The following is a 57671-nucleotide window of genomic DNA, read 5'->3' on the forward strand; positions in this document are numbered from 1 at the left end:
AACGCTGTTTAAATTCCAGTATAACCAACCGGTTTTGAAGTCCCAGCGCATAATGCTGCCTTGTCATAAATGCCAGATAAAAAAGCAAAAAAATCACGACAGAAAACAGTATCCAGATCAGCTGATTTCCGGGGTCATCCCAGATTTTGTAAATTCCTAAAATCTCCAATATCATAAGCAATGGAAGATAAATGAAATGATGTGGCGGATAAAATTTCCTGTGGTTATTGTAGTTTTGCTGTTTCATGCAATAAAATGTAGCAATAATCTTTCCAAAAATTTATTATTTTGATAATATGGTAGTTTTTTTTACTTGAAAATGGTTTATTTTGTTAAATGTGTTCAGTTGTTCGATTTTTTTCAGAACACTTTAAGAATAAAGAATTATTAAGCAAAATAGCCGGTAGATTTACCTTCAGACATCAAATTTTTTGTAACTTTCGGTGGTTAAAAATAAAAAGAATGACTTCAAAGGAAAAAGTTGCTGCGCTTCGTGAAGAAATGCAGAAAAATAATGTTGATGCATTTATAGTATATTCTGCAGACCCGCATATGAGCGAGTACCTTCCCGAAGAATGGCAGGAGAGAGCATGGCTTTCCGGCTTCTTAGGTTCTGCTGGTTTTGTGGTAATTACCAAAGATAAAGGCGGACTTTGGACAGACGGAAGATACTTTACACAAGCTGCTTTAGAGCTGGAAGGTTCCGGAATTGATCTTTTCAAAGATGGAATGGAAGGAACTCCCAATTATATCGACTGGATTATTTCAGAAATTCCTGCAGGCGGTAAAGTGGCGGTAAATGCTGTTGCAGCCTCTCATGCCAACTGGGAACTGCTTTCTCAAAAACTCAACTCCAAAAATATTACGCTGTCAGATATTCCGCTTTTAAAAGAAGTATGGAAAGACAGAGGAACTCCATCTGCTAATCCTATCTTTGTTCATCCGGTTGAAAGAGCCGGTAAATCAGTATCCGATAAAATTGCTGCGATCCGTCAGAAAATGGAAGAGCAGGAAGCTACCGTACACATTATCTCAAGTCTTGATGATGTGGCATGGACACTGAACCTGAGAGGAAGTGATGTAGAAAGCAATCCTGTATTCTTAGGATACATTGTGATTACTAAAAATGATGCTGTTCTGTTCACAGGATTAGAGAAAATGGAAGTGGCTGCAAGAAAACAAATGGATGATTCCTTTGTAAAAATGATGCCTTACGAAGAATTCTACAATTATCTGAAAACTTTCAAAAACGAAAAAGTTTTGGTTTCTCCGAACAGCAACCAACAGATTTTTGAAACATTAAAATCAGACAATCAGTTTATCAAAGCTCCGGTTCCCGGCAACCTGATGAAAGCTCAGAAAAACGAAGCTGAGCTGAATGGTTTCAGAACAGTAATGGTAAGAGACGGAGTAGCAATGGTGAAATTCCTTTACTGGCTAACGCACAATGCAGGAAAAGAAGCCATGAATGAATATTCTATCGGGCAGAAACTGAAAGGATTCCGTGCAGAAGGTGAAAACTTTGTCGGAGAAAGCTTTGGTTCTATCGTTGGATATAAAGATAACGGTGCTATCATGCACTATTCTGCTAAAAAAGAAGGTAGTAAAGAAGTGACCAATGAGGAAACAATTCTGGTAGATTCAGGAGGCCAGTACCTTGAAGGAACTACAGATATTACGAGAACTTTTGCCTTAGGAACCCCTTCGGAAGAGTTTAAAAGAAATTCAACATTGGTGTTACAGGGACTGATCCGTTTATCAATGGTGAAATTCCCGAAAGGAACAAAAGGAGTACACCTGGATGCTATTGCCAGACTACCGCTATGGATGGAAGGAAAAGACTTCAACCACGGTACAGGACATGGGGTAGGAAGTTTCATGAACGTTCACGAAGGACCGCAGAATATCAGAAAAGATCTGAACCCTCAGGAGCTTCTTCCGGGAATGGTATGTTCAAATGAACCTGGTTACTATCTTGAAGGACACTATGGAATTCGTCATGAAAACCTGATTGCAGTAAAAGAAGCAGAGAAAACAATTCACGGAACATTCTATGAATTTGAAACATTAACATTCTGTCCGTTCTTCAAAGATACAGTAGTGAAAGAGATGCTTTCAGAAAGCGAAATCGCATGGCTGAATGGTTACCATAAAACTTGTGAAGAAAAGCTTGCTCCACACCTGGATGGAGAAGTAAAAGAATGGTTCCTTCAACTGGTAAGCCCTCTTTAATAAAGATTCAAAGGTGAAAGCAGATGTCAATCATCACTTTAAACCTTAACCCCTGAACTTTAAACTGAATATTGTTAGATAAACCAAAAGTCCTGTAAGGTATTTCCTTCAGGGCTTTTCTTTTTATACAACCGTATTTTTACGGATATAATTACAGGGATTCTACTGACGGATAAAAACAAGGCCTGCCCTATATTTGTATCAACAAAACATCATTCATATCTTCATAAATAACTCAAGTAAATTCAAAACGGTAGATCATCTCGTCCTGAGATGATTTTTTTTGTTTTCAATTGAAATTTGTATGACTATATATTCGCTTAAAAAGAGGCTATCCCAAGTCTAAAAGTGTCATTCTGAACACAGACTGAAAGTCTGCGAACGCAGTTCAGGAATGTAGTGAAGAATCTCACGATTCTGATTATTAATGAGATTTTTCCTTCGTCAGAAATCGAAGATTCGACATAGTCAATGACAAAAGCCAAATTATTTCACTTTTGAGATAGTCTCCGTCTTTGCTTTCTTAAAATAGAATTTTATAAAAATGAAAATGCTGCGTTTACAAAGAAGTATTTTATTTATTTTCGCTGAAACTTATTTGATATCATGGAACGTGACTATTTTCGAAGCTTTAATCTGTTTTCAGAAGATGAAATTGAAGAATTTCTGAAGTTTTCTGAGTTCAGACTTATCAATAAAAATGATTATTTCATACAGGAAGGAGAGCTTTGCAGGGAAGTAGGATTGGTGAAGTCCGGTATCTTCCGTTCCTTTTACACCTCTGATGAAGGAAAAGATATGACGTATTGTTTCCGGTTTCCCAATCATATGATCGCTGCCTATTCGTCATTTGTTTCCGGATGCCCAAGCAAAGAAAGTATGCAGGCTATTACCAATGCTGAGGTGATTATCTTTAAAAAAGAAGCGGTAGATGAACTGGTGGAAAATAGCATAAACTGGACGAAATTTTTACAGATTATTGCAGAACAGGAATATCTTGAACTGGAATCACGGTTTTTCCAGCTCCAGAGAGACAGTGCCGGCCAGCGGTATGAAACATTACTAAAGAATCATCCTGATTATATTCAAAACATTCCATTGCAGTATCTGGCTTCCTACCTTGGCATTACCCAACGTCACCTGAGCCGTATCAGAAAGGAAATTTCTTTTTAGACATTTGTCCTGCTTATTGAAACAGCAGCGCTCTACTTTTGTCAAAAAAAGTTATGGAGCAAAATATTCTTATAATTGGAGGAAATGGATTGGTAGGTAAAACAATTTCCCGTATTCTGAAATCAAGAAATCCTCATCTTACTGTTTTCATCGGAGGAAGAAAAGGGGGGAAAACAGACAAAGACCTGAAAATCGATGTCACAGATCCTTCCTCTTTTAAAGTGATCATTGAGAAAAAAATACATCTCATTATCCTTTCCGTGAATGATAAAGAAGATCATGTACTTCGTTTTGCGATTGATCACCACATAGACTATCTGGATATTACAAAACCTACTCCGGCTTTGGTGAAGGCTTATGACATTGCCGGTAAATCAGACATCAACAGCAGAATTGTCTTCAGCTCAGGCTGGATGGGTGGTATTGTCCCTGGATTAGTCAATACCTTGTCAGATTCCGGTGATATTAATGAGGTGAAACTGTTTGTCTACTATTCTGTAAAAGATCTGGCAGGAGAGAGTTCTGCTCACTTTATGGCAGAAAATGTAGCCGTTCCTTTTGTACATTATAAGAATGACAAACCGGTTTCTATCAGACATTTTTTAGATACAGAAGTTTTTAATTTTTCCTTTGGAATAGGGAAGAGAAGCGCCTATAATTTTGATGTGCCCGACTTGTATATTCTCAACAAAGTGGAAAGAATTTCCGATGTGAGTGTGAAAATGACCTACAACTCAAAATTCATAACCTGGCTGCTGGGAGCATTTCAATATCTAAGAATCTACAATATTCTGTCTTTAAAAGAAAGAAAAATGATTTTTGGATCCAGCGGTAACGGAGATCAGGCGGTCTTTGAAATTGTAGTCGATGATCCGTCAGGACAAAAGAGACTGAGTTTGCAGAGTGAAAAAGGACAGGCAGAATTAACCGCTTTATCTGCTGTTCTGCACACCGAAGAACTGTTGAGAAATCCTCATGAAAACAAGGTGTATTTCAGCCATCAGCTGCATGAGCCTTTATCATTAATGGCACAGCTTAATGCCTACGATTCTATCAATATTAATGTGAAATCATGAAAAAAATAGCCATTATCAACGGGCATCCCAATAAAGATTCTTTCAATTTTGGGGTAACAGAAGCTTACAGGTTGGGAGCCTCAGAAGCAGGAGCAGAAGTGCGGGAAATTGTAATACGGGATCTCAACTTTAATCTCAATTTACAGTTTGGATATCAGAAAAGAATGGAGCTTGAGCCGGATCTGATCAAAGCCTGGGAAATTATTCAGTGGGCAGATCATCTCGTTTGGGTACATCCGGTTTGGTGGGGAGGATTTCCTGCCTTGATGAAAGGATTTATAGACCGTCTTTTTTTACCGGGAATGGCCTATAAATATCGTGAAAATTCTGTGTGGTGGGACAAGCTTTTAAAAGGTAAAACAGCCCACATTATTACCACATTAGACCAACCTGGATGGTATTACCGTCTGTTTTTTGGCAGACCCAGTGTCAATCAGCTTAAAAAATCCATACTTGAATACTGTGGGGTAAAACCGGTGAAAGTGACTTATGTAGGTATTATCAGGAATTCTAAAGAGGAGCAGCGGTCTCAATGGCTTAGTAAGGTGAGGGAATTAGGAAAGAAGTATAAATAATTTGCACCTTATTTTTTTGGTAACGGAAAATGATAACTTTATCTGGTAATAATGGTGTTTTATTAGCAGATAAAGTTTCATTATTAAAGTAGAAACACTTTTGTTGATCCATTTTTACAGTCCTTTTTTCCCTTCAATCCAGTAGGCTTGTGATTTGATGCACTTCGGGGAAACACCTCTGGCTTTAAGGAATTTCCTGATCAGAGACATTCGTCCTCCGTTTCCTGTGATATAAAAAATAACCTCATCATCAGAGATGGATTCTTTTTCTTCTTGCAGAAAATCATTCAAAGCTTCAATCATTCTCATGGTATTGTTTTTAGGACAGTGATAGCCATATAAATTAAGCTTTTCAAGAGCAGAACAATCATCAAGCTCATGAAGACAAATGAACAAAGAACCCGATTCCTCCACCGCTTCCTTGATCGAAAGAGAACTTCCCAATGATGTTTCATCTCCCAGAGAAAAATGAATCCGGGCACCGGGAGTAAAGAATTGTTTTCCTCTGGGCATTAAAAGTTTTATGGAATCTCCTTCTCTCAGTTGGGTTACAAAATGACTTCCTGCAGCAGACATGTCATGCAAATGAAACAAAACATCGAAAGTTCCTGCTTCTTTGTTAAAATTAAAAGGAGAATAATTCCTGAAATCCCTGTCGTTGATTCTTATTCCAATGGCATAGGCAGGTTCATAAGGAACATTCTCTAATTCTGTTTCAAAGCGTATCAGTCGAAGATCATTGGTGATCTGTTCTATATGGTTAACGGTGCATTCTTTGAATTTTGAGGACCAGACATTTTCTACGGTGTCATTGATCCATTTTGGTAGGCTCGGCATAAATCATTTTTATTGCAAAGGACGTTGCAAAATCAGAAAATACCGATAGCGGTTTCGGGGAATTAATTGGATTATTCGTGGTTGATGATCTTATTGATGCCGTCCTCTGAATTCTGATGGAGATTGATCTTCCAGTTTGGAAAATAAACGGCTGAAATAGGTATGATCACTGTATCCCAGTTCATAAGCTACTTCTTTTACACTCAGATTGGTAAAGACCAGCAATCTTTTGGCTTCGATTAAAATTTCCTGATGAATCCAGTATTGTGCAGGCTTTCCCGTGACCTCACGAACTGTTTCCGTTAAATATCCTCTTGTAATGTTCAAAATTTCTGCATATTCAGATGGACTTTTCATGGTTTTGAAATTTTTCCGGACCAGAATCCTGAATGCACGGGTTAATTGTAAAGCACGGTTTTCCTCTGAAGCCGGAGAAGTATTTTTCTGAGAATACAACAGGGCAAACATTCCAAGAAAGGCATTAAGCAGTGATTGAACAATGAGAAATCCTTCTTTAGTGGAAAGCATTTCGTTCGTATAGGAGGCATGAAGTAGGCCGGCTGTCGTATTGAGGTTTTTGACAAGGTTCTTATCCACAGACAGCGGCAGTATTTCACCCAGAGATTCATCAAAAAAAGAACGTACAGAATCCGGAACAAGTTCTGCTTTTACCGCTACAAACCATCCGCAGACCTCTTTCATAAGAAGTCCCTGATGTACCTGTCCCGGTAATACACAGAAAATAGTGGATTCTTTGGCTTCAATAGTTTTAAAGTCAACCATCATTCTCACATGACCGCTCTCCATACAGGTGAAAATATAATGACTGTCCCGGTGTATACCTTTGCCCAGAAGAATATCCCCAGAATCATAAGGCTGTTTATCCATCCTTTTGATATGGAACTGATGGTGGGTGATACCATTTAAATCATAGGTGGGAATGGTCTGTTTCATCTTTAAATCTGTTGTGATGAGGATAATACGGAACAGCAAAATTACGTATTTTCACGGTTTTACATCCCGGATTTTAATCTCAAATTCGCGATGCATAATCATGATGCTTTCTTTAAGTCAGATTTTATATGAATATACACCGGAATTCGGAACAGAAAGAAACCTGTTCCGGATTTTATTTTGCTTTTGAAAATGCCATTTTTATGGCTAAGTAAGTTAATACACTGGCCATAAACCATTCCTGGACCTTTATCCAGACCGGATTATTGGAAAAGAATACAGCAACTCTTGCAGCTGTTAATACAATGATAAAGTTGATGCTGAAGCTGATCAGAACCTGGATGATCCCTAGTTCCAGACTTTGGGTCAATATTGAGCCATACTCTGGTTTGATGAACTGAGGAAAGAAAGACAGGTAAAAAACAGCCACTTTCGGATTCAGTACATTCGTTAAAAAACCAATAGTGAAAAGCTTCTTAGGACTATCATGAGCACCATTTTTATCAACATCAAAAATATTTCTGCTTTTGGGTTTGATAGCCTGATAAGCAAGATGTAAAAGATAGACCGTTCCCAGGGTTTTAAGAACGGTATAAGCAAGTGGAACAGCCAGTAAAACAGCGGTAAGACCAAATGAAACCATGATGATATGGAATAAAAATCCACATACTACTCCGGCTAATGAGATAAATCCGGACTTTTTCCCCTGTGTTATCGACTTTGAAATCAGATAAATCATATTAGGACCGGGGCTGATGACTAAAATGAGTGCAGCCAGTATGAAAAATAGGAGCTCGTGGAATGGAATCATGACAGTTCTTATTTAAATGAGAAGGTTTCCGGTGCAAAGATAAGAGGTGTTTCCTGTTTAATTTTATCAGAGACAGAAGAAAAATTCATTTTTATTCAATTAAATTTTATTTTCCACCTGAATGTGATTTAAAAAGAAATACCAGTCTCTTTTTTTTGTAAATTTCAACGCATAAAATAATTATCATTCACAAATAAATATTATCATGACTACTGAAAACATCTTTGAAGCTATCAGAAAATGGAAAAATCTTATTGATTCTTACAAAAATGGAATTGATACCAATGGAGCAGAAATTTTGAATTATTTGAATCAGGGAACCCACTTCAGCGTTTCAGGCGAAGACATTGAACTATGGAAAAAAAATCTGGGAACCACGGAACCCCAAATGATTCATGCCTATGTGGGTATTCATGAAGGTAAGCTGAAATTTTTCCTGATCGATTCTAAAAGTGATAAAGATGCTCATTTCAATACCATTCTCGTTAAAGATTTCTTAGTAGAATTCAGTGAATCAAAAATAGAAAGCAACAATGATATTGTGCTAGATGTTCCTCCCATTACTGCTGAATCAGCCATTAACCGTAACTTCAGATGGAATATGTTCGGGACTTCCTGGCTGCAGGCTCAGAAAACAGAAGATATTTTTCAATTGATTTCCATTCCGTTTTCAGATTATATGAATATTGAAATTACCGCAGGACAGACCTGTACCAGTTTCTTTGGACTTACAGATGATCTGGAAAGAAAAGATCCCGACTTCCCTTATCATATTGAAATCATTACCGTGAAAAGTCTTGCCATCAATCATATGAGCGAGACTGCTGAAAATTATTCCACCCCAAGACCTCCCTTTACGATTATTGATACTCTTAATGATTATCAACTTCTGAAGCAAAGTACCAGTGTTGTCGTATAACAGTTTATCTCTTTATTTACAAATTATAATTAATCTCGTCTTATGTGCCGGATTGATTGTATTGATAAGAGAAGGGATCAAAACAAAACTTCCTGTGATTATATTGCTCTCAGGAGAATTGATGCTGGAGCTGACGGATTTAACAGACCGGCTGATGAAATTAAATACACTCAATACTTATAATTATATATTGAGCCAGTTTTTTGGTTTGATGATCCTTACTGTGATTTACAGCAATTATTATATCCGGCTTTCCCGTCAATTAAGGTGGATGATTTACTGTTATGCTGTACTGGTACTGATTACCAATGTGCTGTATGTTCAGAATGATACAAAGGTTACTTTTTATTTCAACATTATCACCAGTATTATTATTTGCAGTTATGCGGCCTCTTATTTTATGAAAATTATCAGGGAAGGTAGGGTAAACAGAGATCTGTTTATTGTGAATATCATCGTTTTTCTGTTTTTCTCTATAGAATGTATCATCTCCACTACCTTTAATTTCTTAATCAGCAATCATCTGAACTGGGTAGCTCCTGTCTGGCTTTTTAGAGGCATTCTGCTATTGTCTTTTTATCTTGCTTTTATTAATCTGGGATGGGGCGTTGGGAAAATCAGGATCAGATAGTTCTATGGATTTGGATTGGTATTGGACTGTTTTTTTTAACAACATTATTCATTACATTATTGGTAATTAATTACTTGAAAAGTATAAAGAAAAATAAACAGAAAGTCTCAAAGCTGGTCCGGAACACCCAAAAAGAATATCGGGAAAATATGCTGCTGTTACAGGAACAGGACAGAGAAAGGCTGGCGGAAGAACTTCATGATAATATTATTTCACAGTTGAATCTTATCCGTTTGAATCTCAATGATAAAAAACCGGAAGATCTTAATCGTGATTTAAAAAAATCAATGCAGCTGATACGGGAGTTATCTCATAATCTTACGCCGCCTGATCTCGATGAGATAGAACTGGAAGATTTAATTGCAGATTATCTTGATCAGATCAATAAAAATATAGAGGTTATTTTCCGTCATATGACAATAAGGACACCGATCAGTAATCCCGTAAAACTTAATCTTTTCAGAATTATTCAGGAACTGATCACCAATATTTTAAAACATGCTGAAGCTACCAGAGTAGATGTCTCACTGAGAATCTCTCTGAACTATTTAATATTAACCATAGAGGATAACGGCCGTGGGTTCGCTATTGAAAACCAGTCAGGAGGGATCGGGCTGAAGAATATTCAGTCCAGAGCTCAAAAAATTAAAGCCATCTATAAACTTAAAACCCAGCCTGAAAAAGGAACAAAATTCATTGCTTGTATGGCATTACAATAAAAAATAAACATGGAACACTCAAAAATTAAAATCGGAATTGTAGATGATGATCTGCTGTTTGTACAGCTTTTGAAAAATTATATTGAAAACAATGGTGACTATCAGGTCGTACTTACCTCAACAGGAGGATATCAGTTTCTTCAAGAAAAGGATTCTGTTTCTTTAGATATCCTGATTCTGGATCTGAGAATGAGCAACGGTGACGGTCTTGAAGTAATGGCCGAACTGGCTCAAAAAGAAAGTGAAACAAAAATCATTGTTCTTACCAGCTTCTACCGCCGCTCATTCATGGGGCAGATGCTGAAGCTGGGCGCGCATGCTTTTTTGCCTAAAGAAATTGAACTGGAGGAATTATTATCAGTTATAAAGGCGGTTTATCATACAGGACATTATTTTTCCAATGATCAGATCGATGTGATGAGAACCCAGCTTTCCAATAAACTTCCGGAGTTTCACGCGTTTTCCAGAAATGAACTCACAGAGAGGGAAGTTGATGTGTTAAGACTGGTCTGCCAACAGCTGAGCACCAAAGAAATTGCAGATTCTCTGTTTATTTCACCCAAAACAGTAGAAACCCACAAGACCAATCTCATGATCAAAACAGGCGTGAAAAATATGGCCGGACTTGTTATTTATGCCGTACAGAATAAGGTAATAGATCCGGATGAAATTATATTGTTCGATAAATAGTCTTATACAAAAAGAATCAGGGAGCACTTCAAAGTACTCCCTGATCACAAGAAATCTAAAAAAACACTATAATTTAGGATGTAATATTTTAGCAATAGAAACGGCATCTGCCACTGTATCCAGGCTGTAGATCTGGATAACACCCTGTGTAGTGGCTGCCTGACCTAAGATGTTCTGCTGGTTTTGTGCATTCACTGCATTTTCAAACATAATTCCTGTAGAATGGGCTGCAGATTGATACACGTTGGCTAGTGCCATTGCAGGAGATTCTCCTACTACTTTTACGTTGGATTGCGTTACCGCGTCTGTGATTTGTTCGTTTACTGGCATAATGATTATTGTTTATTTGGGTTAAAAACAACCGGAATTCCCGGTTGTTCGGATAATGGTATTTAAGCTATTCGCAAAAACAAATTAAGGATTAAGGATTTTAGCGATTGAAACTGCATCTGCCACAGTATCCAGGCTGTAGATCTGTGCAATACCCTGTGTAGTCGCCGCCTGAGTAACAATGTTTTGCTGGTTCTGGGTATTCACTGCATTTTCAAAAAGAATTCCCGTAGAATGTGCTGCTGATTGATATACGTTGGCCATCGCCATTGCAGGAGATTCTGCTACTACTTTTACGTTGGATTGCGTTACCGCGTCTGTGATTTGTTCGTTTACTGGCATAATGATTATTGTTTATTGAGGTTAAAAAATAACCGGAGTTTCCGGCTGTTCGGATAATTGATTATAATAGTTTCGTAAAAAGTGATTACGGAGTAAGGATTTTAGCAATAGAAACCGCATCGGCTATCGTATCCAGACTGTAAATTTGAGTTACTCCCTGTGTAGTGGCTGCCTGGGTAACAATATTCTGCTGGTTTTGAGTGTTGATTGCATTTTCAAACATGATTCCTGTAGAATGTGCAGCTGACTGATACACGTTGCTTAGAGCCATTGCAGGAGATTCTGCTACTACTTTTACGTTGGATTGCGTTACTGCGTCTGTGATTTTTTCGTTTACTGGCATGATGATTATTGTTTATTTGGGTTAAAATTACCGGGTTTTCCGGCGGGTTAATTTATTTTGCGGTAGGCAAAATCTGATTAAGGTTTAAGAATTTTAGCAATAGAAAGAGCATCAGCGATGGTATCTTTACTGTAGATTTGAGTTACCCCCTGCGTAGTGGCTGCCTGGGTAACAATATTATGCTGATTTTGAGCGTTCGTTGCGTTTTCAAACATAATTCCTGTAGAATGTGCAGCAGATTGATACACATTACTTAACGCCATGGCAGGAGACTCTGCCACTACTTTTACGTTGGATTGCGTTACCGCGTCTGTGATTTGTTCATTAACTGGCATAATGATGATGATTTATTGGGTTAAAAACAACCGGGCTTTCCGGCTGAGGTGATTACTTTTATCAAAAAGTTTAAAAATTAAGGCTTAAGAATCTTAGCCATAGAAACTGCGTCTGCTACAGTGTCCAGGCTATAGATCTGCAGGATTCCCTGAGTGGTTGCCGCCTGGCCTAAAATATTCTGCTGATTTTGCGTGTTTACCGCATTTTCAAACATGATTCCTGTAGAATGGGCTGCAGATTGATACACGTTGGCTAGCGCCATTGCAGGAGATTCTCCTACTACTTTTACGTTCGATTGTGTTACTGCGTCTGTGATTTGTTCATTAACTGGCATAATTGTAATTGTTTTTTTGAGATCGGATCTCGGTTAATAAATTATTGAAGTAAACTAGTTTATATCTGGGTTTTAAACTCACCACAGATCCTGCAGATCAATGCGTTTCAAAAACATTGGTATAGACAGGTTATGAATAAATTGGCTCTGAAGGGTGGCTCTGAATACAATGGCTGAAACCCCTGTCTGTAAAATCTGCGCGAGTTTAAAGCATATTTTTTCTAAAAAGGATGCGGTCTTATTTTTAATATCTGTCTTAAAAATAAATTCCTGCTGCAGGTATGCCGTCAATGTCGGATTCCTTTGGGCTAACGATGGATTCTGAATGATTGTTTTTGTACATTGACAGCATCTGAAAGGCGGTGCAAAAATAAATGTTGACCTGATTGTATATATGCTGAGGGCACCGGATTTCATCTTTGCAGAGAAATAAACCGCATCCGTAGTTGTGTGGAATAGGAATTAGAAACGCTGTTTTCTAAATGACTCCAATTCCTTTATTTTTATATTTTTGAAACTCATTTTTTTTAATCCCATCACATAATGGCTGATCCCGGTCATAGCATTCCGTTGCTGATTCAATGCAGAATTGATTTGCATCTGTCCGGTGGAATGTGCGCTTACCTGTGCGGAAATAGCCTGAGGTACTGCGGTAGACATTCCGGTAATGATTGTATCAATTTCGTTCATATTAATTCGTTTTGGTGGTTCTAAGGTTTGATATTACCCAATCTTGTATTCAGCTTATTCATCCGCTCCATTATTTTAAGTTCTTTCTCTTTTACCTTTGCTGTAGAGGCTTCCTGCAGCTTTTTCAGCTGTTCTTCATAATTCATGACAGGGGTTTCAGGTGGTGGAGCAGCAACAGGAGCAGGAGCTGCTTCATGCTGTTTTACAGCTTCTTCCAGTTTTTCCAGGAGAGGAGCAAGAGACTTCATGGTCTCTTTGACAGCTTTGTCCCTGATATAGCTGATAATTTCATCTTCATGTCTTAAAACAAAAGGCATGATTTCTTTTTCTACCATTTCAGGTTCCGTTACAGGTACCGGAGGTTGGGGAGCAGGAGCTTTCTTGCGGATTCTTTTACGCATACTTATTGTTTTATACTATTGTAAAAATGAAAATGTCTTGTTACAGCAGATAGTTAATAAATGCAGACGCAGATTTCCAATCCCGGTTGAGGTCTTTTACAACGTTGTAACCTGTAATTTCTAAAGCAATACATGCAGAGATAGCGCTGGCAGTCAGCATTTCTTTTAACTGATGCGGAGGAAGGGTCAGGATATAATCATCCGGAATAATCAGAGATTTACTACCGGATGGAACTTCATTTACTATGATACTCAGGATTTCCTGAAAATAATGGGCGATGAGCTTGGAGGCCTGAAATTCCAGTTCTCTTTTTAAGGCAACCATCTCATCCTGGGTAACCAGATCGGAAATGGCACTTACATCCACGTCATGTACGGAATACTGAGCTTCACCCGTATTAGATGGAGTAATCGTAATATCTGATTTCAGTATCCATTTTGATCTTTCAAGATTGATCGTGAGAAGTTTTGAATCATAATCAGGAACTGCAATTTCGTTCAGGGTGGTAAGAGGCAGGATTCTTATATTGCAGTAAAATACCTTTGGATCATCCAGCTTGACCATGATCACGGCAATTCCTGTCGATTTATCTTTAGGTTCCACTACAAAAGACTGAAAATGGTTGTACCTTTTGCCTCCTCTGCCGATGCAGTTAACCAGTCGTAAAGACGGCTGAATATTAATGTCTGATGTCTGAAGATTAAATACAAATCGTTCCGAATTGTGCTCCGTCTTTTTAGGTTCTGAACTTTTGGTGTCCAGATAACTGATTTCATTGCTTTTGAGCAGATAAAGTCTTTCATTTAAATCATCTAAGCTTTCCAGATTTAAAATTTTGGCGGGTTTGGTTACTGAGGAATAATTCATCTTTTATTTATTTTAATTTTTTCAATGAGCTGGGCTATTATTGTTTTTTTCTTGGGATCACCTTCAGTTTCGACCGAAGGAATTACCGCTTCTTTGATCTCCGGTTTTACAAGTGGCTGTGTCAGTTTAACCGACTTTAATACTAATTTTCCCCCATGATCAGCCGTGATAAAGCTTCTTCTCATACTTTCTTTTTCTGAAGAGGTCTCTTCCGGAACCGGATCTACCCGTTTTTTTTTTCGGGATCTTCATCTTCAGAGGAAACTTCCGTATAGGATGGGGGAGAAGGAAGTGCTTCTGAGACTGGAAGCGCGTTGACATTATAAATTGTATTGGAAATTTTAGCCTTTACTTCAGCATAATCACTTACCATTTTGAATAAGTCTTTCATCATTTCATTTCCTTTTCCTGCATCCTGGCCCTGAATATTTTCAGCCATTTGAACAGAGGTTTCTTTACTCCCCGGCGCCGGCCCGAAAGTGGTTCCATAGGTCAGTAGATTATTGGCCAGTCTGCTCAATGCAATAAGACCTACCTGCTCAAATCCTTTTAAAAAAGACTGTAAATCCTGAACCATCATTCCTGTAGACTGTTCTATCATTACTTTGGTTACTCCGGTCATTGGAGAAGCTTTAGGCGGAGCCAGTACCTCACTGTTCACAAATACTACAGCTTTCTCCGCCGGAGTGGTAGCATTGGCCGCCTGGGATTGTTGGGTTTCACTGTTGTTTTCACTCATGATGGTAAGGTTTTAAATTATCCTTTTAAAATTTTAATGGCATCTGCAACAATCGCAGGGTTGAGCTGGTTCAAGTTCTGCTGGTTTGTCACAGAATTCTGAATGGAAATTCCACTGGCATGGGTGGCCATCTGGTAAAGCATACTCATAGCCTGTGCGGGAGACTCACCAAGTACCGTAACGTTAGTCTGCGTTACTGCATCTGTAGTCTGGGTGTTTACTGTTTCTGCCATATTCTGGGTTTAATGGGTTACTATTGTTTTTAATTTCAAATATCTTTTTCAAAGACTTTCATTTCACTCAATCTTTATATTCTTTTTTGATTAAGTCTTCACTATGAGATTGTTGATCTCTTTGTCTGATACAAATTTCAGCAATCAGAATAAATCTTCATTAAGGGAAAAAACGGAATTTTAAAAAATAAGGGAATTCTCTTATGGGTGAATTTTTAATCAAGAGTCTTTATTATAGTTAAGCGTTTACATAGTTAAATAAACAAATACATCGTCTGGGAATACGGGTAAACCCTGAATTTCTGAAAATGGGTTTTTCCCCTTTAACGAGTCAGAATGTTTCCGCGGAAATTTGTGTTATTAATATTGGTGTAAACTCCAGAAATCAAATAAATAACCTTAAATAAAAACTATTATGAGCATTATAGGAAAATACAACAATTTGTTTTTCAGTGCAAAAGGAACAAATAACAAAGCTAAGATAGGAGTCAGGCTGAAAAACGGACAGATAAAAATAATGACTGTGAGAGAAGTTTTCAATACCTATTTCATCGGAAACAGGGAAAGCGAAAGAAAGATGCTGGAAACCCTGGAACTGATGGGAGGAGATATAAAAGATATCATTCTGGTACTTGATATTTATAATGCAGATTATCTATCTGAAGGAGACTATAAATTCAACCATGATCAATGGGAAAGTGACAAATATGAAAAAGAAAGAAAGGAAAAGTACGGGGATGTCAGTGAAAAGGAGAGATATGAAGTTAATATCATTATGAATGCCAAGGTCGTTACAGCTTCCGTATATCGGGATCTGCAGCAATTGTTTTTTATCAAAAAATTTCATGAAAGGAGATGGGATAAGGGAAGTAAAAGTAAAGAATTTATGAGGCAAAGACTTGATTTATTGAGAAATGAAACACAAGGCACTCCTGATCTCCAGACGATGAAATTCTACAGAACAATGGGAGAAACAGAGTTTAAAGGAATAAGTGAATGGGCAGAAAAATATAGGGCAGAGGGCGGAAATATAAAAACTGATCTTACTTTCAATCATGAAATAATGAATACAAAGGTATTTGACAACGATAATATACCGAATGAGATACCCGTTCGTCATCATTTGGGCGGATACAGCCAGGCCAGATGGTATGCGAGACCTGACAGGCATCAGTTTAAATTTCTCGTACAGTTTGTATTGAATAAGAACGCTAAAGGATTCTTAGGAAATCCGGAGCAGTTAGTTTTACAAAGAACATCAAAGAATACTAATTCAGCGGTAGCAAAAATTAAATCATGGTTTGAAGACAACGGAATATTGGTTGAAGAAATAAGTAATAGTGAAGGACAAAAAGCAGGCAGAATAGGTCTTAAAAATGAAGATAAGGAAGGGGAAGGATTAAGTATTTCGTTAGGTGAGAGCAGAGATACTCAGGAAATATTTCAAAGTTTGCTCAGCAGAATACGCCTTATTGAAGTAATTAATCCGGAATAGATTTTTCAGAATTAATATATTAAAAGACAGCCCTTTCAATAAAAGGCTGTCTTTTTAATAAACAGATTATGCTGAAAGTGGACGATCCACCAGTTCTTTTCTCTTCCTCCAGAAGAAATAAGCCACAACAGCTGTTGCAATGGGCAGCGCAATACCAAACTCATCAATATAATAGTTGGTGTTTCCCGTATCTACAGTTAGAGGAGTAAAAATAGACTGTATAAAAAGGTTATGACTGGCATGCAAAATAACCCCTGTCCATAAACTTCCGGATTTTAATCTTAACCATGTAGAGATGAAACAAGCGGCAAGTATCATCACCGTAAAACACGAAAGAGCCAGCCATTTGGGGCCGCCTGTATTATAATTGGAGAAAAGCAGAAGAGGATAATGGTAGATCGACCAAATCACACCCATCCAAAGAGAAGTAGCGGTATAGGAATTGATCTTGGCCAATTGAGGCGTCAGAAGACCACGCCAGCCTATCTCTTCTCCCAGTGCAGAGCCTACTGAACGTACCATGCCAAAACTGCTCATCAGAATAACATACAGAATGATCGTGAGACCATCTGGAAGGTTCCAGCCCATTCCTTTGCCAATTTCCGCTACAAATTCATGATTATAAAAGCCGCCGGCACCACTGATCCAGATGATGAGGTAAGGTACCAAACTATAAAGAACGGGAATACAATAGGCCATTATCTGGTATTTTGTTGGTTCCCACTTCCATCCCAGGGAAGAAATGGGGATATTTCGGATACGGCAGGTAAGAAATGCAGCAATAGCGGGACACCACATGACAATGGTTGCATAAGAGATTATTCCGCCGCCAAGTTTTCCGGTGCTGATACACATATAATAAACAGGAAGACAGAAAAGCAGGGTAAGAATGAGATAAGTGGCAATATTCTTCCTGACTTCGGATTTGGATATTGTATTTTCCATAAACTGATCTGGTGCTAAAGTTTATAAATGACTGAAAAATAGAAAGTTATTTTTAAATAAAAATACACTTATTTTTTATATTAATAATAATTTAAACATCAGCGGATGTAAGAAAAGATTTTAATAATGAAAACAGTAAATTAGCTAAAATATTTTCCGAATACCTAAACGATGTCCAAGCTAAAAGCCATAAGAGAACAAAAGAACCTGACCCAGGAAGAGCTGTCAGAACAATCAAAAATTTCTGTAAGAACCATTCAACGTATAGAATCGGGAACAGAACCTAAAGGACATACGTTAAAATCACTGGCTCAGGCTTTAGGAATAGAAGAGGTTGAATTGCAACAGGATCAACCACAAATAATTTCAGAAACAGATAAGGTTGAAATAGAAGTAAAAGAAGGGGAAGCTCCAATCAATTATTCATACATTAAAATCATTAATCTTTCCTCGTTAATATTTACTCTTTTACCGCCACTCAATATTTTTGTACCGCTTATTCTCATGCATAGTATGAAGCAGAGAAACAGTCTGGCCAGACAGATTATTTCCGTTCAGATGATCTGGACAGTGATGGCACCTATTACCTTTATGCTCGGCATCTTTTTAAAGTTCGGAAAGCAGTTTACCCTGATCCTGATGATCCTCATTGTTCTCTCCAATGTATTTATTATCCTTCGGAATGCAGCTGAGATAGATAAGAATAAAAAACTCTATTTCAGACTGAAATTCAGTATGATATAAAACCTGTCAGGACTTTGTCGGGTTTTTGTCGGGTTCATTTTTAGCAGAAAAACAAAAGGAAATCGAATCTTTGTCAAAAAAATAACAATGACAAAGTCTTCAAGGTTCACCCTTCCTTTTTTTATGCTGTTCATGAGTGTCACGCAGGCACAAACAGAGAAAACAGATTCTCTGTATAAAACCATTATGTCGAAAGACAGCCTGTTTTTTTCTGTAGGCTACAATACCTGCAACATCAAGCAGATGGAAAATCTGTTGAGCGAAAAGTTTGAATTTTATCATGACAAAGGAGGTTTTGAGGACAGGGAAAAATTTATCATTGATTTTAAAAACGGATTATGTAAATCCCCGGAGACCTACCAGATAAGAAGAGTGCTTATTAATAAAAGCACAGAAATTTATCCCATGTATAAAGACGGAAAGATCTACGCTGCCATTCAGAATGGAGACCACCTTTTTTATGAGAAGATAGTAAATCATGCTGAAAAACTGGTTGGGGAAGCAAAATTTACCCATTTATGGATACTGGAAAATGGTGAGTGGAAGCTTAAAAATTCATTGAGTTTTAATCATCATCCGAAGCAGACTACCGATAGTGAAACGATGTTTGATAACGATCATTCCATGCAAAGCTGGCTGAAAGAAAATAATATTCCTGCCCTGGGATTAGGAATTATAGAAGGAGGAAAGTTGCAGCAGGTGAAAGTTTTCGGTGAGATCAGGAAAGGGATTGCAGCACCTGATAATGCCTTGTTTAATGTCGCATCACTTACAAAACCTGTTACGGCAATGGTTGCATTACGATTGGTAAGTCTTGGGAAATGGAAGCTTGATGAACCTCTTGATGCCTATTGGACAGATCCAGATATTGCCAACGATTCAAGGTATCAAAAATTAACCACAAGAATGATCCTGAGCCATCAGACAGGTTTTCCGAACTGGAGATGGATGAATGCAGATAAGAAACTGAACTTTCAGTTTGATCCCGGTACAAAATACCAATACTCAGGAGAAGGTTTTGAATACCTTCGGAAAGCACTGGAAAAAAAGCTTGGAAAATCACTGGATCAGCTGGCAAAAGAACTTGTTTTTCAGCCATTCGGGATGAATGATACCCATTATATCTGGGATCAGAATACCGACGAATCAAGATTGGCTATAGGATATGATAAAGATGGTAAACCTTATCCAACCGAAAAAAACAAAACGGCCAATGCGGCTGATGATCTTTATACTACGGTTGAAGATTACGGCAACTTTATGGTCAGTGTCATGAATAAGAAAAATCTGAAACCGGATGTTTTTCAGGAAATGATCAAAAAACAGGTCAAAGTAAAAGATCAAAAATATTTTGGACTGGGGTTTGAGATATACGACCTTGGAAACGGTGATTATGCCTTATCCCACGGCGGAGCTGATCAGGGAACACAATGTATTGCCATCATCATACCCGGCTCAGGGAAGGGAATTATAATTTTTACCAATATTGATGACGGTTATAAAGTATATGAGAAGTTGGTTCTTCATTATCTGGGTAATGAAGGAAAGCAAATTGTAGATATAGAAACCAGATAACAGATTGTTTTTTAAGGGTTAAATAATGATGTGATAAATCTTTGTATCTTCGGGGTATCAATCTGAAAACAAGAAAGATAATCAAAATATATGTTTTCAGGATGAAATAGTATGGACAGAAAAAAAACGAAAGCTATGTGGCAATATTATATCATCCTTGCAGCAGGAATCATTCTGTTTGCAGCAGCATTAATGAGCTTTAAAAATACTCTTTCATTCTTAAAAAAAGCAGAAAAGGCAACGGCAACCGTTACCTCATTAAGGGAATATGAATCAGAGGGAACCGTATTCAGTCCGGTCTTTACCTTCCGGTCCCAAAATAATATGGAACATACTTTTGAACTGGCGGAAGGAACCAATCCCTCGGCCTGGGCCATTGGAGAAACAGAGACTGTGATCTACGATCCTGAGGATCCTTCCTCAGTAAGTTTATATACCTATTTCAGAATTTTTGCCTGGCCTTTAATCCTGATTTCAATAGCACTGCCACTACTGGTGGTGGGAAGCGGGTATTTTATTGCAGAACGGTTTTTAAAATAATCTTCATTATCAATTTCTTGAGCTGTTTTCAAGGAAACTCTTTATAAGTTTTGTTGTACTGAAGCAAAGGCCCTTACCGGAAAAGTTCCGGCTCCTTTGAATTTTGGAGGGGCAGCCGTAAAGGTAAAACCTTCATCAGGAAGCTGTTCCAAACGACAAAGATGCTCCGCAATTACTATTTCATCGCCCAGAAGAATGGTGTGTACGGGACGGTTTTTGCCTTTTGTGTTATCAATATTATGAGAGTCAATCCCTACAAGTTTTACCTGGCAGTCTTTAAGATATTCTGCCGCGCTTTGCGTAAGGTAAGGATGATTTTCATAATACGTCTCCGTATTCCAGTGGCTATCCCATCCCGTATGGATAAGTACCGCTTTATTTCTGATTTCCCGGTTTCTGAGATATTGATCTGTAATCTCCAATGTTTCCGTATAAGGAATCCGGATTACTACCGCCTCTAATTCAGCCAGTTTTTCCAGTTCCATTTCAGCGGTGTCTTTTCCGTTTTCAAACCTGTGGAAAGGACAGTCGATATAAGTTCCTGTATTCGTAACCATTTCAATCTTACCAATTTGAAACGAAGTTCCTTCCTCATACAATTTCTGAGATTCCGTTCTGCTGAGATAATCACAGATGTGAGGAGCGGGAAGCCCTTTATAAGTAATAAGTCCTTCTTCAATCGTGTGGCTCAGATCGATCAGCCGTTCCACAGGAGGTTTTTGTTGTACAGTCTTTCTTTTATGGGGTTCGTTAATGACCTGCTTATTCAGGATATTGACTTTACCAGCCATAAGAAGCCGGAGATCATCAATAATATAATCAATCAGTTCCTGGTCTGTAATATGATCTCCTGCAATGTCAAGTCTGAATTCTTCCCCTTTAAGGCTTCCCCCATTGGTAAAATACACTTCAAAATCAAATTGTACCCTTTTGTCCATTATTAAAATATTTAGACAAAAGTGAAGAAAATCAGATTCTGTTTACTTGACTTAAATCAATTTGCTTTATTTTTTTACTTCGGATCCTGCTTAAGGTTTCAGGACTCATCCCCAGATAAGAAGCAATATGGAAAAGAGGAATTCTGGTTTCAGAATGCGGAAACTGTTCAAGAAAATAAAGATACCGTTCATAAGAATCCTGAAGCAGGAAAGAGCTTTCACGGCGGCATTTTTTAATAAACTCTTTCGTAAGGATTTGATTCATGAACTGATGCCATTTCGGATCTTTTAAAAGCTTGTCTGTCAGTTTTTTGGGAAGAATAATAATTTCTGAAGCTTCCAGACATTGAAAATTAAGAGATGTTTTTTCGCCGGTCAGATAGCTTGTCAGTGCTGTAAAAAAATCGTGTTCAAAGAAAAATTCAGTGTTGATCTCTCTATGGTCTTTTATATAAAAACTTCTGATAACTCCTTTTTGAAGAAAAAAAAGGCTGTCTGCCGTTGAGTTTTCCCGTATGACATAACTGTTGCTTTCCAGATGCCATACTTTTGCTTCGGCAAGGATCATTTCTTTCTCCTCATCGGTAAGATCAAACAAAGGATATAGTGCTGTTTCGAAGAAAGGAGTAAGATTATGCATCGTTTTGAAGGTTTAAACAGTGAACAGAAACTGCAGCTGCAAAAATGCAGCCCTTAGTTCTATTTTACTTTTTCAAGAAGATATAACTTACCACCGGAAAATCCCTGTTTAGGCATAAGATTGCCTTCCAGAACCATTGTTTTATTGGTTACATCGATAACGGAAATATAGCTATTGGAATTGTATTCGATATAATTCTCCTTTTCCTTCGTTGAAGGATTTTTTCCGAATTCCATTGAATATTTTACCCAATCTTCATCCTGTGTGCTGCAATGTACGGGCTTGAATTTAGATTTCTTAGCCTTGAAAACAATCTGATCAAAACCTTCCGTACATTCTGAAGTAAATGATCCGTCAGGATTCTGATCTTTTGAAAAATCTTCAAAAGAACCACGGTAAACGCCCACTACTTTCCAGGTACCATCCAGACGGTCTTCATCAATTTTTCCCTTTGCTTTGCTCACTGCCCAGCTGATTCCGTTAACGGTTCCCTTTACCGCTTTGTAACTTAAATTTACCGCTCCGGAAACCACTTTAGTAGCTGTTCTTACCACACATGAATGGAGAACGAATACAGCCGAAGCCAGCAATAGGAATTTCTTCATTTTGTCAATTTTTTCAGATACGAAGATAGTGCTTTTAGAAAAAAATTATAGTGATGAATAATGTTTTTGTCTATTAACATCATAATATATAGCGCTATTGTTTTTTCTCCTGTCCGGTTTACCGCCCGAAATTCAGGATTCACCGTTTAATATGGCCTGCTTAACGTATTTGCACTTACTTCCGGCATTGCTTTGCCATAATTTTACCATTACAAAACATCACGATTATGAATACTACATTAAACTTCAGTAAAAAAATACAATCCGTTTTGTCCCTGATTATTTTTATGGGAATAGGATTATTGCCTCTGAAAGCACAGACTTATACCACGGGTGAAAAGGATGCGGAAAGCATCAGATCCGCTTTTCAGAATACAAAGCAAATAAGAGCCGGGCTTTTGAACGTTGGGTATGCAGAAATGGGCCCGGCCAATGGAAAACCGGTTATCCTTCTTCATGGATGGCCTTATGATATCCATAGTTTTGAACAATCTTCCGCGATCCTTGCTGAAAAAGGCTACCGTGTTCTGGTCCCTTATTTAAGAGGTTACGGTACAACGACCTTTGTTTCTCCCAATACAAAACGCAACGGTCAGCAGAGTGCTGTTGCATTGGATATCATTGCTTTTATGGATGCCCTGAAAATAGATAAGGCCATCATTGGCGGTTTCGACTGGGGTGCAAGAACCGCAGATATCATGGCTGCACTGTGGCCTGAACGATGCACCGGATTGGTAGCGGTAAGCGGCTATTTGATTGGAAGTCCAAAGGCCAATGAAAAACCTTTGCCTCCGAATGCTGAGCTGTTATGGTGGTATCAGTATTATTTTTCAACGCAAAGAGGGTATAAGGGGTATAAAGCCAATACTTTAGCCTTTAATAAACTGATCTGGAAAACGGCTTCACCCAAATGGGCTTTTGATGACCAGACCTACGAGCGTTCTGCCAAAGCATTCGATAATCCTGATCATGTAGATATCGTGATCCACAATTACCGCTGGCGTCTGGGATTAGCAAAAGGAGAAAAACAATACGATGCGCTTGAAGCCAGGCTGGCAAAATCTCCGTCCATTTCGGTTCCAACGGTTACTATGGAAGGTGATGCCAACGGAGCAGCATTTCCCGCACCGGAAAGTTATGCTTCAAAATATACAGGTAAATATGCACATCATACTTTAACGGGCGGAATTGGTCACAATTTGCCACAGGAAGCTCCAAAAGCATTTGCAGATGCGATCATAGAAGTAGATTACATGTCGAAATCCAAATAAAAATCTGAAAGACTAAAAATAAAACCACTGCTCAATAACAGTGGTTTTTATTTATTTTATCCTCAACTAGTTTTTAGATTCTTCTTCAACCTTCAGTTTATTCACCAAAGGATTGGCATACATTGCTAAGAAATACTCTCTGGAAACAGGATCTGAAGGATCTATGCGCATTTCAAGTCTGCGGACAAACAACTGTTTTTCCTGTTCCGTATATTCGGAAGCATATGTATTCGTGTTATGAAGCAGATCGTAAGCGATGTACTTGGTTGGCCAAAGCTTATAATTACTGATGATAGAACGGTCAATTACCTGTGCAATGGCCTGCAGCTGTTTATTTTTGTTGTCAATGGCCGCTGCAATTTCATCCAGTTCTTTATTCAGAACATCACCGGCATGAAGGTGAATACGTTTTTTTTGACCCAGAATTCCGCTGATAATGTTGGTGAAATCTTCATTTTTCCCTTTAATGTATTCCTCATCCCTGTGCTGTGCAAGCAGCTGAGGCATTTTTAAGGAATCTGTAGGATCATACTCATAGGAGATAGAGATAGGAACAATCTTTAATGTTTTAAAATAATCTGTAATACATTGATCTCCGGCTGCCATGGCAAGCATTTTCAAAACCCCTTGCTGGGTAGAATCGTTACCATTTTTGGTACGGCCTTCACGCTGGGCAATCCATACAGAGCGGTTTTCCTGAAGGAGCAGCTCTTTAATATACTCAGACATCGTCTGTGAACTTGTCAACTGTTCACGAAGCGGCAGTCCTCTTTGTACCAGAAAGTTACGGTTCAACTTGGCCAGTACATTTAAGAAATTCTTACGTACAAGATTATCACCAATGGCAGAAGCTGTCATTACATAACCCCCTTCCAGCAATACCAGATTAAGCAGCGAAGTATCCAGAACGATATCCCTGTGGTTCGAGATGAAAAGGTAAGAGGTGTTTTTATCCAGCTTATCAAATCCAGAAGTCGTTAAACCGTCAGAACTTTTTGCAAGGATCTGGCGAACGGCAAAGGCCACAAACTGATGCTGAAAATCACTGATGGAATGAACATTCTTAAACTGTTCCAGCCAAACCTGCTCATCTGTATCAGGAAAAGTAAAATTCATAAAGGCTTTCATCATGGGATCACGGGCGATGCTCTGTAATCTCTCATTCACTTCCTGATCATAGAAATACCGGATTTCATCAAACTTAGACATGCGGTTAGGTAAAAATTAAAACTTTTTGCAAAAGAACGAAAATTTATCGGGGGAGAGGGTATAAAGGGTGTTAAAGTATTATGAAGGGCGTAGGAGTTTGGGCTCGGCAGCACTCTTCTATCTTAGTTTGTAGCAGAAATTCAATAGAAATGGGCTTTAGCCCATTTTGATAAGAAAACATCCCTTTGGCTTTCGCCTAAACTTAGAGGTGTTATATTGAGATTCCTGCGGAATGACAAATGTTGTGGATAGTCTGAGCGAATAGTTTGTATTATGTATTATGTATTATGTATTATGTATTATGTATGGAGGAAATAAGTGGCTATGCACCCATACATAATCGCCGACCTTGTCATTCCGTAGGAATCTCGGCTCTTTTCTTATCCTCATTTATCATCAGAAAGCTTTCTGTGCCTGGATTCCTACGGAATGACCAACGGTGTGGATAGGCTAAGCGAGCAGTTTGTATTATATCTGAAGCAAGTAACTATGCACATGTACACACACCAATAAGTACCCACTTTGTCATTCCGTAGGAATCTAAGCTCTTATTTTACCCTCCGAATTAAAATATTCTCTACGAACTGTTTACTTTATTAATCTGACGATATCCAATTGGTAATTCATATGAACAGTTCGTATCAAAGCCAATTCTCAAACAAATAATTCAAAAATTCTAAATTAGGATTTGTGCTCCTTATCAATTCAAGTTTCTTAATTCTTGACCAGTCTTTAATTTCCTTTTCTCTTTGAATGGCATGATGAATCCAATTATATTTTTCATAATAAATGAGAAATTCAAGATTATATCTTGCAGTGAAACTACGTGGATTGAGCTTCGTTTTGTGTTGATACAATCTCCTGTGCAGGTTGCCTGTAACGCCTGTATAAAGTACTCTTCGGTTTTTATTGGTAAGAATATAGATATAGTAGGTATATCTTCCTTTTGAAAATGCAGTCATTTGTGTATTTGTTTTACAAAAGTTACAAAAAATATAATACCACTGTTTTTTCAATTGGATTTAATTGTTTTTATTCCACCTTTTGTCATAGAAATCGGAATGCCCAACGGTGTGGATAGTCTAAGTGAATGGTTTATATGTATAGAGTAAACAAGAGACTATGCACGCACACAGAAGCACACACCTTGTCATTCCGTAGGAATCTCGACTCTTATTTTATCCTTCTTCATTATCACAAGCTTTTTGTGCCTGGATTCCTCCGGAATGACAAACGCTGTGAATAGGCTAAGCGAATAGGTTGTAGTATGTCTGAAGCAAATAACTATGCATACGTACAAACACCAATAAGCGCTCAGCTAGTCATACCGCAGGAATCTCGACCTTATATTGTCATCACCTATTGTCAGAGACTATACACGCGCAAATAAGCACCGACCGTGTCATTCCAGGAATCTAAATATTATAGACACATTATTTTAAACCTTCATTGCCACTAAGTATCCTTATTAGCTTACAGGCAAATTTATTCCCAGTTTAAAAATTTTATGATAAGCAGTGATTTGATTATCAGTATTATCAAACTGTCTTTTTATGTTTTCAATTGAAAAATTATGCAGTAATGAGGGAGGATTATTAGAATTCTCACTATCAGGCTGTTGAAGATGAGGGTAAATAATCAGGCAATCCAATATCTGATCTTCTTTCCAATCCTTATTTTTACTTTTCATTTCGTTGATAACCTTCTTTAAACGGGAGTACCCTGAAACCTGGCGGATGTCTTTGTGGATATGACTTTTAGTATATTTTAATTTATACTTAGTATCAATGACCATTTCATAGCCCGGTTTACTGATCAGAAAATCCAGATGATTTCCGTAGGTTTTGAATTGATAATGAATATGATGAGCATCTTCAGGATTAGCTTTGATCAATTGATAATAAAAATAAAGTTCAAACAGTCTGGGCATATCAATCCAGAAGGGAGGTGTCTTTATTTTTTTCTGCGTCGTTTTCGTAATCGTATACGAGAACCGTTTCAGAATAAATTTCCCTATTCGTAAAGCCTCTCCATATTCATTGAAGAACGGATTTTTTTTGCCGTGTTTTAATTGATGTTCATCAACATCGGTACTGATATGTTCAAATGCCGGCCTGCAATAATTTAAAATATGTTGAACAGATTCTATATTGGAAGAAAATAGTGAAGGATTGTTCTCGATATAGCTGGTTGCAAACACCAATACTTTTTTTAGAAACCTGTTTTCAAAATAATCTTCACCAAAAACCTGAAATTCACAAAAAGCAGACGTGGGTTTATTTTTAAAAACATTCTTCTTTATATGTGGACCTATTAATACTTTGCCCTTTACTCTACTATTAAGATTTTCCTGGACTTTATAATATGCCTTTTTCAATCCTTTTCTTACAATTATTTTCAAATGCTGCAAAAACTGTATAATAAGAAAAGGGGTCAATCGATCATCTTTTTGATCTATTTCAATATATTTTGCATCCCAATCTATTTGGATAACATCTTTTGAATAGTGTGCAGTTTGTGGTAAAGCCATGATATCCAAAAGAATTTTAAGATAATTGACTTCTTTAGTCTCTATCTTTTCCTTGCTATCATATGTTTCAGGGAGAGGAAGAGAATTTTCTTCTTCATTGAGGCAGTTCCGGAAGTACTGCGACAACCCCACATTAATCTTGGGTTCTACATAAATGGTTCTGCCGGTATTTCCCAGCCAGTCAATACCTACAAAATAATCTGCCTTAATCTCACAATGATTTTCTCTTTTTACCACCGAAAAAGAATAAGACTGATGGTTGAACTTTTTACTTTCCAAAGCCGCAAACAGCTGAAAAGAGTCGTCATCAAGATGCAGCAGTTCATCTGCTATATTGGTAAAAGACTCTTCAGCAGTAACCCGTTTGATCAGAAAACTTTTATGTTCCGAAAGTAAAATTCCCATTAATTATTTATTTTCAAGGTATTGATATAGTCTTTGATGTTATATTCTTTATTGTTGTCATTCTTATCCTCGAAGGTTCCGATAAGAACACCATCTTTCACATACTCCAGAAGAATAGGAACCACTTCATAATTCATTTTCATTCTGAAAATTTCCTCTTTTGTCTGCCCATCCTGTATATCTTCATTTTTGGCAATAAAATAACTGTGTCCTAACTGAACATCCTTAGCCTCAAATTCACCACTTACATTTCCATTTTTGAATAGCTCCGAAACTTTTTTGAACCCTTCATTATTAAAATGAATGTGCTCGTCATCCTCCAGAGGTTCAGGTAACACATCAATAAAAGCAAAACGTCTTCGGATTGCATAGTCGATATGTCCTACACTGCGATCTGCGGTGTTCATGGTGCCGATGATATATAAATTAGAAGGCAGTATCAAATCATTTCCATCTACATCATACATGGATTCTACAGCTTTCCCTCGATATTCTAAGGCATAAATAAGTTCTCCTAGTACTGAAGAAAGATTAGCTCGGTTAATTTCGTCAATTACTAGAACATATGGTTTTAGTTCTTGCTTTTGATCATTTGTATTTTTTATGAAGGAGATATTGTTCTCATTAAGATAATTTTTGAAATTTTCTATCAAATTTTGATATAAATAATACATTCCACTTCTTGCAGATTTCGATAAAATAGAGTTTTCTCTAATTTTGATAACAGGGGAAGATAAATAAAGCCCTTTATAGCCTTCTATAATGTCGCTGTCTTTAATTAAAATAGAATCATTTTCATTGCTATAACGATTTACTCTAATTGCATTTTCTTCTATGGAAATAATTTTTGGTTTTGTATCATCCTTTATAATTATTTCTCCCCTCTCTTCTAATTCCTTTTCCAGAGTCTCTTTAAAATTTTCATAGTTTTTTTGTATCCAATTTTCTTTAGAAATTTCTTCTGGAGCTTTTTTAGAATCATTATAGTTCTCCGTTGCCTCTCTTGCAAATTCCCCTAGTGTTTTGTTTTCGGCTATATAAAGAATTCCTTGACCAGCTGGATTAGGTTTGGCGACAATACCTCTTACAAAATCTTCATAGGTATAACTTGGGTGAAACTGGATAATTTTAAATTGTGGATTGTCTTTTAATTCTTCTGTTGAAGATAATCCCAGTAGTTGAATGGCTAGTTCCTTTGCCTGTCTGGTTTTTCCGGTTCCCGGAGGACCTTGTAGAATGATTTGTTTTTTATAGGTAAGTAGATCTATGTAATTGTTCATTTTTTTTTCTTTTATTGTTAAGCTATGCCATTCTTTGATAAAACTATTTGTAGCATTTTCATTCTGGCAATAGGTTAAAGTTCCAGATGCCTGAATATATTTTGTTCCATATTTTTGCAAGCAGTCATTTAAAATTTTCTTACTTTTCTCCGAAAAGAATTCTATTATTTTAACTTTCCTAAAATAGTGGTGATGGTACTTTTGCTCCAGTTCCGGATCTGTAAAACAATTGCTCTCAATTAAGCATAATGCGATGGGTAGTGATCCCTCTCTCACCAATATAATATCGTTTTTTTGTATTCCGTCATTGTTTTCATTAGTGAAATAGCGGCATTGAATGTGGTTCCAATCTCCTGTACCAATTACTGGGTATTTTTCTTGTAAAAGTAATTTTGAATCAATGCTGCCTCCATCTCTTCCCCAAGGTTGATTCATTTGTATGTGCCAATAACTCATAGTTTATTTTCCATTTATTCACAAAGATTAGTTATAGCCCATCTTTGTAATGGTTTTAGTTTGTATTTTCATTACAAGTATAACGAAAATCTGCAACTTCTACTTACGGGAAAACGTAATTGTATACAATAATCACTTATACAAGTGTCCACAGTTACTTTTTAAATATCTACCACCGGATAGATAAGCCCTTGCAACAGGTTGTCCATATATCAACAGCCGGTCCTGAAATAACGGCAACAAGTTGGTTAAGTGTCTCCAGGCATTTCAGAATAAGCTGAAGACACTTCATTAATAACCTGCAGGCAGTTTTTAAATGATAATACCCCCTTGGGTAAGGGGGTACATACACTTGTAGAAATGGGCGTTTGAACTTTAGAACCGCCTGTTGATATTTGTATAACCAATTGCTGTTAGTTCTTTACGTCATCAGAGGGAGTTACCGGAGGGGTAGAAGGGGTTGTGGTTATGAAAAACTGCTTCATATCTTCATAAATGGTATTCGTTCCCGGAACATTTTCTCCTGAAAGGAATTTCATGTTTCTATAGAAGGTGATGGCATTGTGGTAATTATCGTGATCCAGCAAAACTTTAGTATCAGACAGCTGTTCTGTTAATGAGCTCATGATTTGCAGGCGTTGTTCTACCTGTTCTCTTCCCAGATAATCCTTATCGAATTCCACTTTATCTAAAAAGTTGGGAACATATTGGGGATATTGCTCCATGTAGATTTTGGCTTTATTGACGAAGAGTTTGTTCTGTTCCGCAATACTTCCGTATTGTTGTCTTTCCTCGGGAGTAAGATTGATGGTTTTTCCTGATAAGACCGTATCGATAGTTTGCAATGCCTGATCAAGTTTGGTTAGTTCTTCAGTGGTAAAACTTAAACTGATTAAATTGTCTAGTGCCATAATATTGTGTTTTTTGGTTTGTAGGATCAAATATAGCGAGTGCCAGGCATAGAAAAACAGGGGATTGTAAGATTTTTAACGCATGTTCGTCAGAAAGTGAAAACCAGATAACAGCGTTTGTTTTTTCTAACTTTTTGATGAAAAAAAGCGGGCATAAAAACGGAAATAGCGAAATAGGAGAGAAAGACCGTTTCACAGTATCAGGATGAAGAACAGAGATTGTAATTAAGCTGTTTTTTAAGGCGAGTTTTTATAAATATTTTTCTATATTTAAACCTCATAAATGTTGATTTATCATGGAACATACAATACATCAGGGACGCAATGTAAAACGATTCAGAGAAATGCTGGGCATCAAGCAGGAAGCATTGGCTTTTGACCTTGGAGACGACTGGAACCAGAAGAAAGTTTCTCTGCTGGAACAGAAAGAAATTATTGAAGACCCTTTACTGAAAAGAATTTCTGAAGTATTGAAAATTCCGGTGGAAGCGTTTCAGAATTTTGATGAGGAGCAGGCGGTGAATATTATTTCTAATACGTTTGGGGATAACGCTTGTGTTGGAAACCCAAATTCAATCTTCAATTTTAGTCCAATTGATGAGATAAAGAAATTACATGCAGAAAAGATGGAACTTTATGAAAGAATGCTGAAAGAGAAGGATGAGATGATGGTGAGATTGGAGAGGCTGATTGAGAAGGGATGATTTGTTTAAATATTATAAAAAAAGGTTCAGAATCTGCTGAACCTTTTCTTTGTTTAAGTAAACCTCAGATTTTTTACTATTTAATGGAATTATTATATTAAACTTTAAAAATAAAACAGTAAAATTCTAATTTACAGTTACGGGAAAGCGTAAAACATATCTTGTAAATACAGTTATTTTTGTATGCTAACTTTAATTAGCACAAATAGTTTTACGATCGAAGTTAATTCATTAAATTTGATACTTTACTAAAAAAATAAAATTGATAAATACATCATACATATACTTAGATAATGCTTCCACCACAAGAGTTGATGATAAAGTTATAAAGGAGATGATTCCTTTCATGTCTGAATTTTATGGTAATTCTTCAAGTTCTCATGCGCTAGGAATTGAAACTAACAAAAATATTATAATTGCGAGGCAAAATGTCGCTAAATTATTTAATGCTGAACCAAAAGAAATTATTTTTACTTCTGGAGCAACAGAAGCAATTAATACTATTTTTAAAGGCTTAGTTGCTTCTAATAGAACTAAACGATCACAAATAATCACAGTTACAACAGAACATTCTGCAGTACTTGATACTTGCAAATATTTGGAGGAAATAGGTGTTGATGTAATTTATATGCCTGTTTTGGAATCGGGATTAATAGACTTATGTGAATTAAGAAAAGTAATTTCAGAGAAAACACTTTTGGTTTCCGTAATGCTAGTTAATAATGAGACAGGAGTAATACAACCTGTGAAAGAGGTAACAGAAATCGCTCGTGAGTTTGGAGCTTTAATGATGACGGATGCTACGCAAGCTGTTGGGAAAATCTCAATTGATGTACAAGATATTGATGTGGATTATCTTGTTTTTTCAGGCCATAAGTTTCATGGACCAAAAGGGATTGGAGGATATTATCATAATTCTAAAGCTTTTAACTTTCAACCTCTAATCCATGGAGGTGGACAAGAAAAAGGAAGAAGAAGCGGTACATTAAATGTCCCAGGTATCATAGGGTTGGGTAAAAGCTGCGAGATCTGTTTAAATGAAATAGAAAAGAATAAATCTTCAATAAAAAAGTTACGAGATTTATTAGAAAATGAATTATTGGTTATTGAAGGGGCATTTATTAATGGTGATAAAGAGAATAGAGTCTATAATATTTTGAATATTTCCTTTCCGGATATTGAAGCTGACATTCTCATCAAAATGTTAAACAATATTTGTGTTTCAAACGGCTCAGCTTGCCATTCAGAGTTAATAGAACCTTCACACGTCCTTAGAGCAATGGGATTAAGTAATAAAGACGCTTTTTCAAGTATAAGATTCAGCCTAAGTAAATATAATACTGAAGATGAAATTCTTTACACTATTAAAAAAGTTAAGGAAATTATCTACCAACTAAAAACTTCAAACTATGCCTGATATTTCTACAGAAGACCTTTTTAAACTTTTATATTTTAGTCCTAATGAGGGGGATGTTGAAAATGTAATTAAACAGTATCCTGATATTTTCAAGACAAAAACTGGTTTGTATTGTTATGATAAAACATCTATTCAAACGTTCTTGTACAGTGACAATAGTGAAAGAGAAGCTATTGGAAATTCTTGTAGAAAAACAAAAAATCCTTACTTTTAGAAGTAAGGATAATATTGGATAACTGACAATTATTTTTCGAAACAAACTGTCAAATCAGGTTGTGACTATTACAACTTAATATTAAAATTAGTTGCTATTTCTATATCTTTTTTTGTTTTTTTAACATCAATACCTAAATATTCTAGAAGTAATATGGTAGCAAATCGTTGCCGAGATTTTTCTGTAAGAATTGTTTCTGTTTCTTCATCCCAAAAAATCTGTTTCCAAATCTTATTATTCAAATTAAAATCATTTTTTGAAAAGTAGTCAAAAAATTCTTTCTTCTTTGATTTATCTATTGCGATTTTTAAAGTATCAAAAAAGATACTTTGTCCAATAGGTCTAAATAACAAACTAGTCTTTTTTAATTTTCTATTGATTGGATTACCGTCAAAAAAATGTTTTAAATCAGCTATATTTTCTATTACTTCAGATATTATTTTCTTTACTTTTAGAGTATCTTTTTTGATTTCTTCTTCTGAAAATCTATTTGTAGTAAATAAATTTTTATTATGTCCATTTCCTTTGATTCCGACAATCGCTTTGTCTGTGGTTAAACATTCTACAATATCATAAAGAACCAAAATGTTAGTAAAATGTGTCGAATTATCAGGGTTGATTGAACGGTTTTTAATGGTTAATATTTTATCTTTTAATATCTGGAAATTATCAACTAACTCTCTAGTAATGATAGCACAATTGTTATCTTCACTTAATGCTATTATTTCACTTTGACTTACTGGCTTTGCATACTTATTTAGGGTCGAAAATAACCTTCTTGTACGTACTTTGCCTTCATTAGTTGTCTTATGTGCAACAAAAATAACAGCTATTTCTTCTTCTCCTAATTTTTTCTCCTGTTTTACAGCTTCTCTAATTGATATTGCCCTGTGCTGACCATCAATAGCAAATATATCTTCGGTACCTTCTAAATTTAATATACCGAAAGTTCTAGATAAATATTCTAAATCAGTTTCATTAAGGTTTTCATATTCTTGACTAGGTTTTATACTAATGTCCTGCCAAGAAGGATTTCCTTCATATATTCCCAATATCAAACTATTGAAAAAATGTTGTGGTTGCTTTCTAAGGTAATCAACAATTTTCTGGGTTCTACTTTTTTCTAAATCTCTTTGTATCCAATCACCTAATTTTAGATCTTCTTTATTTGCATAATAAGTATCAATTTCTTTAGGCAACATAACTCTATTAGCAATCTCTTTAAATTTTAAGAGAGTTACATAATAATACCAATCTCCCATTTGACCTTTTAAGCAAGGAAGAGAAATAGATTTATTAGTTTTCTTTTTTAAACTCATGAATAAATATGTTTATATTCTTCGGAAATTTTAAGTTCAGGAATAGATGTGTTAACATATGGCATATAAATGTTAAGAAGTTTTTCCTCAACATCTTTGACATGGGTTGCATTTAACTCTGCATAAAAAAAATGTATATGACCATAATAATCATTTAACATCTCTTGAACCTTTATTCTTGGCTTTTGATCTCCAATTCCCTTATTGTTCTTTTCATCTATATAATTCTTATACCTTGCTCTTAATGTTGCTGATGAAGCTTTACCAATGTAGAAAAGGTACCTTGTCTCAAACAAAAAATTTACTATTGGAGGTTCTACAACAAAACAATATACTCCCTTCTTATTTGGAACTAATGATGAGTTTCCATCTTCAAATAGAATCCTTTCCCATTTTATTTCAATTCCAATTTGCTTACTAGGATCATTCCAAAACTCAGGGTATAAAAGAAACTTTCGGATATGTTCTTTTATTTCTTGTCTTCTATTGCGTTTTGCCTTCCAAGAAATATCATGCATAATTTGTCGAATTTATATAAAACAACTTGCACAACCTTCTCCTTCAGAATCATCCAAAAGATCTAAGAGGTAAGCTGATTTTTTATTTTGGTTATTTTTTTGTAGTTTTTTTATTTGTAGCTCTTTAATTTGAGTCATACGTTCTGGCTTTACGATATCTTCCAAACTCTCGTCCTGCATCCATGTATAACCATCCTTTTCGTATTCTAGTGCTTTATCAAAAAGTTCACGATGCTGTTCATATAACCATATCCATTCTATCTTTTGTTGATAAAAACAAAAGAAACAGCCAGAGCGACTCCGAGCATATTCTCCTTTTAGACCATTTACTTCAAATTCAACTTTTTCATAATATTTCGGAACTCCAACACCACTATCTTTTAAGATGTTGAAAATGTCTTCCCTTACTAGATTATCTTCATTATCTAACAAGGCAAAATCACCTTCATAGGCAAGTGGATATTCTGTCGTTTTTAGAAACTCAAAAACAACCTTATTAAATGCTTGGATATCTATATCTAATAAATCATTTAATTTATCTTTAATCGTATATCTGGAAGAAATAAGCTCATTAACAACTTCTTGAGTTCGTGATAATTTTTGAACTGATATATGATCATTATACCAAGTGATAAGGTTTTCAATATTTGAATTTTTTAAAACTTTACTGATAACATCTTCACTCCATATATTTTTGCGAAAAGGAAAAATTGACTGGATGTTACCTTTTCTTGATATATATCCTTCTCTGTCTTCATCCCCTCTAATTCCAACATAAGAAACAACCAAATCGTCACCTACCCAATCTTCAAATGGTTCTAATTTCAATTTTTTAGTACACCAGCGAGCATTCGAAGATGGTAAATAGCCTCCATACAATTTTAAAAAATGGTCAAAAGGGTCTTCGTGACTTTTTTCTGCAGCTTCAATACGTATTACTTTTTTACCAGTATGTGTTTCGATATTGCGGATAAGATCATATGTCTCTTGTAACTCTTTTCCTGTATCTGTAAAGTAATATTCAATATCTAAATGAGGGTATTTTTCAAATAAATAGATAGCTAAGGCACCACTATCTTTGCCTCCTGAAATACCCATTACGTGCCTTACTTTTCTCATTTTTTTAGTTCTTCTTGCAATAAGTTTGCAAGTACGGTTATATTAATTCGAGAATCTCCTACTAATAGTCTTTTTAATTCTATTTCTTTTTCAGAAATCTCTTTTGTTTTTTCTTTAGGTAAACGTACTAAATTTTTCTTTAATCCATCTACAAATGAAGTAATTTCTATTTTAAAGATTTCTTCTGTTGTTTCATCAAAATCTTTTTGACTAATTTCGTTAAGATTATCCAATTCTGCAATAGTATCTGTAAAAACAGTATATAATTTTGCCTCTTCTTCATCAGTAATCTTATCTAATGTTTTTCCTAAACAAACTTGTACGAGTGAGTTTAACCAAGCATTTTTATCGTCCAGTGGAGAATTCAATCTTTGAATAAATACTTTATGGTTGGACTTTAATAAATGTTTTTTTATTTTTTTAAATCGACTCTGAATCTTTAACTTATATTCTTCAAAATCTAAGTTTTCACCTATGATTTCACTCAAAATATAATTTTCAAATCTTTCAATTAGCCCCGAATAAGAGGTTCTTATTTCTCTTATTGATGATTGTATATCATTAATATAATGTTCTAGTTTTTGCGTGTTATTTTGCAATTCTATAATGCTTACATTCATTGCAGAAGGAAAGTCTTCAAAAAAAGTTTTTTCAGGATCTTTTGAATTGGCAATAGCATCTCTCAGTTTTAATGCCCTTTTTCCTAGCCGCAAGGTTTTCTTTGAATAATCAGGAAGATCTTTATAAAATTTTAAGAAAGGTTTTACTGTTTCAATAAAACTCTGATTGGTAATAATATTCTTTTCCGTTTGTTCCAGCAATTGTCTATACTGGTTAAACATTTTCAGCTTAACACCTTCCACATCAAAAGCTTTTACTTCATAATCCCTAGCTTTTTTGGAAACCAATTCTAAATTCTCAAAAGTTAGCTCAGGAATATAGGCGTCTTCACAAAAAAGAGCAAAATCATTTCGTTTAATAAAAAGAAATGTGGATAACCAAAAATCAATAAATCCTTGTTTTAATTTGAATGGCTTCACAGATAGTTGATCTACGAAATCTTGTAAGTTTCTTTTACTATATTTAGAAGAATTAAGAAATCTTTCTCCTGCCATCCAAAGCGCCTCGTAACTAGTGTCCATCGGATTTGAAACAATTAATGCCCCGTTCTCCATTCTATGAATTCCCGTTTCCTTTAATAAACTTAAATAAATTGTTTTTTCTGGAGGAAAATGGTTGTTATCAAATCCTAAGTTTTCAACCTGCCAATTGCTTACCAAAGCTCTGAGTAAAGCTTTCCTTGCTGTAGAAATAGGAGATGAAATTTTGGTTTTATTAACCATTTCATTTCTGAAAATAGGTGTTCCTGTATAGATATCTTCATTACAAATTCTTGAAAGCTCTTGATTAAGAGCTTTAGCAGAAGAGAAATTTAATAATTCTCCTCTGTAGAACCATTCAATATTATGATTATCAGAATATAAATCTTCATTGATGAAATTATTTAAATCTTTTTTATAAAATTGCTCTAACTCGCCGAGTTCGTTTAAAGCAATTTTATCATTTAGATAATCCGATTTTATTTTTTGAATTTTTAAGATTTCATAAATAATCTCTTGTATTTGCTCATAGTTTTTATAATATGCTATTAGTACGGCTTCTTCACATTGTTGGGAAAATTCAATAACATCTTGTCTTGTGATACTATTCGAAAAAACTAAATTAATGAAGCCATCAACTTCTCCAAGAGGAACATCATTAATTAATTTATCAACTAATTTAAATTCAAAAAAACGAGGTGTTCCCTTGATGTAGTAGACTGATTTTGCAGTAATATAATTACCAGTAAAATATTCTCTAATGTAATCTATAATATTATTAGGCTTTTCTACTGATGAGGAAGCTTCCTCTAAAGCTTTTTCAATATCCAAATCAGTTCCTTGGGCTAATACAAAACGATTAGAATAACTAACGTATCTTAAAATTCGTAAACTTACTAATTCCTCAATAACATTTTTTACATCATTAATGCCTAAGGAATATTTTGCATATTGCTCAATAAAAATCTCATCTAAATTTCCTGCCGAATTTCCAAAAATATTGAGTAATCCTATCGTCTTTACAATCTTAATAGCATTATTGGGATTTCCTATAAACCAGCCCTCAGTCATTTCTATGGCTGCTCTAATATTAGTCCATTGTGAATAATGTGGATTGTATTTGGTTGTTAAAAATGAATGGTAGTTGTGAATCAAATAATCATAAACACAAGCTATATTGAAATAAGGATTTCCAATACTATTATAATCAAATAAATTATAGGGATCGTTCGAATCTAAAAAAGAAAATAAAGACCTTTCATTTTGTCCATATTTTTGCAATGATAATGTGAGAACAGACGCTGATAAAACATCTAAAGGAAATAGTTTTTTTCCTATCTCTTCATCGAAATAATCTCTTAACGGAAATAATTTTGAATCTTGGATAAGTTTAAACAAATCTCCAAAATTGTCCATATCATTTTTAAACCCTAATTGATCAACTCTTTTTGCCGCCAAAAATAAGAGTTGTTCTACAGGTTCATTGAAAGTTATTTCTTTTAATCTTCCTTTTACCTTATCCCATTCATTTTTTTGAGATTTAGATAAATCAAATGCATATTGATTAAAATCTTGATGTAGTGTTGAAATAAAAAGAATATTTTTGTCCTTATCATTAACATACTCTGCTAACTCTTGTACAAAGTATAATTCCTTTTCTGGACCGTTTTTAGCAGCATATTCTAAAAATTTACCAAATTCGTCAACAAGAATTATTAATCCCGAATTTAATTTTGAATAGTAGTCATCTATAGCTTTTATAATATTCTTAGAACTTGCTTCTTCTACATTTAAAAAGTCGGCAAATTCTTTTAGGAATGATGAATATTCCCCAACAAGTTTTATAAATTTGAAGTCACTAAAAGCTTTATTTTTAAAATTATCTGAAAGATGTGTAGAGTCATTCTCAAGAGCTTTTAGAAAAGCTGATTTTCCTGTTCCGTAAGCCCCAATCAGATTATATGCTCTAATTCCAATTTGAAATCCAGTTGCTAATTGAGAGTGAACCAACTCCGCATTAGGAGTCAGGATGTAATCTATATTTGTACCATTATCTCTTACTATGTTCACTGATGGAGAAAAATGATCATTATTTCTATCTATAGTATTCATTAAGAATTTCCCATTTATTAACTTGTTCTTTGAATTGCAAGGTTCTATTACCCGCCGTTTCACTATAAATTATGTTAGTATACCTGTTACTAATATTTATAAGGTGCCTGTATAAATCATCCGCATTAAGTGCAAAAATATTTCCAGGAGAATTTATTCCTGTTAATAATTGTTGAAAACTAATTGTTTTGTCTTTGTAATTATCAATTATTGAATATAAAACAATTTCGGAGGGTAAATTATCTCGTTTTTCACTTCCTATTCTATACCAGTCTTCTGTTTTATCATCAATTCCAATTTTTTTGTACTGATGAATTAATTCTAAATCCAAAAATATATTAGAAAATACATCTTCAATATCTATTTTCGCTTTTCTTTCAGGAGAAGCATAATTTCTGAAAAAAACATTTATATCTGTAGTGATTGTTTTTTCAACATAATTAATAGAAGAGTCTTCATTGCATTTTCGCTTTAAAAAAGAATGTAAATGCTCTTTTGTAAAATCTATTCTTTCCTTGCGAAATTCATTAAATAATAATGAATATAAACTGGCTTTATTTTTCTTTATAAGATTATAATGTAATAGCCAAAGAGTCCCAATGTCTTCTAAATACGGATCATAGCCAGTATCAGAAAAGATATGATTGCCTAATTCTGTAGGAGTATCATCTTTTTCATTAATGATATTAAATGATTTGCACCAGTATCGTATAGAATTAACCATGTTTTTTCCTACTCCCAAATCTATTACAGCTTCTTCATTATTAAAAGATTTATTATTGCTAACAAAATCATAACCCTTTTTCAGCCAGAATTGCTTACAAGAAAATGATTCATGTCCTGAAAACTGTAGTTTAAGATTTATATTAATTATGTCCATTTATATTTAAAAAAAATCAGTCTACAAAGGTAGTTTTTTCTATCTACTTTTATCTTATATAAATTTAAAATATCTTATAAGTAAGAATTAGCTTTTTGAGCTTCAATTTATATTTTAAAATAAAATGATTTGTTAATTATTCTAGAAATGTTTCTAAACAAATTATTTGGTAGTGTTTCTGTAATCACAGTAGCCGCCTTAGTGTTAAGTTTATAGCCTTTTTGAAAATGGTATTAATCTGTAAAAAGGGATTTTGTATATATTAGTTTTAACTCCCAAACTTCTTCACCCTAATCACCTTCTCCCTTACCTTAATCACAAAAGGCTCCAATTGTACTATTTTCCCGGCTTCCACTTTAAAAGTATCAGTAGAGCGTTCGCAATAGGTATTGGAAGGCAGAGAGTTTTTGTTCAGCTCAATCCTGTAATTTCCGGAGGGTAGGAAGGAGGCAAATTCACCGTTGTCATCGGTGATGATATGATGTACTAACTGTTCGTTTCGGTAAATATTGAAAAGAATACCTCCGACTTTGGGTGTGAAATCTACTGCTGTTTTGGTGTCAAAATCGTAGGTTATTTTTCCCTGGGTAGTTCCGTTTTGATGAAGAGGGATCTCAAAAGAGTAGTGATGTTTGTCTACGGTAAATTCGGTTTCATCATAATACCAGCCTTGTTGGATCACCTGTTTCAGGGTATACTTTCCGTAAGGGATAGAACGGTAGCTGATAGAACCTGACGGATCGGTTTTAAATGAAATATTGTTGAGCATAATGAGATAGCCTGCCGCTTCTTTGTCGCCTTCATCATAGATATTGTTTTCGTTCAGGTCATAATAGACAAATGCTTTAATATCACCTTTTTTACCCGGATCAAGGGTGCTGTTTCTAAGGTTGACAGTAACGCCAGCTTCCACGGTCAATAGATTATTGGTGAAGCTTCCTGCAGTATAACTGAAGTAGGAAGAGTTCAGGTACAGGGCGTACTTTTCCCTTGAATACTTCAGGTTCATAAAACCCGAAGGCGATTTTCCATACAGAACATCATCCGTATAAGAAACCCCTGAGGTAACATTCAGCTGACGGTTGAAGAAATTTTTATTCACAAAAGCAGAAAGGGAAAGCTTTTCGTAGGGAGTGCTCTGGTTCATCATTTTTGAAAAAGCATATTCGGAAAGGAAATAACTTCCGTGCTGATAGATCCCGTTCACGGTAAGCCATTTGTAGCTGTAAGTTCCGCTTACTTTCATCTGGAACTGCTGTTTGTCGTTGTCCGGATATTGTGCCAATCCTGTTTCCATGCTTAAGATGGAGGTGTGTTGCTTATCAGGGCTCAGCCAGGTAAGGTATTCCGTAAAGCGTTGTGCTTTCAGCTGTTTGGTATTCTCATAAGGCTGGGCATTGAAGAAAGTATTATAAGAATTGGAGTTTTCTTCCTGATACTGGTAGCCAAGTCCCATCCCGAAATTTCCTTTTTTAGGGAAGTTGATTCCCGTATCCAGTCTTAGATTGCTCGAATTCAGGGTGTTGTCGTAATAGTAGAACTTAGGTGAAAAATGGGAAGCTGTAATGTTGGCATACACATAATGATCTTTGAAAATCATGGTAGAGAAATTCTGCTGGATCTGCAAAATTCCTCTTCGGTTTCCGGGATAATAATCTGTGCTGTAGAAATAATTTCCGTTCAGATTGATCTTTTTGATCATTCCGGAATATTGGGATTCCAAAGCTAAAGAAGGCTTGGTGGGCTGGTTATTTTCGTAGAAACTCAGTCCGCCATACACCTTGGTGTTGGTTCTCCAGTCTTTACCGAAAGCATACTGAAGGTCTGTTCCGGCTACATGATGTCTGGCTTTTTCGTAAGGATCATCCCTGAAAATATAGGTTCCTGAGATATTACGGGAAGCGTTTTGAGCACCAAGAGTTCCCCGGGTATAAAATCCATAACCATATTTCAGAAAAGAATTTCTTTCGATCAGGCTGTAGGTCTGGTCTACGAAACCTGCTTCAATTTTCTTGTCTTTGTCCGGAGACGTGTAGGTATATTCCAACCCTCTTCCGAATAGAGAAAGTTCCAGTAATTTATTGATGTTTCCGATCGTGAATTCACTATTTTCCCTGTGATAGGTCAGATAGGTATTGTTGACAATAGGATCGCTCTGGTTCTTCATGGTATAGATATTTCCCCGGATGAAAATATATCCTGACGGAAGGTTGAAACCTCCGGAACCTACCAATTGATACATGTCCAGGTTTTCTCCGGTATGCCTGTAACTTGCCGTGATGGTATTCCTCGTAAAATTGGAAAAAGCAGTGGATTCCATATCCTCGTAACGCTGTACCGAAGAAACATTTTGCACAGATACCGTAGTGTTGCCGAATATCTCTCTGTCCGGCTCTCTGAAACCTGCAATATTAACGGAAATCTGAGTGCTGCGGGATCTGATTCTGGAAGGTAGAAAACGGAACACAAAGACTGAATCTTTCTGCACGCCAATACTTCCTGTTTTCTCTATAAAAGCATTTCCCTGCTCAGCTTCAGGAATTTTAAAGACAACTGTTACATGCTGTTTTCTGTTCCCAAGATTGGAAACCCTTGCCCTTACTTCTACCGAATCGGTAGCTTTATTCACATAAATCAGAGGAGTTTCTGCCGTGATGCGCATGGCATTGTTTTCAGTAACGGTGTAAGGTATTTCTTTTTCCGCCATTGTTTTATTCTGCTGGTCAGAAAGACGGAAAGCCATACGGGATTCACCCGAAACGGCATTATTACTGACTACAATTTTTACCGGAATGAAAAGATGTTCACCGGATTTCATTTCGACCTGAAGACTGTTGCCCGAAATATTTCTGAAACCTTGAGGAATCGTAATATTTATTTTTCCTTTGAAATCATTTGTGCTTTGATTGTCAAGGACGAGGATCAGATCCAGTATCCCTGTTTTATCTGTTCTGGATTCATTGCGGATATCAAGACTTATCCCGGAACTGCTTTGTGCCGGAATCCATATCTGAAACGAAATCAAAAAAATGAAAAAGATTTTTTTGAACAGGTCTTGAAGCATGGTTATTGGGGGATAATCTCGTATTGAAGGGTGGTGGAATATTCTTCAGATTTGGCATTAATCAGTCTTTCATCATTGGCTTTGGTGGAATATCGGATATCGTAATACAGGCTGGAGTTTCCCGTGGAGCCTCCTGTTGCAATAAGCTGCGGAGAAGCACTCAGCAGGATAGGATATACATTCCCATTGTTTCCGGAAACGGGGATGAGATTCATTTTTACGGTTCCTAAAGCAATGTAGTTTCCGGCTGGAGAGCTGAACTGCGCCTGAAGAGAGCGTAATTTGATCTGGTAATTGGTATTGCTTTTTACAATCAGTCCATTGGAATAAGTGACACTTACTCCGTTGACATAATCCGGCATACTTTTGAATTCCAGTGATCCGTTGACTGCTTTTGCGGAAAATTGAAGCGACATTTCGGGTACATCGGTCGGAGTTCCGCTGAGTGTTCCGATGTGAATCTGGAAATTATGATCAGCTCTGCCAATAATATTGTTGTACTGGTCATACGCTGTAAACTGAACCGGAACATTAAATCGGGTCCAGGAAGGATAGCTTCCCAGATAAGACCCTCCCATAACGGTCAGGCTGTATTTTACCTGAAGGTTATAATAGCCGTTGGGCTGTGGCGGCTGATTGTACAGTGCTGCATTGGACTGTGGAATTAAAAAGACTTCCTGGTTGGCCTGAAGAAAAGTATTCAGCGGCATTCCGATCTGCGGAATCGTGGGTACGGGTCCCGGATAAGCCTGTCCTGAAGTGGAAACAGGCTGAAATGATATTTTGTTGGCAGGCATCGTATAATTTCCATCTGTAGAAGTGATAGGCTGCTTCAGCCTCATGGATATTTTCCAGTAAGGAATATTAAATGTTCCATTACCGGCCAGGGTAAAGGTGTATGCATCCGGATTGGTATTTCCGCTGTAGGAATTAATCTGTAAGTAGCTGTTTATCCAGGAATTATAATTGACCTGTGAGAAGCCGTTCAGAGAGATCAGCAGAAAGAAACAGAAGAATTTTTTACTATTCATAGCTGAAACTTAATTCTCCTAATTCCAGATTGTTGTTGTCTCCATAATCAATCATTACCGAAGCGGTATACTTTCCTTTTTCAAGGCTTGCCGGAAGAGGGATATCCATTTCTCTTTTGTTTCCGGGCATGGAGTAAAAGATAACGGGATCCAGTGATACTTTTTTTCCGGTTTGGGTATTCACAAAGTCAGTGTATATTTTTCCGTCACCCCATACATCGCCCTGATTTTCAAAAAAGAGGTTGATGGTATTGGTTGTTTTTCCGTATACCAGATTCTGGATTTCAAGTTTTTTCGTTTTGGCGGCAGGCAGCTTGTGGAATAATTTGATTCCTGAGCGGATGCTTACCTTGATGTTGGCGCCTTTATGATCCACATCATCTACCGGATTCATCTGGCTTACATATAAAACGGCCGTATGGGCAGCCAGTTGGTCTGAAAGTGCATTAGGAACCGTAATGGTAACCTCAATATCTTTTTTTTCTCCCGGAGCCAGCGTAAAGTAATTATCTTCTTTTTTGACCGAAACCCAACTTGCGCAGGAAGCGGGAAGGGTATTGGCAGGATACGTTACATTCTCACCTTTGCCGTCATATTCCCAATCTCCTAAACTTACAGCCAGGTCCAGAGAATTTTTGGCACTTACATTCGTTACCGTTATTGTCTGGGTATTGCTGTTTCCGTTTCCCGACTCAAAGTACAGTCTTGGTGGTGAAACCGAAACTCCTGTTTGTGCAAATCCGTGAAAAGATGATAGGAAAAGAAGACTGAAAAGGAGAAGAGAAAGTCTGCTCATGGCGGAGATTAGTTTTTAAGTGTTGATAAAGTGCTGTGGTAGGTACAACACTTTATCATTACAGAATGATATCTATTATTGAGAAATAATGGTATACGTAAGTTCAGTAGTGTATACGGTAGGATCTTGTCCGGCAATATAATTGTTCAGGTACTTATTATCTCCGGCGCCTTTGTATTCAATGTTAATTTTTTTGTCTACACCTCCGGTAGAAGAAGTTACCAAAGTAGCTTCGTTAGTTGATAATTGTACATTCTGAGCATATTGAGCACCGTTTACCGCGTCAGAACCTGCGCTTGCTTTAATCTGGATGGTGTTAGCCTGGATGTTTTTACCTCCATATTCTAATACATCGTTACCACCTTTTACTTTTACCTGGAATCCTCCTGTGCTGTAAATGCTTAAATGATCTGCGTTTACAGAAGATACACCGTCGGCATAGTCATCTTTGGTTACATAGTCCAGGTTAACGATTTTTTGAGCGTTGTTAACAACAAGAGTCTGAATAGGTTTAAGTCTCACGTTAAGGGTTACATTCTGTTGTGCTTTTAATGTTGAGAATCCCAGGATAGCAAAAGAAGCTAAGATCAAATTTTTCATAAGGTTAAGGATGTTTTTTGTATTAATTGTTTTTAAAATTGCGGTTGCAAAGGTAAATACAAAGAACATCAGGATCTTTGTGAAAAAATACTTATTATTTGTGAATTTTTACGGAGAAATAAGCGCGCAGAAATAAATGCCTTTTGTGAATAATTACACAAAAAGTATAGTTTAAATGCTGATAAAATCACCATAAAGTAAAAAAAATGCTTTATTAATCTTAAACATTAATTTTACTTAATATATAGGGAATGAATAAATTGTAGAATTATTATTCAATGCATAGTATTTTTTTTAAGCGTTGCTTAATTTTTACTGAGAAATTAGAGTTAATATTAAAAAATTTTGCTCATCACTGCTGTTGGAGCTTAAATCTTCCATTGCATTTTCTAACTCATGATCGATGATATATCTCTTTTGAACCACCCCTTTGTGATGGCTGATAAGAGGGTAATCACCAGATCTTTCCCTGTTGCTTTCGGAAGTACCGGACGTATCACGATCTTCATCATATTCTGCTTTCAGCTGAAATCCGGACGGACTTGAGATGGTTACAGACTGAACTTCCCGGAAGGAAGACTCGCTCCCTTCGTCCGAAAATCCTGTGCCTACAGCAAGCATCTGTACAGGATAAAGCCTAACGTTAAGCCTCAAACCGTCTGCTGCCTGTGCAAATGATTTCGTAAAAGCAAAATAAAGCAAAATGAATAAAATATACTTTGCAAGCATATAACCTATATTTTTCCCCAAAAGGTTACTTATGTAAATATACAAATTATTTCATTTCGGAGGGATTTTTTCCCGTATGTTTTTTAATAAAATTAGTAAAGTTTCCTTCATTGCTGAAACCCAGATCATAAGATATCTCAGAAATCGTGGAGTTGGAGAAGCTCAGGGCTTTTTTGCATTCGGTAATGAGTTTTTCAATGATGATATGTTTGGCTGTTTTTCCCAATACATATTCTGTCATCTCGGTCAGTTTCCTTGATGAGATATTAAGTTCTTCGGCGTAATAAGCCACTTTTTTTGCCTTTTTATAGTCTCTTTGCAACAGAACTTTGAACCGGTTGACATAATACATATAGTCAAATTTGATTTCTTTTTTGATTTCTTCAGTGGGAATATGCAGAAGGGCATCCAGCATCAGTCGTTCTATAGCATTATGGGCAGCCGCTATATATAAGCTTTCATCCTTTTTTCTGAAACTTTCCATCTGCTCAAGAAAAACCACTCTCATCTGTTCTACATTGAGGAAAGGTGCTATAAATATATCGGAATTATAATTATAAAAAAGCTGAGAATTGATAAAAAGACTGTCTTTGGTTGATCTTTCATAAAAACTGGATGAAAAAGCAATTGAATACACATCTGATCTTTTGGTTTCACCAAAAACTATTTTCTTTTGCGGCCCTACGAAGGCAATACTTCCTCTTTTTAAAGGGTATGGAACATTCTCTACCGTTAGCTGGGTGTTTTCCAGAATAATATAAATACAAAAATATTCCAGGGTATTGAATTCTCTTTTGTTGTTATTTCGGGCGATAATATAATCTAAACGATTGATACTGAATCCTATATTTTTTAATTGATCCGTGATTTTGTACATACATTATTAACCATTCTGTTCAAGAAAAATTCTTGTAAATTATTATATAAATATAAAAAATTTACCAAATAGTAAGTTTTAAAGAAAAAAATTAAGTCAAGATGCCCGTAAAAATACCCGGTAACCTCATGATCAACCGGGTGTTGTTATATTTTTTTTATTGTTAATTCAATGATATACAGTGATGTATGTTTTTATTGGGAAATTATGTGTTTAAATCTGCAGGGACTGATGTTACTTTGCACATCCATTTCCTTAACCTCCATATGGGTAAGTATACAAAAACCACAGACAGAATTCCGGCCAGCGTTCCCACCACAACAGCCATTGCTGTTGCATCCAGTTTGTAATCTTTTGAAAAATTATACTGTCCTATAAACAGCAGCGACAATACCAATAGTCCTGTAATCAATCCATGTAAGATGCTCAGTCTGGTCATCAGCTTTTTGATATTAAGCTGTTCGTCTACCGTAAACTCTATGGCTTCCTGGCTGGCAGCATCCGTTACTCTTTTGATGATGTCTATGGTAAGAACCACCGGAAGGAAGATGGCCATCGGCAGGGTAAGACGGGCAAGATTTTGAGTTCCTGAAAAAAAATGGGTGTAGCCCAATTCCTTGAAACTGGCGTAAGCAATAATGAAATTAAAAAACACATTCGGAAGGACATAATAAATCGTACGCTTTATGAGAAAGCGTTTGAGGGTGGTTTTCTTTATCAGTCTGGGCTTCGGAGGCTTTATTTTAAATTTCATAGAGAAGTTGTCAATAGCTCGATGGCTTTATCTTTTATCAGATGAGCTTCCTCTTTGGGAAGAAAATTTTCATTGGACATGAAGGTGAAGTCCATCTGCTGGTTGTACGTGCTGGTGACTAAGGTATTTGAGTTCAGCCATGGGAAAGCCACGGTAGGACTAAAAATAGTTTCCAGACTGAAGTTTTTATAGTCATTCGGGATATTGATCTTGCCCATATTGGATAAGGTAATATCATGCCCGCCTTCGCTGGATTTCAGCATATTGATCATCCGCCCTACAACAGGGTGCATATGTTCTCCCATCCACAGGAGCTCACGGGCTTCCATCTTATTGATTTTTGCAGTAAGATCTTTTTTGATCTGCCTGGCATTGTCCATCACATCATTGCTGTTTTTCCTGATCGAAAGCTCCACAGTTGGGGCAAAAGCAAATAAATGATCTTCTTTAATTTCCGGAATAAAATGGCGCACATCTACCGGACTGATCACTTTACCTTTGGCACGGTCTCCCTGAACATCACGGAAGGCCTGCATCACGGAAGAACACAGCAAAGCATGCACAGAAATCTGGTTGGCTTTACATTTTTCAGTGATAAGCCGGGTTTCTTCCTGAGTCATTTTCCAGTGAATGGTATAGCTTTTTCCCTGGTTTCTTTTTTTGCTTTTTCGCTGGATGGAAAAGAATATTCTGGCGAACAGAAGGTAAAGGCCGGCCTTATATTTTTTGATTGCTGTATTAAAATCCGAAGGCAGGAAATCATCAACAGATTCAAAAGCAACATAAGGAATTAATGGAGCATAAGGATTGTCCAGCAAACTCAGAAGCTCACGCAGTAAGGTTACTCCGGTGGTTCCATCGGATATGCAGTGAGGCATGATCCAAAGGATTTCGGAAGTATCCTGTCCTTTTACCCAGACTACTTCAGCCAATGGCTTTTTGGGTGTTTCAAAAAGTTTAAACCATCCTTTTTCGGATTCTTTGAACCAGTCATCGTCTGTTGTACGTTCTACAATGCGAAGCGGAATAGGTTCAATATCTTTCTGCCCCATAAAATAAGGGTAGTTTCCGATGTTATGGTCAATATTCGTTCTTAGAATAGGATGCTTCTGCTGGATTCTTATTAAAGCCGCTTTAAAATTTTCTTCAGGAATCTCCCCTTTGATTCTTGCCGTATAGATACAGTTTAAAGGAGTTTCAGGATCTACATACATGATCCTTTCCACCATCATTAAGGGTCTTTTGATCATGATACTGCCATTTGTTTTAGTTGAGAATGAATGATCCGCATTACCTCTTCACGAACTGCCAGTGCATCTGTGTAAGGTAAATATCCTTCGCTTCCCATGAATGAAAAATCCATTTCACCCCGGTACGTTGAGGTTACCATTGTAGTTGTATTTCCCAGCGGTCCTATTACTGATGGACTGAAAATCGTATCTACCGTAAACTCCTTGTACTCATGAGGAATCTGAATGCGTCCCAGATTGGAAAACATACAATCGTTGGAGGATTTTCCGTTCTTCAACAGCCTGGTGAAATTACTCAGGGCATCATGCCCGGATTCCATGACCATCATGGTGATATAAGGATTCAGTTTTGAGGTCTTTTTTTCCACAGCTTTCTGCATCACACGGAGATTATCCTCAAAGCTTAGGTTTTCATCAGAAGAAACCACGATCATCAGCCCGAAAGCGAAAATATGATCTTCTTTGATCTGTCCTGCAAAACGTCTGATGTCTACCGGACAGGAAACTTTATTGAAGGACTTTTCTGCTCTTACTTTTTTAAATGCCTGCAATACCGCCGCACTTAAAAATGTATTTACCGTTACCCCCTGGGATTTGCAGTAAGCGATTAATTCTTTGCTTACCGCTTCATCCAGCTTCCAATGGATGAGGTAATCACTTTGTCTTTCCACAGCTTTTTTGCCTGTAGGAATCCATTTAATCGCGGTAGAAGCCAGCCTACCTATAAATCTGGCTTTCAGTTTTTGTCTGCGGCTGTTCAGGATATGGGCAGGAACCACATCTTCAATTCCCAAGATCGGGTTTTCTATCCCGATATCGGCAGCCGGGTTGTCCAGAGCCATTAAAAACTCTTTCAGGAAGGCCATTGCAGAACCACCATCGCAAAGACAATGGTGGAACGCAAATAACATGTCAGAAACGTTTTCCCCTTTGATCCAGACAAACCGGATCAGGGGTAATTTTTCGTAATTAAAAATGGTGTTCCATTCTTTCCTGGATTCTTCCTGCCATTGATCTTCACTTTGTCTGGTGACGATTCTTACAGGAATGGAAACGGTTTTTTCAGGAACATTAAACCATGGAATATTTTTTTCATCATGGCTGATTAATGCTCTCAGCCAAGGGTGTTTGTTTTGAATCCGGGCCAAAGCCTGCTGGATCTCTTTTAAGGTAAAAGTTCCTCTCAGTCTGAACGGAATGACCGCGTTAAAAGGTTCTGTTCCATCTCCCAGTAACATGCGTTCACCAAATAACAATCTTCTTTTCATAGGTTGATTCATAGGCTACACAGAAGCTAATGTTGAATGTTCGTTTACAAAATTTTCTAACAGCTCTACTGCTTTGTCATTTCCTCCGGCAACGGTGAATGTATTTCTTACTTCCTGAGCGGCAGTTCTGTATTTAGGATTTTCCAGCAGTTCAAAAACGGTTTCACGAAGTGCATCTACGCGGAGTCTCTTGTACCGTATGCTGATTCCGCAGCCTGCCTGCTCAATCAGTTTGGAAATATGGAAGTGGTCATACGCAATGGGAGTGATCAACATCGGTAATCCATTACGGAAAGTATCATTTACAGTATTGAAACCACCGTGGCAGATCACCATATCCATTTGCTGCATCACTGCCGATTGTGGCACAAAGCTGTTCACGATAAAGTTGTCCGGCCATTCTTCAAAAATTTCCGGTGGAGTAGCGGCAATCACGGTCACCGGCTGGTCTTTGAATGCAGCAATGATTTTTTCAAAGAAAGCTTTTCTGATGTCTACCAGCAGCGTTCCCAATGATACAAAGATCTTTGGAGTGGTAGACGCATTCAGTTTATCCCAGTCAAATGGAGCATCGTTCGGACGTCCTTTTACCGGGCCTACAAATTTCATATGAGGCGGAACGGTTTCAAAACCAGCGAAAGCCTGGGAGGTAAATACCATATTCAGTTTGTGAGAATGAATATAAATACCTTCCTCATGAATTCCCACTTCTTTTTGCAGATCTTTGATCAGTTTTTGCTGCCATTCCCAGATTTTGGGAGCATTTTTTTCTGTGTCTCCCATCACATCCGGTGGTACAGGAGTTGTCGTTACACAAGGAATATTGTTTTTATGGGCGAAAAGAGCCCCTCCGAAAGTGATACAGTCGTTCACGATTACATCCGGCATCCAGCTTTCAGTGAGTCTGGTTAATCCTGGCATCATCATTTTAGCGAAAGGAACATAGGTTTCTTCCAGAGCCAGCTTCATTACTTCAGGACCGGAACATGCAGGTCCGTCATCCTGCCTTTTCAAGATACGGGCGATTTCCTCCTGATACGGAACAAGATCTTCTTCAGGGTAGAAATAAGAACCTCCTTCAGGAATATGTTTACTGTCTAAAGGGGTTATCCCGAACCATTTTACTTCATGTCCGCGGGCAATCAGACTTGCTCCCACACTCAGAGTCGGGCTCACATGTCCGAAAAACGGAGGAACTACGAATAAAAATTTAGACGGTTTTTCAGGTTTTGAAGCCTTTGATATCGCTTGTTCCAATAGGTTGGCTGCTGTAGCAGCGCCTCCTGCTTCCACAAAAGACTGACCTACTTTCTGAGCTGCTTCACGGTAGCTCGGATTGTTTAAAATCTGGTGTACGGCTTCTTTCAGGTGATTGGCTTTAAATCGGTTAAAATTAAGGCGCTCACCCGCTTCTGTACGCACCACACGCCCTGCAACATGCGACTGATCATAGGCAATAGGAATCACGACCAAAGGAATACCATTGGATAATGTTTCAGATACGGTATTATGACCGCCATGGCAAACTACGCCGTCAAGATGAGGCAGCAGATCCAGTTGCGGAACTTGTTGATACACCATAAAATTGTCCGGCCACTGCTCAAAAAGCTGTGGATCAGAAACGACTACAACGGTTAAATCTTCATCTTTAAAAGCATCGATTACCTTTTGGAAAAATGCCTTTTTATGATCGTGATCGAAGGTAGTTCCGATACTTACCAAGATCTTTTTATTGTCTTTGCTTTTTAATCTCTCCCAGTCGAATTCACATGAAACACGTCTTTCCGTAAGAACCGGACCTGTGAACTGGTATTGAGACGGCAGATCCTCCATTTCCCCAAAGAAATAACCGGAAGTCAAAACCAGAGTTAGAAGGTCTGACGTCGCCAGAGAACGTTCTTCCCGGAAACCGAGTTCTTTCTGCAGATCAATGATTTGATTCACTTCCCATTCGTGTACTTTTGGAAGCTCATTCATAATTTTGATGGCTGCCGGAGCGGTAACAGAAGTGGCATAAGGAATACCAAGAGTTTTGGCTGCAACCGGAGCTGCAAATAACTGATGATCCCCGATAATCAAATCGGGCTGCTCTGTTTTTAATAAAGCAACAATACCATTATAGCAATGTCTGTTCAGCGGGATAAGAACCTCTTCATACAGGAACTTAACGCTGTCTATACCATACACTACTTTTTGGGAGATAATATCGAGATATTGTTCACTTTCTTTTTTTTCTTCGTCGGTCTGATCGTACTGGATCAGTAATAATTTTCCTCCTTCGGGAAGTTTGGCCTCTAAAGTCGGGTCAAGGCTGATCCAGGCTACTTCATGTCCTCTTTCCAGCAGCGTAGCACCGATGCTTAAGGTAGGGTTGACATGTCCTGTCAATGGTGGAACTATAAATGCAAATTTAGCCATGGTTTTGTGTTAGGATTTTAGATAAAAATTGAGCAATCGTTTCAGCGATAAGCTGAGGTTCCTGGATAGGAATATTGTGATCACCCGGGATTAATTCAAGTTCAGACTGGTTGATTTGAGACTGAAGCCACTCACCGGTAGGCCTGCAGTTGGAATCAGCGCCATAAAGCAATAGCGCAGGAGCCGTTAATTCATTAAAATGGGCTTCACCAAGGAAATGTTTTTCCTTAATCATATCTGCTTTAATGCTGGTTTGGTTAAACAGAAATTCATACATACGGTGGTTCTTCTCCATTTGTCTTTTGCCCATCTGTACTTTGGTGGTGTCTGTAAAGTTGGCCACGTAATGCTCAAGAAACTCTTTGCTGTATTCATCAATGATGTTACGGGCTTTTTCATCCTGAGGATCCGGCGCTTCGATCACCACTAGCTGATTCACGCGGTCCGGGTATTCTAAAGCTGTTTTTAAAGCAATAAGACCTCCGAAACTATAGCCGACAAGGTGTACTTTTTCCAGTTGAAGGTGATCTATTAAACCTATCAGATCGGAAGACATGTTATCAAGGTCATAGCCATCAAGAAAACGCTCACTCATACCGTGGCTTTTCAGATCGTACATCACCACATGGAAATGTTTTGCCAGCACAGGGGCAATATTAAAATAATAAATGGACAGGTTGCTGAACATACCGTGGATGAGTACCACGGTTTGTCCGGCTCCTTTGTTGAGTTCCTGTATATGGATTTGTCTGTTATTGACAGTGATTATTGGCATTCGTAGATATAATTGATGATCATACTAAGGTCAAGATTAATAAGCTGGTCAAGATCCATAGAAGATAACCAACCTGTAAAGTCGATCTGATCGCCAAAATGCGCCTTGATCTTTTCAGAGAAAGAGACAATCTCGATGCTGTCCATTTCAAGATCTCTGGTGAATGAACTTTCAGGAGTAATGTCCATCTCTTCTACAAATTCAGCACCTATCACTTCAGTAATAAAACCTTTTAATAAAGTAAAAAGTTCTTCGTGGTTCATTTTTAATGTTGCGTTTACAGTGTCCATCCGATAATATAATTTTTATGTTTAATAGTTTTGATTTCAATATTGTTGATCCACAGGTGATCGTCTTTTATCAATTCGACTTCGAAGGCTTTAGGATTTCCTTTCAGTCCTGTTCCCAGAAACTTTCCGTAGGCTTCTTTGGCGACCCAGAAACGGGTAGTCCATTCCGCCTGGTCTCTGTCTCTTAATAAGGTCAATTCTTTGTCGGTAAATACCATGTCGTAGAATCCTGAACTGCGTTCTTCCATCAGTTCCATATCGATTCCTACAGATTTTCCATATCTCGCGATTCCCACAGCTTCTTTTCCTTTATGAGCCAGTGAAATATGAATATTTTCTGTAAAATCACTGATGAGGTAAGGTTTCCCTGCTTCATCGGAACGGATTTCAAACGTGATCGGGAAGCAGGCATGATTTTTTTCTTTGCGAAGAAGATTTCTTACGGCATCTTTCACCGCTACACGGCTTACCATCCAGTTTTTCTTTTTGTTAGGTAATAGCTGCTGGTGATGCTGTTTTTCTGTTTGGTTGAAATATCTTTTCAGGATAAAATCCCATGAAGCGACTCTTGTATAGGCCTGGTGGAAGAAGAATACATCAGGAGCAATCTCTTCCGAAAGACGGTTGTGCAGCGGTGACATGGAAACATTCCATAAAGCGGCATCAATTTCCAGTCTTCTGTTTTGCCATCCGGTAATCGCACACCATACTTTGCCGTCTCTTTTCAGGATGATATCGGCGATGGCGAATTCATCATTCAATTCAGTCAGCATGCAGGTACATTCAAAAATACCTTCCTGATCATGCATATCGCCGAAGAATTCAATATCTCTGATCTTGACAGGGAATGCAATACGGTCTTTCACCAAAGTAAGCTGAAGCCAAAGCCCGAAAAGCTGTCCTGCATTATCCAGTAAAGAACCTTTACCTCCGTTTCCTTTTATCTTCCCGATGATTCCTTTATCTCCTACGGCAGAAACTTCTGTAATTCCCTGATATTGGTCTCCATGGAACATGTGCATGTCGTAGATTTCTTCAGGGGTTCTTTCGATAGGTAAAAGATTACCGATGGAAAGATTGAAGTCAGGTGTTGGAACAGGAGCAGATTTTAAGACTACTTCTGCGTTGGCAAAGTTTTCAATGTCAAGATAGGCATGATTCGGTGAACGCCATTCTCCTTTTACGGTTTTTTCGAATGGTTTGGCAACATTCATCCATTGGAATACACTTACATTCATGATTTTATGAACCAATGTTCCCGGAATTTCTGCTTCTGCAATTTCTGCAAGCTGTTCAAAGATCATCGTCATCGGGATTACCGGTTCCATATCTGCTACATGAGCCCATCCTTTAGGCTGTCTCAATAAGCTGTGGTCGATCAGGTAAGGATGACTTTCCAGCGTTACATATAAATCTTTTGTAAAATTTGTACTTCTTACGGGTTGTGGAGCAGCCTGAACTACAGGTGCAGGTCTTTGGATGGTGATTTCCGGACGGTTCTGGAATAAAGTCAATACTTCTTCCTGCATACGGATCATATCGGCAACGTTATCCTGGAATGCCTGTACCAGAGGATGTCCGCTTTTTGTGGCAATAGCTGAAGCTGTTGCGGCATATTGTTTTGGCGTGTCAAAAGACTGAGCCAACGCTTTCACCTCTTTAAAATTACGGATGATAGGTGAACCTAATTCCAGTTTAATACCTTTTCCTGACGGTCTTTTCGAATGATTTTGAATCTCTAAAAAGTCAAGGGCAATTGTTTTTCCTTCTACAAATAATGAAGCAACTACTCTTTGTAATTGAGCCAATGCAGAACGGGTAGGAACGCTGGAAGCAATCGTACTGAATGCTTTTCCTTTTAACGTATCATCAATAAACCCGATCAGTCCTCCTGTACCGACCTGAATGAAGACTCTTGCGCCTTCTTCGTATAATTTGTCTGTCAGTTCACGGAAACGGACAGGTTCTACCAAATGTTCGGCACTCAGTTTTCTGATCGCTGCCTGATCTGCAGGATAAGGTTCTAAAGTGGTGGCAGACCACAATGGGATTTTCGTCTGCTGGAACTGTGCTTTTTCCATTCCCGCAAGGATCACATCCAGCTTATCTGCAATAAAAGGAGAGTGGAATCCAGACTGGAACGGCAGAACCTGATGGAAGATCTGTTTTGCTTTTAACAAGGGAACCAACTCATCCAGAGCAGTATTGCTTCCGCAAAGAATCACCTGATTAGGGCAGTTGTCATTGGAAATATATAAGTCTGAAATTTCTGAAATAAAAGGCTGTACTACCTCAATTCCGGCACCTATAGCGATGAATCTGGAATCTTTTAATTCAAAAGTTTCAGGATTCAGTACATCAATTAAGGCTTTTACAGAATTGGCTTCCGCTAATTCCGAAGAGTAACCGGCCAGCCATTCTCCTAAACTGTGTCCTGCATTCATATCCGGAATAATTCCCAGTTTTTTCAGTGAATTATCAAGGATACTGCAGTTGTTGAAAATGTTTAAGGCATCGGTTAGAAGCCCTTCACCTTCTGTTTCGATAGGTGCTGATAACCCGAAATAACGGCTTACCGTTTCTACCTCACCTTTTGCCAGACCATCTAATCCAGGGAATACAAAGGCTACTTTACCGCCATCTTTTAATAATGGGGTAGAAGTGTACCAGATATCCTGTTTGTTTTTCCAGATGATATTTTTGGAAACAATTTTTATGGCTTTTTCTATTCTGGCAGGAGTTGGATCGAATATCGCAACTCTGAAATCTCCTTCGCCGATAGTTGTTTCATTATTTTGTAATGCAGATAGCAGTTCTTCGTGAGTAGGTCTGGCCAAGATCAATACCTGATCTTTTTTAGGCATATCATACCCTTCCAAAACAACGTGTGCATTGATTCCTCCGAATCCGAAAGCATTCACCGCAGCTACTTTTGGTAGTCCTGTTTTTGACCAGTTTCTGGCTTCCTGTACCGGTTCGAATCTTGTGTTCTGCATCTCTGCAGTGGGATTCTCACAATACAAGGTTGGCGGCAAAGTATCGTGATGCAATGCCAGACAGGTTTTAATCAGTCCTGCAATGCCTGCAGCCGGCATAGCATGTCCGATATTGGATTTCACAGATCCGATACCTGCTGCCTGAGCTGATTCTTCTTTTCCAAAGAATTGGGCTAAGGTCTGAAGTTCTGTTTTATCTCCAAGCGGTGTTCCTGTGCCGTGAGCCTCAAGGTATCCCACTTTATTTTTATCTAAATCAGCATTGATCCATGCCTGTTCCAACGCTTTCAGCTGACCTTTTACGGACGGGCTCATTACGCTGGTTCCGGTACCATCACTGCTTACGCCAACGCCTTTAATAACCGCATAGATCTTATCCTGATCGCGAACGGCGTCTTCCATTCTTTTTAATACCACGAAACCACAACCTTCTCCGATTAACAGACCATCAGCATCCATACTGAAAGGTTTGATCTGCTGCTGGCGTGACATCGCTCCCAGCTGGGCAAAAATACTCCAGAAGGCAGCGTTCTGTCCTGTGTGTACACCTCCTGCGATCATGATATCGGAACGGCCTCTCTGAAGTTCCTGTACTGCATGGTCTACAGCAATCAATGCAGAGGCACAAGCGGCATCTACAGTGAACGCAGCGCCTCCTAAATT

General features: G+C 37.2%; 58 protein-coding genes (2 of these 58 only partly in view). 16 read left to right on the forward strand and 42 right to left on the reverse strand.

From position 1 onward, the window contains the following. Positions 1-247: the 5' portion of a DUF6526 family protein gene (locus tag ACLI50_RS13340; protein ID WP_202839042.1), read on the reverse strand. 191 nt of this gene lie to the left of the window's left edge; 247 of the gene's 438 nt are visible here — the first part of the coding sequence; its start codon is at positions 245-247; the stop codon falls past the left edge of the window. 215 nt (positions 248-462) lie between these two features. On the opposite strand from ACLI50_RS13340, the gene ACLI50_RS13345 reads away from it, so the two are divergent. From ACLI50_RS13345 to ACLI50_RS13360, 4 genes are all read left to right on the forward strand, one after another. Continuing rightward, a complete protein-coding gene (locus tag ACLI50_RS13345) occupies positions 463-2232 on the forward strand; it encodes an aminopeptidase P family protein (protein ID WP_202839044.1) in 1770 nt (589 codons plus the stop codon). Between the two features lie 606 nt (positions 2233-2838). Further along, positions 2839-3405 (forward strand): Crp/Fnr family transcriptional regulator, encoded by a 567-nt coding sequence (locus tag ACLI50_RS13350; protein WP_411413976.1) that lies wholly within the window; start codon positions 2839-2841, stop codon positions 3403-3405. 53 nt (positions 3406-3458) lie between these two features. Next, positions 3459-4481 carry a saccharopine dehydrogenase gene (locus ACLI50_RS13355; RefSeq protein WP_411413977.1) on the forward strand — a complete coding sequence of 341 codons (1023 nt, stop codon included), beginning with the start codon at positions 3459-3461 and terminating at the stop codon, positions 4479-4481. Next, on the forward strand, positions 4478-5056 hold the full coding sequence (locus tag ACLI50_RS13360) for an NAD(P)H-dependent oxidoreductase (RefSeq protein WP_411413978.1): 579 nt from the start codon (positions 4478-4480) through the stop codon (positions 5054-5056). Before ACLI50_RS13355 ends, ACLI50_RS13360 begins: the two co-directional genes overlap by 4 nt. A 114-nt stretch (positions 5057-5170) precedes the next feature. Here the strand turns inward: ACLI50_RS13360 and ACLI50_RS13365 are convergent, their stop codons facing one another. The 3 genes from ACLI50_RS13365 to ACLI50_RS13375 all read right to left on the reverse strand — a co-directional run bounded on the left by ACLI50_RS13365 (position 5171) and on the right by ACLI50_RS13375 (position 7658). Further along, positions 5171-5893 (reverse strand): siderophore-interacting protein, encoded by a 723-nt coding sequence (locus tag ACLI50_RS13365; RefSeq protein WP_411413979.1) that lies wholly within the window; start codon positions 5891-5893, stop codon positions 5171-5173. Positions 5894-5983: 90 nt separating this feature from the next. Next, a complete protein-coding gene (locus ACLI50_RS13370) occupies positions 5984-6847 on the reverse strand; it encodes a helix-turn-helix domain-containing protein (RefSeq protein WP_411413980.1) in 864 nt (287 codons plus the stop codon). Positions 6848-7022: 175 nt separating this feature from the next. Then, positions 7023-7658 carry a LysE family translocator gene (locus ACLI50_RS13375; RefSeq protein ID WP_411413981.1) on the reverse strand — a complete coding sequence of 212 codons (636 nt, stop codon included), beginning with the start codon at positions 7656-7658 and terminating at the stop codon, positions 7023-7025. A 205-nt stretch (positions 7659-7863) separates the two neighbouring features. On the opposite strand from ACLI50_RS13375, the gene ACLI50_RS13380 reads away from it, so the two are divergent. The 4 genes from ACLI50_RS13380 to ACLI50_RS13395 all read left to right on the forward strand — a co-directional run bounded on the left by ACLI50_RS13380 (position 7864) and on the right by ACLI50_RS13395 (position 10617). Continuing rightward, positions 7864-8577: a hypothetical protein gene (locus ACLI50_RS13380; protein ID WP_411413982.1), complete on the forward strand. Its 714-nt coding sequence runs from the start codon at positions 7864-7866 to the stop codon at positions 8575-8577. A gap of 94 nt (positions 8578-8671) precedes the next feature. Further along, the gene (locus ACLI50_RS13385; RefSeq protein WP_330747172.1) at positions 8672-9208 is read left to right on the forward strand and encodes a hypothetical protein; all 537 of its coding nucleotides are present in this window, start codon (positions 8672-8674) and stop codon (positions 9206-9208) included. 149 nt (positions 9209-9357) lie between these two features. Continuing rightward, complete coding sequence (locus ACLI50_RS13390; RefSeq protein WP_411413983.1) at positions 9358-9927, forward strand: sensor histidine kinase; 570 nt, start codon at positions 9358-9360, stop codon at positions 9925-9927. A 9-nt stretch (positions 9928-9936) separates the two neighbouring features. Continuing rightward, positions 9937-10617 (forward strand): response regulator transcription factor, encoded by a 681-nt coding sequence (locus tag ACLI50_RS13395; RefSeq protein WP_411413984.1) that lies wholly within the window; start codon positions 9937-9939, stop codon positions 10615-10617. A gap of 66 nt (positions 10618-10683) precedes the next feature. Here the strand turns inward: ACLI50_RS13395 and ACLI50_RS13400 are convergent, their stop codons facing one another. The 11 genes from ACLI50_RS13400 to ACLI50_RS13450 form a co-directional block, all read right to left on the reverse strand. Beyond that, positions 10684-10947 carry a RebB family R body protein gene (locus tag ACLI50_RS13400; RefSeq protein ID WP_034697228.1) on the reverse strand — a complete coding sequence of 88 codons (264 nt, stop codon included), beginning with the start codon at positions 10945-10947 and terminating at the stop codon, positions 10684-10686. Between the two features lie 84 nt (positions 10948-11031). Next, a complete protein-coding gene (locus tag ACLI50_RS13405) occupies positions 11032-11289 on the reverse strand; it encodes a RebB family R body protein (protein WP_034697227.1) in 258 nt (85 codons plus the stop codon). An 85-nt stretch (positions 11290-11374) separates the two neighbouring features. Continuing rightward, positions 11375-11632 carry a RebB family R body protein gene (locus ACLI50_RS13410; protein WP_034697225.1) on the reverse strand — a complete coding sequence of 86 codons (258 nt, stop codon included), beginning with the start codon at positions 11630-11632 and terminating at the stop codon, positions 11375-11377. A 77-nt stretch (positions 11633-11709) separates the two neighbouring features. Further along, positions 11710-11967 carry a RebB family R body protein gene (locus ACLI50_RS13415; RefSeq protein ID WP_034697223.1) on the reverse strand — a complete coding sequence of 86 codons (258 nt, stop codon included), beginning with the start codon at positions 11965-11967 and terminating at the stop codon, positions 11710-11712. A gap of 77 nt (positions 11968-12044) precedes the next feature. Continuing rightward, positions 12045-12302, reverse strand: a complete 258-nt coding sequence (locus tag ACLI50_RS13420) for a RebB family R body protein (RefSeq protein WP_110011409.1) — start codon at positions 12300-12302, stop codon at positions 12045-12047. Positions 12303-12764: 462 nt separating this feature from the next. Further along, the gene (locus ACLI50_RS13425; protein WP_411413985.1) at positions 12765-12992 is read right to left on the reverse strand and encodes a hypothetical protein; all 228 of its coding nucleotides are present in this window, start codon (positions 12990-12992) and stop codon (positions 12765-12767) included. A gap of 20 nt (positions 12993-13012) precedes the next feature. Continuing rightward, the gene (locus tag ACLI50_RS13430) at positions 13013-13393 is read right to left on the reverse strand and encodes a hypothetical protein (protein ID WP_110011406.1); all 381 of its coding nucleotides are present in this window, start codon (positions 13391-13393) and stop codon (positions 13013-13015) included. A gap of 40 nt (positions 13394-13433) precedes the next feature. Then, a complete protein-coding gene (locus ACLI50_RS13435) occupies positions 13434-14261 on the reverse strand; it encodes a hypothetical protein (protein ID WP_411413986.1) in 828 nt (275 codons plus the stop codon). After that, entirely contained in the window at positions 14258-14446 is a 189-nt protein-coding gene (locus ACLI50_RS13440; RefSeq protein ID WP_202839070.1) for a hypothetical protein, read from the reverse strand. Before ACLI50_RS13440 ends, ACLI50_RS13435 begins: the two co-directional genes overlap by 4 nt. A 38-nt stretch (positions 14447-14484) precedes the next feature. Continuing rightward, positions 14485-15000 carry a hypothetical protein gene (locus ACLI50_RS13445; RefSeq protein ID WP_227941898.1) on the reverse strand — a complete coding sequence of 172 codons (516 nt, stop codon included), beginning with the start codon at positions 14998-15000 and terminating at the stop codon, positions 14485-14487. A 17-nt stretch (positions 15001-15017) separates the two neighbouring features. Beyond that, positions 15018-15233, reverse strand: a complete 216-nt coding sequence (locus tag ACLI50_RS13450) for a RebB family R body protein (RefSeq protein ID WP_034697211.1) — start codon at positions 15231-15233, stop codon at positions 15018-15020. A 415-nt stretch (positions 15234-15648) separates the two neighbouring features. Here ACLI50_RS13450 and ACLI50_RS13455 point away from each other — a divergent pair, with 415 nt between their 5' ends. Further along, on the forward strand, positions 15649-16728 hold the full coding sequence (locus tag ACLI50_RS13455; protein ID WP_202839074.1) for a hypothetical protein: 1080 nt from the start codon (positions 15649-15651) through the stop codon (positions 16726-16728). Between the two features lie 66 nt (positions 16729-16794). Here the strand turns inward: ACLI50_RS13455 and ACLI50_RS13460 are convergent, their stop codons facing one another. After that, positions 16795-17673, reverse strand: a complete 879-nt coding sequence (locus ACLI50_RS13460; RefSeq protein ID WP_411413987.1) for a CPBP family glutamic-type intramembrane protease — start codon at positions 17671-17673, stop codon at positions 16795-16797. Positions 17674-17844: 171 nt separating this feature from the next. On the opposite strand from ACLI50_RS13460, the gene ACLI50_RS13465 reads away from it, so the two are divergent. From ACLI50_RS13465 to ACLI50_RS13475, 3 genes are all read left to right on the forward strand, one after another. Next, entirely contained in the window at positions 17845-18417 is a 573-nt protein-coding gene (locus ACLI50_RS13465) for a helix-turn-helix domain-containing protein (protein ID WP_411413988.1), read from the forward strand. Between the two features lie 87 nt (positions 18418-18504). Beyond that, the gene (locus ACLI50_RS13470; RefSeq protein WP_202839080.1) at positions 18505-19992 is read left to right on the forward strand and encodes a serine hydrolase domain-containing protein; all 1488 of its coding nucleotides are present in this window, start codon (positions 18505-18507) and stop codon (positions 19990-19992) included. A gap of 111 nt (positions 19993-20103) precedes the next feature. Beyond that, entirely contained in the window at positions 20104-20532 is a 429-nt protein-coding gene (locus ACLI50_RS13475) for a DUF3592 domain-containing protein (protein ID WP_202839082.1), read from the forward strand. A 41-nt stretch (positions 20533-20573) separates the two neighbouring features. Here ACLI50_RS13475 and ACLI50_RS13480 read toward each other — a convergent pair whose 3' ends face one another. Genes ACLI50_RS13480 through ACLI50_RS13490 form a run of 3 tightly spaced genes read right to left on the reverse strand, consistent with a single transcriptional unit; the run spans position 20574 to position 22715 of the window. Then, positions 20574-21470 (reverse strand): cyclase family protein, encoded by an 897-nt coding sequence (locus tag ACLI50_RS13480; protein ID WP_202839084.1) that lies wholly within the window; start codon positions 21468-21470, stop codon positions 20574-20576. Positions 21471-21501: 31 nt separating this feature from the next. Next, positions 21502-22110, reverse strand: coding sequence for a Crp/Fnr family transcriptional regulator (locus ACLI50_RS13485; protein WP_277695253.1), 609 nt, complete (start codon positions 22108-22110; stop codon positions 21502-21504). A 59-nt stretch (positions 22111-22169) separates the two neighbouring features. Beyond that, positions 22170-22715: a hypothetical protein gene (locus ACLI50_RS13490; RefSeq protein ID WP_202839088.1), complete on the reverse strand. Its 546-nt coding sequence runs from the start codon at positions 22713-22715 to the stop codon at positions 22170-22172. A 227-nt stretch (positions 22716-22942) separates the two neighbouring features. Here ACLI50_RS13490 and ACLI50_RS13495 point away from each other — a divergent pair, with 227 nt between their 5' ends. Then, positions 22943-23986, forward strand: coding sequence for an alpha/beta fold hydrolase (locus ACLI50_RS13495; RefSeq protein WP_411413989.1), 1044 nt, complete (start codon positions 22943-22945; stop codon positions 23984-23986). A gap of 66 nt (positions 23987-24052) precedes the next feature. Here the strand turns inward: ACLI50_RS13495 and ACLI50_RS13500 are convergent, their stop codons facing one another. From ACLI50_RS13500 to ACLI50_RS13520, 5 genes are all read right to left on the reverse strand, one after another. Continuing rightward, a complete protein-coding gene (locus ACLI50_RS13500; RefSeq protein ID WP_411413990.1) occupies positions 24053-25195 on the reverse strand; it encodes a 1-acyl-sn-glycerol-3-phosphate acyltransferase in 1143 nt (380 codons plus the stop codon). Positions 25196-25836: 641 nt separating this feature from the next. Then, positions 25837-26157, reverse strand: coding sequence for a GIY-YIG nuclease family protein (locus tag ACLI50_RS13505; protein ID WP_330747156.1), 321 nt, complete (start codon positions 26155-26157; stop codon positions 25837-25839). 506 nt (positions 26158-26663) lie between these two features. After that, a complete protein-coding gene (locus tag ACLI50_RS13510) occupies positions 26664-28130 on the reverse strand; it encodes a 5-methylcytosine restriction system specificity protein McrC (RefSeq protein ID WP_411413991.1) in 1467 nt (488 codons plus the stop codon). Beyond that, positions 28130-29866: an McrB family protein gene (locus ACLI50_RS13515; protein ID WP_411413992.1), complete on the reverse strand. Its 1737-nt coding sequence runs from the start codon at positions 29864-29866 to the stop codon at positions 28130-28132. Before ACLI50_RS13515 ends, ACLI50_RS13510 begins: the two co-directional genes overlap by 1 nt. A 413-nt stretch (positions 29867-30279) precedes the next feature. Next, the gene (locus tag ACLI50_RS13520; RefSeq protein ID WP_411413993.1) at positions 30280-30777 is read right to left on the reverse strand and encodes a hypothetical protein; all 498 of its coding nucleotides are present in this window, start codon (positions 30775-30777) and stop codon (positions 30280-30282) included. 296 nt (positions 30778-31073) lie between these two features. On the opposite strand from ACLI50_RS13520, the gene ACLI50_RS13525 reads away from it, so the two are divergent. From ACLI50_RS13525 to ACLI50_RS13535, 3 genes are all read left to right on the forward strand, one after another. Then, positions 31074-31481, forward strand: a complete 408-nt coding sequence (locus ACLI50_RS13525; protein ID WP_411413994.1) for a helix-turn-helix domain-containing protein — start codon at positions 31074-31076, stop codon at positions 31479-31481. A gap of 262 nt (positions 31482-31743) precedes the next feature. Next, entirely contained in the window at positions 31744-32898 is a 1155-nt protein-coding gene (locus ACLI50_RS13530; RefSeq protein WP_411413995.1) for a cysteine desulfurase family protein, read from the forward strand. Then, positions 32891-33112: a hypothetical protein gene (locus tag ACLI50_RS13535; protein ID WP_411413996.1), complete on the forward strand. Its 222-nt coding sequence runs from the start codon at positions 32891-32893 to the stop codon at positions 33110-33112. The genes ACLI50_RS13530 and ACLI50_RS13535 overlap by 8 nt, the downstream gene beginning before the upstream one ends. 68 nt (positions 33113-33180) lie before the next feature. Here the strand turns inward: ACLI50_RS13535 and ACLI50_RS13540 are convergent, their stop codons facing one another. The 18 genes from ACLI50_RS13540 to ACLI50_RS13625 all read right to left on the reverse strand — a co-directional run. Beyond that, positions 33181-34431: a DGQHR domain-containing protein gene (locus ACLI50_RS13540; RefSeq protein WP_411413997.1), complete on the reverse strand. Its 1251-nt coding sequence runs from the start codon at positions 34429-34431 to the stop codon at positions 33181-33183. Beyond that, positions 34428-34949, reverse strand: a complete 522-nt coding sequence (locus ACLI50_RS13545; RefSeq protein WP_411413998.1) for a hypothetical protein — start codon at positions 34947-34949, stop codon at positions 34428-34430. The genes ACLI50_RS13540 and ACLI50_RS13545 overlap by 4 nt, the downstream gene beginning before the upstream one ends. Positions 34950-34961: 12 nt before the next feature. Next, the gene (locus ACLI50_RS13550) at positions 34962-36068 is read right to left on the reverse strand and encodes a phosphoadenosine phosphosulfate reductase domain-containing protein (protein WP_411413999.1); all 1107 of its coding nucleotides are present in this window, start codon (positions 36066-36068) and stop codon (positions 34962-34964) included. Beyond that, positions 36065-39280: a hypothetical protein gene (locus tag ACLI50_RS13555; protein WP_411414000.1), complete on the reverse strand. Its 3216-nt coding sequence runs from the start codon at positions 39278-39280 to the stop codon at positions 36065-36067. The genes ACLI50_RS13550 and ACLI50_RS13555 overlap by 4 nt, the downstream gene beginning before the upstream one ends. Beyond that, positions 39264-40160, reverse strand: a complete 897-nt coding sequence (locus ACLI50_RS13560) for a DUF4007 family protein (protein WP_411414001.1) — start codon at positions 40158-40160, stop codon at positions 39264-39266. The genes ACLI50_RS13555 and ACLI50_RS13560 overlap by 17 nt, the downstream gene beginning before the upstream one ends. A 268-nt stretch (positions 40161-40428) precedes the next feature. Next, positions 40429-43185 (reverse strand): COG1470 family protein, encoded by a 2757-nt coding sequence (locus tag ACLI50_RS13565; RefSeq protein ID WP_411414002.1) that lies wholly within the window; start codon positions 43183-43185, stop codon positions 40429-40431. 41 nt (positions 43186-43226) lie between these two features. Beyond that, the gene (locus ACLI50_RS13570; protein WP_411414003.1) at positions 43227-44255 is read right to left on the reverse strand and encodes a hypothetical protein; all 1029 of its coding nucleotides are present in this window, start codon (positions 44253-44255) and stop codon (positions 43227-43229) included. Then, on the reverse strand, positions 44248-45051 hold the full coding sequence (locus ACLI50_RS13575) for a fimbrial biogenesis chaperone (RefSeq protein ID WP_343641911.1): 804 nt from the start codon (positions 45049-45051) through the stop codon (positions 44248-44250). The genes ACLI50_RS13570 and ACLI50_RS13575 overlap by 8 nt, the downstream gene beginning before the upstream one ends. Before the next feature lie 75 nt (positions 45052-45126). Next, positions 45127-45651 carry a hypothetical protein gene (locus tag ACLI50_RS13580; protein WP_202839125.1) on the reverse strand — a complete coding sequence of 175 codons (525 nt, stop codon included), beginning with the start codon at positions 45649-45651 and terminating at the stop codon, positions 45127-45129. Between the two features lie 312 nt (positions 45652-45963). Continuing rightward, positions 45964-46380: a hypothetical protein gene (locus ACLI50_RS13585; RefSeq protein WP_202839127.1), complete on the reverse strand. Its 417-nt coding sequence runs from the start codon at positions 46378-46380 to the stop codon at positions 45964-45966. A gap of 46 nt (positions 46381-46426) precedes the next feature. Beyond that, positions 46427-47257, reverse strand: coding sequence for a helix-turn-helix domain-containing protein (locus tag ACLI50_RS13590; protein ID WP_343641908.1), 831 nt, complete (start codon positions 47255-47257; stop codon positions 46427-46429). A 205-nt stretch (positions 47258-47462) separates the two neighbouring features. Then, positions 47463-48011 carry a hypothetical protein gene (locus ACLI50_RS13595; RefSeq protein WP_343641906.1) on the reverse strand — a complete coding sequence of 183 codons (549 nt, stop codon included), beginning with the start codon at positions 48009-48011 and terminating at the stop codon, positions 47463-47465. Continuing rightward, on the reverse strand, positions 48008-49261 hold the full coding sequence (locus ACLI50_RS13600; protein WP_343641904.1) for a phthiocerol/phthiodiolone dimycocerosyl transferase family protein: 1254 nt from the start codon (positions 49259-49261) through the stop codon (positions 48008-48010). The genes ACLI50_RS13595 and ACLI50_RS13600 overlap by 4 nt, the downstream gene beginning before the upstream one ends. After that, positions 49258-50529, reverse strand: coding sequence for a condensation domain-containing protein (locus ACLI50_RS13605; protein ID WP_343641902.1), 1272 nt, complete (start codon positions 50527-50529; stop codon positions 49258-49260). Before ACLI50_RS13605 ends, ACLI50_RS13600 begins: the two co-directional genes overlap by 4 nt. Before the next feature lie 15 nt (positions 50530-50544). Then, on the reverse strand, positions 50545-52947 hold the full coding sequence (locus ACLI50_RS13610; protein WP_343641900.1) for a glycosyltransferase: 2403 nt from the start codon (positions 52945-52947) through the stop codon (positions 50545-50547). Then, complete coding sequence (locus ACLI50_RS13615; protein WP_343641898.1) at positions 52940-53722, reverse strand: alpha/beta fold hydrolase; 783 nt, start codon at positions 53720-53722, stop codon at positions 52940-52942. The genes ACLI50_RS13610 and ACLI50_RS13615 overlap by 8 nt, the downstream gene beginning before the upstream one ends. After that, entirely contained in the window at positions 53713-54012 is a 300-nt protein-coding gene (locus ACLI50_RS13620; protein WP_034696900.1) for an acyl carrier protein, read from the reverse strand. The genes ACLI50_RS13615 and ACLI50_RS13620 overlap by 10 nt, the downstream gene beginning before the upstream one ends. Beyond that, positions 54000-57671 carry the 3' portion of a beta-ketoacyl synthase N-terminal-like domain-containing protein gene (locus ACLI50_RS13625; RefSeq protein WP_411414004.1) on the reverse strand. 582 nt of this gene lie beyond the right edge of the window, so 3672 of the gene's 4254 nt are visible here — the last part of the coding sequence; its start codon lies off the right edge, out of view; it ends in the stop codon at positions 54000-54002. The genes ACLI50_RS13620 and ACLI50_RS13625 overlap by 13 nt, the downstream gene beginning before the upstream one ends.

This window comes from Chryseobacterium cupriresistens (genome assembly GCF_046614675.1).
In the GTDB taxonomy this organism is placed as follows: Bacteria; Bacteroidota; Bacteroidia; order Flavobacteriales; family Weeksellaceae; genus Chryseobacterium; species Chryseobacterium cupriresistens.

What these genes read in the sequence shown, in the direction of transcription:
- ACLI50_RS13345 (WP_202839044.1), top strand. Translation starts at nt 463, where the DNA reads ATGACTTCAAAGGAAAAAGTTGCTGCGCTTCGTGAAGAAATGCAGAAA.
- ACLI50_RS13350 (WP_411413976.1), top strand. Translation starts at nt 2,839, where the DNA reads ATGGAACGTGACTATTTTCGAAGCTTTAATCTGTTTTCAGAAGATGAA.
- ACLI50_RS13355 (WP_411413977.1), top strand. Translation starts at nt 3,459, where the DNA reads ATGGAGCAAAATATTCTTATAATTGGAGGAAATGGATTGGTAGGTAAA.
- ACLI50_RS13360 (WP_411413978.1), top strand. Translation starts at nt 4,478, where the DNA reads ATGAAAAAAATAGCCATTATCAACGGGCATCCCAATAAAGATTCTTTC.
- ACLI50_RS13365 (WP_411413979.1), bottom strand. Translation starts at nt 5,893, where the DNA reads ATGCCGAGCCTACCAAAATGGATCAATGACACCGTAGAAAATGTCTGG.
- ACLI50_RS13370 (WP_411413980.1), bottom strand. Translation starts at nt 6,847, where the DNA reads ATGAAACAGACCATTCCCACCTATGATTTAAATGGTATCACCCACCAT.
- ACLI50_RS13375 (WP_411413981.1), bottom strand. Translation starts at nt 7,658, where the DNA reads ATGATTCCATTCCACGAGCTCCTATTTTTCATACTGGCTGCACTCATT.
- ACLI50_RS13380 (WP_411413982.1), top strand. Translation starts at nt 7,864, where the DNA reads ATGACTACTGAAAACATCTTTGAAGCTATCAGAAAATGGAAAAATCTT.
- ACLI50_RS13390 (WP_411413983.1), top strand. Translation starts at nt 9,358, where the DNA reads ATGCTGCTGTTACAGGAACAGGACAGAGAAAGGCTGGCGGAAGAACTT.
- ACLI50_RS13395 (WP_411413984.1), top strand. Translation starts at nt 9,937, where the DNA reads ATGGAACACTCAAAAATTAAAATCGGAATTGTAGATGATGATCTGCTG.
- ACLI50_RS13400 (WP_034697228.1), bottom strand. Translation starts at nt 10,947, where the DNA reads ATGCCAGTAAACGAACAAATCACAGACGCGGTAACGCAATCCAACGTA.
- ACLI50_RS13405 (WP_034697227.1), bottom strand. Translation starts at nt 11,289, where the DNA reads ATGCCAGTAAACGAACAAATCACAGACGCGGTAACGCAATCCAACGTA.
- ACLI50_RS13410 (WP_034697225.1), bottom strand. Translation starts at nt 11,632, where the DNA reads ATGCCAGTAAACGAAAAAATCACAGACGCAGTAACGCAATCCAACGTA.
- ACLI50_RS13415 (WP_034697223.1), bottom strand. Translation starts at nt 11,967, where the DNA reads ATGCCAGTTAATGAACAAATCACAGACGCGGTAACGCAATCCAACGTA.
- ACLI50_RS13420 (WP_110011409.1), bottom strand. Translation starts at nt 12,302, where the DNA reads ATGCCAGTTAATGAACAAATCACAGACGCAGTAACACAATCGAACGTA.
- ACLI50_RS13425 (WP_411413985.1), bottom strand. Translation starts at nt 12,992, where the DNA reads ATGAACGAAATTGATACAATCATTACCGGAATGTCTACCGCAGTACCT.
- ACLI50_RS13430 (WP_110011406.1), bottom strand. Translation starts at nt 13,393, where the DNA reads ATGCGTAAAAGAATCCGCAAGAAAGCTCCTGCTCCCCAACCTCCGGTA.
- ACLI50_RS13435 (WP_411413986.1), bottom strand. Translation starts at nt 14,261, where the DNA reads ATGAATTATTCCTCAGTAACCAAACCCGCCAAAATTTTAAATCTGGAA.
- ACLI50_RS13440 (WP_202839070.1), bottom strand. Translation starts at nt 14,446, where the DNA reads ATGAGAAGAAGCTTTATCACGGCTGATCATGGGGGAAAATTAGTATTA.
- ACLI50_RS13445 (WP_227941898.1), bottom strand. Translation starts at nt 15,000, where the DNA reads ATGAGTGAAAACAACAGTGAAACCCAACAATCCCAGGCGGCCAATGCT.
- ACLI50_RS13450 (WP_034697211.1), bottom strand. Translation starts at nt 15,233, where the DNA reads ATGGCAGAAACAGTAAACACCCAGACTACAGATGCAGTAACGCAGACT.
- ACLI50_RS13455 (WP_202839074.1), top strand. Translation starts at nt 15,649, where the DNA reads ATGAGCATTATAGGAAAATACAACAATTTGTTTTTCAGTGCAAAAGGA.
- ACLI50_RS13460 (WP_411413987.1), bottom strand. Translation starts at nt 17,673, where the DNA reads ATGGAAAATACAATATCCAAATCCGAAGTCAGGAAGAATATTGCCACT.
- ACLI50_RS13465 (WP_411413988.1), top strand. Translation starts at nt 17,845, where the DNA reads ATGTCCAAGCTAAAAGCCATAAGAGAACAAAAGAACCTGACCCAGGAA.
- ACLI50_RS13470 (WP_202839080.1), top strand. Translation starts at nt 18,505, where the DNA reads ATGACAAAGTCTTCAAGGTTCACCCTTCCTTTTTTTATGCTGTTCATG.
- ACLI50_RS13475 (WP_202839082.1), top strand. Translation starts at nt 20,104, where the DNA reads ATGGACAGAAAAAAAACGAAAGCTATGTGGCAATATTATATCATCCTT.
- ACLI50_RS13480 (WP_202839084.1), bottom strand. Translation starts at nt 21,470, where the DNA reads ATGGACAAAAGGGTACAATTTGATTTTGAAGTGTATTTTACCAATGGG.
- ACLI50_RS13485 (WP_277695253.1), bottom strand. Translation starts at nt 22,110, where the DNA reads ATGCATAATCTTACTCCTTTCTTCGAAACAGCACTATATCCTTTGTTT.
- ACLI50_RS13490 (WP_202839088.1), bottom strand. Translation starts at nt 22,715, where the DNA reads ATGAAGAAATTCCTATTGCTGGCTTCGGCTGTATTCGTTCTCCATTCA.
- ACLI50_RS13495 (WP_411413989.1), top strand. Translation starts at nt 22,943, where the DNA reads ATGAATACTACATTAAACTTCAGTAAAAAAATACAATCCGTTTTGTCC.
- ACLI50_RS13500 (WP_411413990.1), bottom strand. Translation starts at nt 25,195, where the DNA reads ATGTCTAAGTTTGATGAAATCCGGTATTTCTATGATCAGGAAGTGAAT.
- ACLI50_RS13505 (WP_330747156.1), bottom strand. Translation starts at nt 26,157, where the DNA reads ATGACTGCATTTTCAAAAGGAAGATATACCTACTATATCTATATTCTT.
- ACLI50_RS13510 (WP_411413991.1), bottom strand. Translation starts at nt 28,130, where the DNA reads ATGGGAATTTTACTTTCGGAACATAAAAGTTTTCTGATCAAACGGGTT.
- ACLI50_RS13515 (WP_411413992.1), bottom strand. Translation starts at nt 29,866, where the DNA reads ATGAGTTATTGGCACATACAAATGAATCAACCTTGGGGAAGAGATGGA.
- ACLI50_RS13520 (WP_411413993.1), bottom strand. Translation starts at nt 30,777, where the DNA reads ATGGCACTAGACAATTTAATCAGTTTAAGTTTTACCACTGAAGAACTA.
- ACLI50_RS13525 (WP_411413994.1), top strand. Translation starts at nt 31,074, where the DNA reads ATGGAACATACAATACATCAGGGACGCAATGTAAAACGATTCAGAGAA.
- ACLI50_RS13535 (WP_411413996.1), top strand. Translation starts at nt 32,891, where the DNA reads ATGCCTGATATTTCTACAGAAGACCTTTTTAAACTTTTATATTTTAGT.
- ACLI50_RS13540 (WP_411413997.1), bottom strand. Translation starts at nt 34,431, where the DNA reads ATGAGTTTAAAAAAGAAAACTAATAAATCTATTTCTCTTCCTTGCTTA.
- ACLI50_RS13545 (WP_411413998.1), bottom strand. Translation starts at nt 34,949, where the DNA reads ATGCATGATATTTCTTGGAAGGCAAAACGCAATAGAAGACAAGAAATA.
- ACLI50_RS13550 (WP_411413999.1), bottom strand. Translation starts at nt 36,068, where the DNA reads ATGAGAAAAGTAAGGCACGTAATGGGTATTTCAGGAGGCAAAGATAGT.
- ACLI50_RS13555 (WP_411414000.1), bottom strand. Translation starts at nt 39,280, where the DNA reads ATGAATACTATAGATAGAAATAATGATCATTTTTCTCCATCAGTGAAC.
- ACLI50_RS13560 (WP_411414001.1), bottom strand. Translation starts at nt 40,160, where the DNA reads ATGGACATAATTAATATAAATCTTAAACTACAGTTTTCAGGACATGAA.
- ACLI50_RS13570 (WP_411414003.1), bottom strand. Translation starts at nt 44,255, where the DNA reads ATGAATAGTAAAAAATTCTTCTGTTTCTTTCTGCTGATCTCTCTGAAC.
- ACLI50_RS13575 (WP_343641911.1), bottom strand. Translation starts at nt 45,051, where the DNA reads ATGAGCAGACTTTCTCTTCTCCTTTTCAGTCTTCTTTTCCTATCATCT.
- ACLI50_RS13580 (WP_202839125.1), bottom strand. Translation starts at nt 45,651, where the DNA reads ATGAAAAATTTGATCTTAGCTTCTTTTGCTATCCTGGGATTCTCAACA.
- ACLI50_RS13585 (WP_202839127.1), bottom strand. Translation starts at nt 46,380, where the DNA reads ATGCTTGCAAAGTATATTTTATTCATTTTGCTTTATTTTGCTTTTACG.
- ACLI50_RS13590 (WP_343641908.1), bottom strand. Translation starts at nt 47,257, where the DNA reads ATGTACAAAATCACGGATCAATTAAAAAATATAGGATTCAGTATCAAT.
- ACLI50_RS13595 (WP_343641906.1), bottom strand. Translation starts at nt 48,011, where the DNA reads ATGAAATTTAAAATAAAGCCTCCGAAGCCCAGACTGATAAAGAAAACC.
- ACLI50_RS13600 (WP_343641904.1), bottom strand. Translation starts at nt 49,261, where the DNA reads ATGATCAAAAGACCCTTAATGATGGTGGAAAGGATCATGTATGTAGAT.
- ACLI50_RS13605 (WP_343641902.1), bottom strand. Translation starts at nt 50,529, where the DNA reads ATGAAAAGAAGATTGTTATTTGGTGAACGCATGTTACTGGGAGATGGA.
- ACLI50_RS13610 (WP_343641900.1), bottom strand. Translation starts at nt 52,947, where the DNA reads ATGGCTAAATTTGCATTTATAGTTCCACCATTGACAGGACATGTCAAC.
- ACLI50_RS13615 (WP_343641898.1), bottom strand. Translation starts at nt 53,722, where the DNA reads ATGCCAATAATCACTGTCAATAACAGACAAATCCATATACAGGAACTC.
- ACLI50_RS13620 (WP_034696900.1), bottom strand. Translation starts at nt 54,012, where the DNA reads ATGGACACTGTAAACGCAACATTAAAAATGAACCACGAAGAACTTTTT.